Here is a 55545-nt window from a genome sequence, read left to right on the forward strand (position 1 = left end):
GCGCAACGCGAAGCGGCCCGACCGGTCGGACATGCCGCGCCACGTCGTCCAGCGCCACCGGCGCGAGCTGCGCCGTTCGCTGCGCGGGCTGGAGGCCCCTCGGACGTGGACCGGTGCCCCGCTCAGACCCGCATCGCCTGCGGCGACTCGCGCCGGTCGGCGTCCGGGCCCGGGTACTCGCGGATGATCTCGTACCGGGTGTTGCGCTCGACGGGCTGGAAGCCCGCGTCCCGGATGAGCTCCAGCAGATCGTCACGGCCGAGCTTGCTCGGCGTGCCGTAGTTGTCCGCGTCGTGCGTGATCTTGTACTCGACGACCGAGCCGTCCATGTCGTCCGCGCCGTGCTGGAGCGCCAGCTGGGCGGTCTGCACGCCGTGCATCACCCAGAACACCTTGACGTGCGGCACGTTGTCGAACAGCAGCCGGGACACGGCGAAGGTCTTCAGCGCCTCGGCGCCGGTGGCCATCGTCGTCCGCGCCTGGAGCTTGTTGCGGATCTTGCCGTCCTTCATGTCCACGAAGTCGTGCTGGTAGCGCAGCGGGATGAAGACCTGGAAACCGCCGGTCTCGTCCTGCATCTCCCGCAGCCGCAGCACGTGGTCGACGCGGTGACGGGGCTCCTCGATGTGCCCGTACAGCATCGTCGCCGGGGTCTTGAGACCCTTCTCGTGCGCGAGGCGGTGGATGCGCGACCAGTCTTCCCAGTGGGTGTTGTGGTCGACGATGTGCTGGCGGACCTCCCAGTCGAAGATCTCCGCGCCGCCGCCGGTCAGCGACTCCAGACCGGCTTCGATCAGCTCGTCGAGGATCTCGGAGGCGCTGAGCCCGGAGATGGTCTCGAAGTGGTGGATCTCCGTCGCCGTGAACGCCTTCAGCGCCACGTTCGGCAGCGCCTCCTTGAGGGCGCTGAGCGAGCGGGGGTAGTACCGCCACGGCAGGGTCGGGTGAAGCCCGTTGACGATGTGCAGCTCGGTGAGGCTGTCGTTCTCCATCGCCTTGGCGAGGCGGACGGCCTCCTCGATGCGCATCGTGTACGCGTCCTTCTCGCCCGGCTTGCGCTGGAACGAGCAGTACGCGCACGAGGCGGTGCACACGTTCGTCATGTTGAGGTGCCGGTTGACGTTGAAGTGCACGACGTCACCGTTCTTGCGGGTGCGCACCTCGTGGGCCAGGCCACCGAGCCAGGCCAGGTCGTCGGACTCGTAGAGAGCGATCCCGTCCTCGCGGCTCAGCCGCTCGCCGGCCCGGACCTTCTCCTCCAGCTCGCGCTTGAGTCCCGCGTCCACAGATACGCCTCTCATTTCTCTCCGTAACAGACTTCCCGTAACCGTACGCCTAGCGCTCTTCGGGAAGCTCCCCGACCCGGTTCTCCCACTTCGTGGAAAGCACGATGGTCGTACGCGTGCGGGAGACGCCCTTGGTTCCGCTCAGTCGGCGGATGGTCTTCTCCAGGCCGTCCACGTCGCCGACGCGCACCTTGAGCATGTAGGAGTCGTCGCCCGCGATGAACCAGGCGTCCTCGATCTCCTCCAGATCGCGCAGCCGACGGGCCACGTCCTCGTGGTCGGCGGCGTCGGAGAGGGAGATGCCGATCAGCGCGGTGACGCCGAGGCCGAGCGCGGCCGCGTTGACGGTGGCGCGGTAACCGGTGATGACTCCGGCCGACTCCAGCCGGTTGATCCGGTCGGTGACGCTGGGGCCGGAGAGGCCGACCAGCCGGCCGAGTTCGGCGTACGACGCCCTGCCGTTCTCCCGGAGGGCCTGGATGAGCTGCCTGTCCACCGCGTCCATATGACAGAACCTTCCATTGTTCAGCACTATCGCAAGTCTACGTATAGAAATTAAGGCGAATAGGGCCACAGCCCTGCGAATCTTATGGGTGGCGATCCAGAGACACGTGGCCCTCAGGCGGTGCGTGAACCCCCACCGAGCTGCCCCTCCCAGCGGCGGTACAGGCCGTGCGGCACCCCCGCCGCGTCCAGCACCCGTCCGGCGACGAAGTCCACCAGGTCCTGGATGTGCGTGGCGCCCGCGTAGAACGCCGGGGAGGCCGGCAGCACCACGGCCCCCGCCTCGTCCAGGGCCACCATCTGCTTCAGCGTCGCGCCGCTCAGGGGTGTTTCCCGTACGGCGACGACGAGCGTGCGCCGCTCCTTGAGCGTGACGCTCGCCGCCCGCTGGAGCAGGTCCTTCGACAGCCCGAGCGCGACCCCGGCCACGCAGGCCGTGGAGGCCGGCACGATGAGCATCCCCTTCGCCGGGTACGACCCCGAAGACGGCCCCGCCGCCAGGTCCCCGGCGGGCCAGTGGCGCACCCCGGAGAGGTCCGGTCCGAAGGTGTCCGGCTTCCCGTCCGCCCCGCGCGCGAGCCACTCGCGCAGGTCGTCGCGCCAGTGCGCGTCGCGGAAGGCGATCCCCGTCTCGTCCAGCAGCGTGAGCCGCGAGGCGCGGCTCACCACCAGGTCCACGTCCTCACCGGCGGCGATCAGACCGCGTACCACCGAAGCGGCGAACGGGGTCCCCGAGGCGCCGGACACCCCGACAATCCAAGGCTGTCGCCGCTGCTGACTCACTGAAGTCGTGGATTCCACACGCCGAGAGTATCCGCCCCCCGCGCACGGGCCGAACCCGGAACCGGGCAGGGGCTCCTGGGCGTTGTCACCTGCGTACCGTCCGGTACCGCGGACGAGAGCGGTGCACCAGTGCGTCCGGTCCGGGGAGGAAGCCATGACCGACATCCGTACGAGCTCCGGGGGCGGGGCGGGAGCCGGCACGCGGGCCGTGTCGGCCGCGGTGCTGATGCTGGGCTGGGTGGCGCTGCTCTGGGTGCTGGAGGGCATCGACGTGGCGACGGGCCACGCCCTGGACCCGTACGGCATCAGCCCGCGCGATCCCGCCGAACTGCTCGACGTCGTGCCCGCCGCCTTCCTGCACGGCGGCTGGGACCACCTCGCGTCCAACACCGTGCCGCTGCTGGTGCTCGGCTGGACGGCGGCGCTCGCGGGCGTCGAGAGGTTCCTCGGCGTGGCGCTGACGATCATTCTGGTGAGCGGGCTCGGCGTCTGGCTGACCGCGCCCGCGCACACGGTCACCCTCGGGGCGTCCGGGGTGGTCTTCGGGCTCTTCGGCTACCTGCTGGTCAGGGGCTTCGTGGACCGCCGCGCGCTGGACGTCGTGGTCGGCGTCCTCGTCGCGGGCGTCTACGGCTCGATCGTCTGGGGCGTGCTCCCGACCGACTCGGGCATCAGCTGGCAGGCCCACCTCTTCGGGCTGTTCGGCGGGGTGGGCGCGGCCTTCGTGTTCCGCAGGCCGCGCCGCCGCCCGTACACCGCCGTCACGGCGTGAGGCCGCGCACCACCAGGTCGAGCAGGGTGCAGGCGAAGAGCGCCATGCCGATGAAGCCGTTGACGGAGAAGAACGCCCGGTTGAGCCGGGACAGGTCGTGCGGGCGCACCACCCGGTGCTCGTAGACGAAGGCCACGGCGACGATCACCATGCCGATCCAGTAGAAGAGCTCCGCGTCGGTGGCGAGGCCGAACCAGACGAGCAGCCCGGTCGTGATCGCGTGGCAGACCCGGGCGCCCCAGAGCGCGGCCGGGATACCGAAGCGGGCGGGCACCGAGAGCACGCCGTGCGCGCGGTCGGCGCGGACGTCCTGGCAGGCGAAGATCAGGTCGAAGCCACCGATCCATACGCCGACGGCCAGCCCCAGGATGACCGCGTCCCACGACCAGCTGCCGGTCACCGCGAGCCAGGCGCCGATCGGGCCCATGGCCTGGGCGATACCGAGGATGGCGTGCGGGAAGTTCGTGAACCGCTTGCCGTACGGGTAGACCACCATCGGCACGATCGCGAGCGGCGCGAGCGCCAGACAGAGCGGGTTGAGGAGGGCCGCGGCGCCGAGGAAGAAGACCAGCGCGACCACGGCGCCCGTCCACGCGGAACGCACGGAGACCGCGCCGGTGACGATCTCGCGGGTCGCGGTACGCGGGTTACGCGCGTCGATCTCCCGGTCGATGATCCGGTTCGCGGCCATCGCGAAGGTCCGCAGCCCCACCATCGCCACCGTGACGAGCAGCAGCTCGACCCAGTGGATCGACTCGCTGACCTGGAACATCGCGATCAGCGCGGCGATGTACGCGAAGGGCAGCGCGAACACCGAGTGCTCGATCATCACCAGCCGCAGGAACGCCTTCACCTTGCTACTGGGCTGCGCCGGGCCGTGGCCCAGCGCTGCTTCTGCGGCAGTCACAGTCCGTATTCCTTCCAGCGGCGGTCGACCTTCGCCGCCGTCTCCGGGTCGGACTCGACCATCTCCGGCCAGCCTCCGTCCCGCGTGTAACCCTCCTCGGGCCACTTCCTCGTCGCGTCGATGCCCGCCTTGCCACCCCAGAACTGCTGGTAGGAGGCGTGGTCGAGGTGATCGACCGGCCCCTCGGTGACGGTCAGGTCCCGGGCGTAGTCGGTGTTGCCGAGCGCCCGCCAGGCCACCTCGTGCAGATCGTGGACGTCACAGTCGGAGTCCACGACGACGACGAGCTTGGTCAGCGACATCATGTGGGCGCCCCAGATGGCACTCATGACCTTCTGGGCGTGCTTGGGGTACTTCTTGTCGATCGAAACGATCGCACAGTTGTGGAAACCGCCGGCCTCGGGCAGGTGGTAGTCCACGATGTCCGGGACGATGATCTTCAGCAGCGGCAGGAAGAACCGTTCGGTGGCCCGGCCCAGCGGCCCGTCCTCGGTGGGCGGGCGGCCGACCACGATCGACTGGAGCAGCGGACGCTTCCGCATGGTCACGCAGTCGATGGTCAGCGCGGGGAACGGTTCCTGCGGGGTGTAGAAGCCGGTGTGGTCGCCGAAGGGACCCTCCGGGAGCATCTTGCCCGGCTCCAGCCAGCCCTCGATGACGACCTCGGCGTTGGCCGGGACCTGGAGCGGCACGGTCTTGCAGTCGACCATCTCGATCCGCTTGCCCTGGACGAACCCGGCGAAGAGGTACTCGTCGATGTCCCCGGGCAGCGGCGCGGTGGACGCGTACGTCACGGCCGGCGGCGCCCCGAAGGCGATGGCCACCGGCAGCCGCTCGCCGCGCTTGGCGGCGACCTGGTAGTGGTTGCGGCTGTCCTTGTGGATCTGCCAGTGCATGCCGATGGTGCGGCGGTCGTGACGCTGGAGGCGGTAGAGCCCGAGGTTGCGGACGCCGGTCTCGGGGTGCTTGGTGTGGGTCAGCCCCAGGTTGAAGAAGGAGCCGCCGTCCTCGGGCCAGGTGAAGAGCGCGGGCAGCTGGTCCAGGTCCACGTCGTCGCCGGTGAGGACGACCTCCTGGACGGGGGCGCTCTCCCCCTTCACCTTCTTCGGCGGCACGTGGATCATCGAGCCGAGCTTCCCGAACGCCTCGCGCACGCCGACGAACCCGTGCGGCAGCTCCGGCTTCAGCAGCCCGCCGATCTTGTCGCTGATGTCCGAGTACGCCTTCAGCCCGAGCGCCTTCAGCAGCCGCCGGTCGGTGCCGTACACGTTCATGGCCAGGGGCATCGAGGACCCCTTGACGTTCTCGAAGAGCAGCGCGGGCCCGCCGGCCTTGTTCACGCGGTCGACGATCTCGCCGACTTCGAGGTACGGATCGACCTCGGCCTTGATGCGCTTGAGATCGCCCTCACGTTCCAAGGCCCGGAGCAGGGAGCGAAGATCGTCGTAAGCCATGCCCACCAGTTTGTCATCCTCCCCACGCTCCCCCTCGGGCGCTCCCCCGCCGCCGCGCCGGGGGCGGGGGCGGGCGTACGCGGGTCTACCGTTTCCGGGAATCCGGTCACGGCCCACGGCCGCACCCCAGGAGGAACACATGGCGCCCCATCAGGTACCGCCCGGGATCATCGACTTCTACGCCTCCGGCTACGACGAGGGCAGCCGGCTCACCAAGAGCGCGGACGGGGTGCTGGAGCTGGTGCGGACCCAGGAACTGCTGCGTCGCCACCTGCTGCCCGCCCCGGCGAAGGTGCTCGACGTCGGCGGCGGTCCGGGGGCGCACGCGCGGTGGCTGGTGGAGGCGGGGTACGCGGTCCACCTCGTCGACCCGGTGGAACGGCACGTCCAGGAGGCCCTGGGCACCGGGGCCACCGCCGAGCGGGGGGACGCGCGGGCGCTCCCGGCCGGGGACGCCACCTACGACGCGGTGCTGCTGCTCGGCCCGCTGTACCACCTGACCGACCCCGCGGACCGGAGGGCGGCCCTGGCCGAGGCCCGCCGGGTGGTCCGGCCGGGCGGGCTGGTCGCGGCGGCGGGCATCAACCGGTACGCCCCGCTCTTCGAGCACACCGCCTACGCCCACCTGCACCACCCCGCCATCGGGGAGAGCATCGTGGAGAGCCTGGCGACGGGGGTGTACGACGGCCGGCGCGGGTTCACCGAGGCGTACTTCCACACCCCGGAGGAACTGGCGGCCGAACTGCTCGGCTCGGGATGCGAGGACCCGGTGGTGTACGGGATCGAGGGGCCCGCCTGGTCGCTGCTGAAGGCGGTCGAGCAGCACACCGGGGAGTCGCTGGTGGGCACGCCGCTCTTCGAGTCCGCGCTCGCCGCGGCCCGGCTGGCGGAGCCTCATCCGGAGCTGCTCGCCGCCAGTTCACATCTGCTCGCGGTGGGGTGTCACCCGTAGCCGGTACCCTGACGCCTCACCGGGGGCCATCACGCCCCGCCGCCGTTCTCGGGGGGACTTCCTCAACCATGCTCAGGGCCCTGATCTATCTCCTGCCGCTGGCGCTGACGATCTACGCCTTCATCGACTGCCTCAACACCCCGGAGGACGAGGCCAAGCACCTGCCCAAGGTCGCCTGGGTCTTCATCATCCTGCTGTTCTGGATCGTCGGCCCGATCGTCTGGCTGGCGGCGGGCAAGCTGCGCCAGGCGCCCGCCGGGGGACGTACGCCCTCCGAGTGGCACCGCAACCACCGCACCGAGTGGGTGGCGCCGGACGACAATCCGGAGTTCCTGAACAGCCTGCGCGCGGAGAACAAGAAGGACGAGTCGCTCCTGAAGGACTGGGAGGCCGACCTGCGCCGCCGCGAGGACGAGCTCAAGCGCCGCGAACGCGGTACCGGCCCCGACGAAGCACCGGGGACACCGCCGCCGGCGACCGCCTGACCAGCGGCTCGCTCCGTACGACAGAGCCCGCGCGGGCCGGGAGACCGGACCGCGCGGGCTCTTCGGCGTTCAGGAACGGCCGCTCACGCGCCCAGCAGCCCGCCCAGACGCTCCAGCAGCGGCAGCAGCGCGGTGCGCTCCTCCGGCGTGAGCGCCTCCAGCGCGCCGTGCACCACGCGCATCTCGGCACGTATCCGGTGCGCCAGCTCGGTGCCCTCCGTGGTGCGGGACGCCACCTTGGAGCGGCGGTCGCCGGGTGCGGGGGTGCGGACGAGCAGGCCCCGGGTCTCCATGCGGCCGACGAGCCCGGTGGCGTTGGAGGCGTCGCAGACCAAGTGGCGGGCGAGGGCGCTCATCGGCATCGGCGCGTCGAGCGCGATGAGGGCACGGGCCTGCGCGCTGCTCAGGCCGTGGCGGGCGGCGACGGCGGTGAGGTCGTCGGAGTGTCCGCGTACGACGACGGCCAGGGGCTCCAGCAGATCGTCCGGGGTGGGGACGGCGCGGGGTGCCGGTTCCGGGGGCATGGGGTGGTCATCCTTGGGCAGGGGCGCGGCCGGGTGAGCGGCGCGGAGTAAGCGTGCGGACCCTCCACGGTACGTCGCGGGCGCGCCGCACTCCGATTATTTGACTTACTCAACTTCCGGCAGTTACATGAAAAGCATTGCTTGATGATGTCAACTTCCCCACGCCCCACCCCACCCGCCTCTCCGCAGGGAGCCCCCATGCCCGCCGAGTCCCCGGCCGCCCCGGCCGACGTCGTCGCCCGCCTCCGCACCACCTTCCGCACCGGCCGCACGAAGGACCTGGCCTGGCGCACCCACCAGCTGGAGCGGCTGCGCGCCCTGCTCACCGAGCACGGCGACGAGCTGGCCGAGGCGCTCCACGCGGACCTCGGCAAGAGCCGCGCCGAGTCCTACCGGACCGAGATCGACTTCACCGTCCGGGAGATCGACCACACCCTGGAGCACCTCGAAGAGTGGCTGCGCCCCGAACCTGCCCCCGTGCACGCCGGGCTCGCCGCCGCCGGCGCCACCGCGCTCACCGTGCGCGACCCGCTCGGGGTGGTCCTGGTCATCGCCCCGTGGAACTACCCGGTGCAGCTGCTGCTCGCCCCTCTCGCCGGTGCGCTGGCGGGCGGCAACTGCGTGATCGCCAAGCCCAGCGAGCTGGCCCCCGCCACCTCCGCCGCCGTGGCCCGGCTGCTCCCGCGCTTCCTGGACACCGACGCGGTCGCCGTCGTCGAGGGTGCCGTCGAGGAGACCACGGCCCTGCTGGAGGAACGTTTCGACCACATCTTCTACACCGGCAACGGCACGGTCGGCCGGATCGTGATGACCGCCGCCGCGAAGCACCTCACCCCGGTGACGCTGGAGCTGGGCGGCAAGTCCCCGGTCTTCGTGGACCGGAACACCGACCTCAAGACGGTCGCGCAGCGGCTCGCCTCGGGGAAGTTCCTCAACGCGGGCCAGACCTGCGTGGCCCCCGACTACGTCCTCACCGACCCCGAGACCGCCACCGCCCTCGCGGACGCGCTCGCCGCCGCCGTCGAGGCGCAGTTCGGCACGGACCCCTCGGCCTCCACCGAGTACGGCCGGATCATCAACGAGCGCCACTTCGACCGCCTGGTACGCCTGCTGGACTCGGGCCGTACGGTCACCGGCGGCGCGCACGACCGGGCCACGAAGTACATCGCGCCGACCGTGCTCGCCAACGTCTCCCCGGACGCGGCGGTGATGGGCGAGGAGATCTTCGGCCCGGTGCTGCCGATCCTCACGGTGGCAGGGCTGGACGAGGCGATCGATTTCATCAACGGCCGGGACAAGCCGCTGGCGCTCTACGCGTTCACCGAGTCGCCCGAGGTCCGCGAACGGCTGCTGACGGAGACCTCCTCGGGCGGCGTCGGGATCGGCCTGCCGCTGGCCCACCTGACCGTCTCCGACCTGCCCTTCGGCGGGGTCGGCGAGAGCGGCATGGGCAGCTACCACGGCCCCTACTCGATCGACACCTTCACCCACCGCAAGGCCGTCCTGGACACCCCGCTCGGCTGAGCCCCCAGACCCCGCCCGGCAGAGGCGCAGCAAGGTCAGACCCTGCCCAGGAACCCCGGGTCGGCCGGGCCCATCCGCCGGGCGAAGTCGGCGGCCACGCCGAGTACCTCCCGCATCGGTACGGCGCGGCGGCTGGTGGCCGCGAGGTCGTCCCTGGCCTCCTTCGACCACAGGAACGGGAACACGGAGAACCCCTGGTCGTAGGAGAGCGCGGCGGCCTCCTCGCGCCAGCCGGGCCACCGCAGGTCCCGGTAGAACCCTTCCGTTCCCCCGGAGGCCAGCCAGGAGACCCACCCCGAGTGGCCCGTCTCCAACGCCTCCCACTCCAGCGAGTCGGGGGCGAAGTAGATCATCTGGCCCGGGAGGCCGGGCCGGGCCGCCGCCTCGGGATCGTGGCCGTTCAGCGCGAAGACCCCGCCCAGGACGTCATGGCCGACGATCAGGCCGTCGGCCGGATACCAGGCGGGATCGAGGTCGGCGGGAAAGGCGTTGACCCGGGCGAGGCTCGGCAGTCCGCCGCCGCCACCGCCGAACACGCGGACCCACCCGTCGACGAGCAGGCCGCCGCTGTGCCACGCCAGGGCGCCGAGCGTCGACCCGACGGTGACCTGCATCTGGACCAGGCACCGCTCGGCCTCGGCCCGGTCGGCGGGGAGCACCTCGACCTGAGCCGGGCCGTCCGAGAACAGTTCCCGCACCTCGGGCCAGGCCGGGTTGTCCACGTGGATGAGTTCGTCGAGTGCGCGCATCCCCGGATGATCCCAGCACACGAAAAGCGGCTGCCCGCTCCCCCCGTACGTACGGGAGGGGCGGGCAGCCGTCGCACGTGGTGGTGCGTCAGACCCCGGCGTAGGAGTGCTTGCCGGTGATGAAGATGTTGACGCCGTAGTAGTTGAACAGCCAGCAGCCGAAGGCGATGAGCGCCAGGTAGGCGGCCTTGCGGCCCTTCCACCCGGCGGTGGCGCGGGCGTGCAGGTAGCAGGCGTACGCGACCCAGGTGATGAACGACCAGGTCTCCTTGGCGTCCCAGCCCCAGTAGCGGCCCCATGCCTCGCCGGCCCAGATCGCGCCCGCGATGATCGTGAACGTCCAGAGCGGGAAGACGGCCGCGTTGGCGCGGTACGAGAACTTGTCGAGGGTGGCCGCCGACGGCAGCCGGTCCAGCACGGACTGCGCGAACCGGCCCGGCGTGGCGCCTTCCTCGATCTTCCGCTCGTAGCTGTCGCGGAAGAGGTAGAGCAGGGTGGCGACCGCGCCGAGGAAGAAGACGGCGCCGCAGATGATGGCGGTGGAGACGTGGATCCACAGCCAGTACGAGTGGAGCGCCGGCACCAGCTGGTCGCTGTCCGTGTAGAGGACGGTGGTGGCGATGCCGAGGTCCAGCAGGACCACGGTGACCAGCAGCAGACCCATCCAGCGGACGTTCTTCCGCAGCAGGAGCAGGATCAGGTAGGCCGCGACGGCGACCGTGGAGAAGGTGATCGAGAACTCGTACATGTTGCCCCAGGGGGCGCGCTCGACGGAGAGCGCGCGGGCGACGACGCCACCCGCCTGTACGAGGAAGGCGAGCACGGTCATCGAGACCGCGATCCGGCCCCACAGGTCGCCCTGGAAGGTGCCTCCGGAGGCACCGGGGCCGTCCGGGACGTCCCGGGTGCCGGCGGCGGACCGGGTGACCACCTTCGGGCGTTCCAGCACGGTGGTCGCGCCGCCCGCCTGCTTGACCTGGACCTTCGGCGCCGACGTGGCGGCGGCCCCGGCCCGGTTGGTGGCGTCGAGCGCGGCGGCCGTGCGGCCGACCTTGCTGCGGCTGCCGAACACCCATTCCGCGATGTGCGCGAGGAAGGCCAGGGTGTAGACGGCCATCGACGAATAGATCAGCACATTGCTGGTGTGCGCCAGATTCTCGTTGGTGGCGGCGGCGAGATTCACTTCTCAGCCCCTTCGGCAGTTGCTGCGGCAGGTACGTCGGGACCGGGTTCGGCCACGGAGTCGGACTCCGGCCCCTGGTCGGGGTCGGGCTGCGGATCGGGTGCGGTCGGCGCGGCGTCGTTCAGAGCCACCGCCAGGCCGAGCAGTTCCTCGGGCAGCTTCGCGGACTCGCTGCGGCCGAGTCCGGCCATCTCCACGACGGTCACCCCGTCGGCCCCGCGCACGGCCCGCACCCAGACGCGGCGGCGCTGGATGAAGAGCGAGCCGGCGAGTCCGGTGATGGCGGCGATGGCCCCGCCGAGCGCCCAGCCGGCGGCCGGCTGCTCCGAGATCTGGAAGCTGGCCCACTCCTCGACGCCGTCGAAGGTGATGGAGCCGGCACCGTCCGGGAGCTGCATGGTCTCGCCGGGCGCGAGGCGCTGCTTGAGGTTGTTGCCGTCGGCGTCCTTGAAGGGCTTCAGCTTGTCCGTGTTGAGCTCGTAGACGTTCTGCGGAAGGCCGGAGTCGACGCCGAGGCTGCCGTGCAGCGCGTTGAGCGCCAGCACCGGGTTCTCCGCGCCGGGGAACTGCGAGAGCATGTCCCCGCTGCCCGCCCCGGCGAAGGTCGGCACGAAGAACGCGTTGAAACCGAGCTGGTCCCGCTTGCCGTTCTTGTCCTTGTAGCCGTCCATGACCTTGATGGCGCCGGAGGACGTGATGTTGGCGTCGCGCGGCAGCAGCGGCACCGCGGACTTGAAGACCTGCTTGCCCCTGCCGTCCCGGACGGTGACGACCGGGGCATAGCCGTGCGAGATCAGGAAGATCTTGGTGCCGTCGATCACCAAGGGCTCGTTGACCTTGATGACGCCCTTCTTCTCCTTGCCGTACGCGCCCTCGGCGTACGTCACACGGGCCTCGAAGGTGCGGGCCGTGCCCCGCTGGGGGCCGGTCTTCTCGTACGTGCCGACGAAGTCGTCGAGGGTGAAGCTGAAGGGGACGAGCGAGTCCGCGTCGTACAGCGACCCCGGGTTCCAGTCGTCGTACTGCGTCAGCGTGTTGGAGAAGCCGTCGCCTTCGGTGACGAGCTTGCCGCCCTGGAACTTGAAGAGCGAGCCGGTCGCGAAGGCCACCAGCATCACGATCAGCGCGACGTGGAAGATCAGGTTGCCGGCCTCGCGCAGATAACCCTTCTCCGCCGCGACCGCGTCCCCCACCGCGTGCGAGCGGAACCGCCGCTTGCGCAGCAGGGCGAGCGCGACCTCGCGGACCTGCTCGGGCTCGGCCTCGGTACGCCAGGTCGTGTAGGCGGGCAGCCGCGTCAGGCGCTTCGGGGCGTGCGGCGGCCGGCTGCGCAGCTGGCCCACGAACTGGAGGCTGCGCGGCACGATGCAGCCGATGAGCGAGACGAACAGCAGGATGTAGATCGCGGAGAACCACACCGAGCTGTAGACGTCGAAGAGCTGGAGCTTCTCGTAGATCGGCGTGAGCGTGGTGTGCGCGTTCTTGAACAGCAGCACCTTCAGCTGATCCACGCTGTTCTGCGGGATCAGCGAGCCGGGGATGGCGCCGAGCGACAGCAGGAAGAGCAGGATCAGCGCGATCCGCATCGAGGTGAGCTGGCGCCAGAACCAGCGGATCCAGCCGACGACGCCCATGGCGGGCAGCCCGGCCTCACGGTCGGGGCGCTCCTCCACGGGTGCGGTGGAGAGCTGCGCCCCTGCTTCCGAGAGCTCTCGGGTGTCCTGCTCGGCGCCGCGCGCGTCGCCGCGCTCGTCAGTGGTGTTCAGCTTGCTCAATGGAACTCAGATCCCCACAGTGAAACCGTTGGACCAGCCCTGTACGTCCTGCATGAACGTGGCCCAGAGGCCGGTCAGCAGCAGGATGCCGGTCGCGATCATCATGACGCCCCCGATGCGCATGACCCATGCGTAGTGGCGCTTGACCCAGCCGAATGCTCCCAGCGCCTTACGGAAGGCGACGGCGGCGAGGACGAACGGGACACCGAGTCCCAGACAGTACGCGACCGTCAGAAGTGCCCCGCGCTCGGCGGTGCCCTGGTCGAAGGCGAGCATGGACACCGCGCTCAGCGTCGGGCCGAGGCAGGGGGTCCACCCGATCCCGAAGAGCGCGCCCAGCAGCGGGGCGCCCAGCAGCCCGGTGACCGGTCTGCGGTGGATGCGGAACTCGCGCTGGGTCATCCACGGCATCAGCCCCATGAAGAAGACGCCCATGAGGATCATCAGCACGCCGAGGACCCGCTGGAGGGCCTCGCTGTGTTCCTGGAGGTTGCCGCCGAAGTACCCGAAGAGCGCGCCGCCCGACACGAACACGGCGGTGAAGCCGAGGACGAAGAGGGAGGCGCCGCCGACGATCCGGCCCCGCCGGGCGTTCGCCAGGTCGGTGCCGCTGATACCGGTGACGTAGCTCAGGTAGCCGGGGACCAGCGGCAGGACGCAGGGCGAGAAGAACGACACGAGACCGCCGAGGAGCGCGATCGGCACGGCGGCCAGCAGCGCGCCGTTGACGACCGTCTCGTTGTACGTGGCGGCGGCGAGAGCGGTCACCGGGTCACTTCTCCGCGATCAGCGGGTCGATCATCTTGTGCAGCTGTTCCGTGTCGAGCGCCTGGAGGGTGCGGGCGGCGATGCGTCCCTCGCGGTCGATGACCACGGTCGACGGGATGGTCTGCGGGTTCAGGGTGCCCTTGGGGAAGCGCAGGATGAGCTTCCCGACCGGGTCGTAGAGGCTGGGGTAGGTGATGCCCGCGTCCGCCTCGAAGTTCACGGCGGCGTCCTTCTGGGTGTCGCGGGTGTTGATCCCGACGAACTGGACGCCCTGTCCCGCGGTCTCCTTGGAGACGGCGGCGAAGTGCTTCGCCTCCGCCCGGCAGGGTCCGCACCAGGAGCCCCAGACGTTGACGACGACGACCTTGCCCTTGTAGGCGGAGGCGACGTCGAGCGCCTCGCCCTCCAGCGTGGTGCCGTCGAGCTTCGGCGCGGCTCTGCGGTCCTTCACGGCCACGGTCGAGATGCCGCCGCTGCCGGTGACGAAGTTGGTGTCACCGCCGCCGCCCGACTTGATGTCGCTCCCGCCGCACGCGGACAGGGTCAGGGCACCGGCCACGACGACGGTCGTGGCGGCGAGCAGGGTGAAGCGGCGTCGGGGTGCGCGGCCATGGCTCATGTGAAAAGTTTCGCATGACGGATCCGGGGATCTTGGGCACCCCCCTCGGTGCCCGTAAAGCCCCTTGTCAGGCCTGCTTAAAGAAAGTGTTCCAGCCACCCGCGGGCGCCTGACCGACCTCCAGCGTACGGAGCTTCGCCAGGACTTCCGGATCCTGGACATCCAGCCAGTCCACGAACTGACGGAATGAGACGAGCCGCACGTCCGGCCGTCCGGCCACTTCCTTGATCACCTCTTCCACGGCGTCCATGTAGATGCCGCCGTTCCACTCCTCGAAGTGATTACCGATGTAGAACGGCGCGCGATTCGTCTCGTACGCACGGCGGAAGCCGGCGAGATAGGAACCGGCCGCCTGTTCGCGCCAGCCGGGGTAGCGGGAGGGCATGCCCCGGGTCGAATTCTGCGACTGGTTGGCGAGAATGTTGTAGTCCATCGAGAGGACCTCGAAGGAGTGACCGGGGAACGGCATTCCCTGGAGCGGGAGATCCCATACGCCGAAACGTTTCTCCGGCCACATCTGCACCCCGCCCGGCGAACTCGCGTCGTAGCGCCAGCCGAGCCTGCTCGCGGTCGGCAGCAGGTTCTCCTGGCCGAGGAGGCACGGGGTGCGTCCGCCGACGAGTTCCTTCCGGTAATCGAAAGGCAGCGGTTCGACGCCCTCCCACCCACTGTTCGTACGCCATTGCGTCACGAACGAGACGGCCTGATCGATCTCGCTCTGCCACTGCGCGGGCGTCCAGTCCTCGACCGATCCGGAACCGGAGCAGAAATGCCCGTTGAAGTGAGTGCCGATCTCGTGCCCGTCGAGCCACGCCTCGCGCACGTACCGCAGGGTCATCTTGACGTGCTCATCGGTGAGGTAGCCGATGTCCGAGGCGCCGCGCGGATTGTTGGGCGGCTGGTAGAGCGATTTCTTCGACTCGGGCAGCAGGTAGATCCCGGAGAGGAAGAAGGTCATCGCGGCGTCGTGCTCCCGGGCGAGTTCGAGGAAGCGCGGAAAAAGGCCGTTGCCGACCTCGCCCGCCCCGTCCCAGGAAAAGATCACGAACTGCGGAGGCGTCTGGCCGGGTTCGAGCGGGACGGGCGCGTCGGGCTGTTTCGGCTGCTTTCCCGTGTCGGAGGTGGAGCCGTCACCGATCAAGCGCGCGGCGTTGTTCGCGGGCCCCTTTCCGTGCTCCTGCCGTCCACCGGAACCGGGCGTGTCGCCGAGAGGCGTGGCCGCGGCGCCCGGGGAACTCTTTTCCGGACCCGGGTCCGCCCCGCCCCCGGAACCGAGTGAGCCGCAGCCCGCGATTCCCGCGGCGGCTGCGGCTCCCAGGCCCGCTCCCAGCAGTCCCCTCCGATTGATGTTGTCCGCATGTTTCTGGTTCACGTCCACGTCCCCATCGGCGGTCGTTTTATTTCACGTACATACAAACTGCCGATGACTGAGATGAGAGGAGCGACGCGGCGGTTCCTCTGATTAAACGATTTTCACCACACGACCGGACCCTCACCGGGTCTTCACACCGAAGCCCCGCCCCGGACCCCCGTGCGCCACCCCGCCCCCGGCCCCCGGCCCGGACGGCCGCACCGGCCGCTCTCCCGGCGACCGCGCGGGCTGACAACCGCGCCACAGGGGTGGCACAGTGGAGCGATGTTCCCGCGCCGGCCGTCGTCCCCCCAAGAAATGGCTCGTACCGCGTCCGAGGTGACGGATCTGCTCGCGGTCCTCTGGGGCAGAGCCCAGGCCGACGCCCCGACGGGTCCCACCTCCCCGTCCCAGCTGCGCGCGCTGCTGGCGATCGAGCGCCGGGAGGGCGGCAACATGCGGGCCCTGGGCGAGGCGCTGGGGTCCACCCCGCCCGCGACGAGCCGTCTCTGCGACCGGCTGGAGGCGGCCGGGCTGGTCGAACGCCGTCTGAGCGCGGCCAGTCGCCGCGAGATAGAGCTCTACCTCAGCCGCCCCGGCCGGGCCCTGCTGGACGAGATCCGGGCCGCCCAGGTGCGGGAGGTGTCCCTGGTCCTCGCGGCGATGGAGCCCGAGGCGGCCGAAGCGCTGCACAAGGGCCTCACGGCGTTCCGGGACGCCGCCGCGGTGGCCGTGGACGGGGACGCGTACGGGCGGGACGCACCCGCCTGGCTGGCCAACCCCGCCTGACCGCGACGCCCGGTCCATCCCCGGACCGACCCCGCCCGTCGAGCCTCCCGGGCCCACCAAGTCGGCGGAGGGAACGTACCGTTTCGTCCCGCACCGCCTCGACCAGGGCTGTTTACTTCTTGCAATTGTTGTCAGTGAACAACTATTACCTCTAGTCTCGTCGCGGACGCATCGTGCGGCCCCATGGCCGGCCGGTCCATGGTGAGAGGAGGCACAGCGCCTTGGGCACCCCGCCCCCCACCGTCCTCGCACCTCGTGACGGCAGCTCCTACGAGCCGTCGCGCACCGGCAACGCCTCTCCCCTCCCCACCTCCCGTACCGCACCGGGCTTCGAGCTGTGGAGCGGCGACGGGCCGAGCGTCCTGCTGGTCGAGGACGATCCCGGCGACGCCCTGCTGGTGGAGGAGATGGTCGCCGACAGTGGAGTGGCCATCACCCTCTCCTGGGCGCGGACGCTCGCGGAGGCGCTCGAAGCCCTCGACCGGGAAACCCCCCAGTGCGTCCTGCTCGACCTCCACCTGCCCGACTCCCAGGGACTCGGCGCACTGGACACGATCCTCTCCCGCTCGCCGGACGCGGCCGTCGTCGTCCTGACCGGGCTCGCCCAGGAGGAATCCGGCCTCGCCGCCGTCGCCGGCGGCGCCCAGGACTACCTGAACAAGGGACGGCTCGAAGCCGACCTCTTCGTCCGGGCCATCCGCTACGCGATACAGCGCAAGCGCGCCGAGCGCGCCGCCGCCGACCTCCGGGAGAGCCGGATGCTGGCGGCGGAGAACAGCCGGGTCGAACGCGGCCTGCTGCCCACCCCGCTGCTCCTCGACGACACCCCCCAGGTCTGCTCCCGCTACCGCCCCGGCCGTGCCCAGACCCTCCTCGGCGGAGACTTCTACGACGTCGTCCAGACGCCCGACGGCACCACGCACGCGGTCGTCGGCGACGTCTCCGGCCACGGCCCCGACGAGGCGGCGCTCGGGGTGTGCCTGCGGGTCGCCTGGCGCTCCTTCATCCTCTCCGGGGCACGCGGCCAGCGGCTGCTGGACCTGCTCGAACAGATGCTGGTGGCCGAGCGGTCCGGCCCCGAGATCTTCGCCACCCTCACCACACTCAGCCGGGCCGCCCGCGCTCCGCACGTCGAGGTCATGCGCGCAGGACACCCAGGTCTTCTGGTGCGCCCGCCGGACGGCCCGGTCCGCCTGGAGGAAGTGCCGGGCGGCCCCGTGCTGGGCCTGATCCCCGGCCGCGCGCACTGGCCGGTGACCCTGCTGGAGGCGCCCCGGGGGACGCGGCTCGCGCTCTTCACCGACGGCCTCATCGAGGGCCGCACCGGCAAGGGGTACGAACGCCTCGGTGAGGACGGCCTCGTGGAGATCGCACGCGAGTACGCCCACCTCCCGGCCGACGACTTCGTGGACGCGGTCGTCCAGCGGTGCGAGGACCTCGCCGCCGACAGCGGCGGACTCGCCGACGACGTGGCCGTACTCCACCTCGGCTGGACGGACACCGTGTGACGGCGGCGCCGTTACCCACCTCCCCGCCCCGCCCGCTGACTCCGGCCGCTCCGCCGTCGGAGGGGCTCGGCGCGAAGGGCCCGGTCCCGGCCCTCCGGGCACCCCCCCAGTCCCGTTACTCTGCTCGCCCCCGAGCAGCACCCTGGTGAAGAAAGCCGACCGAACTGTGACGAACTACCTGGCCGTGGAACGCGCCCTGCGTACCGCCGCGCCACACGCCCTGGTGGAGGCCGCGCGCGCCGCCCTGGCCGAGCACTACGGCGCCCGGGGCATCGAACTGCTGCTGGCCGACTACAGCCTGACGGTGCTCCAGCCGGTCGACGCCCCGGCACGCACCGAGGGCCCCGTGCCGGTGAACGGCAGCCCCGAGGGCCGCGCCTTCGGCAGCCAGACACCGTACGAGCACACCGCGCCGGAGCGGGACGGATCGGTCGTGCTCCATCTGCCGGTGTCGGTCCGGGGCGACCGGCTCGGCGTCCTCACCGTGGTGCTCCCCCGGGACCGGCGCACCACCGAGGCCGTCCACGACCTCACCGAGATCGCCCGGCTCCTCGGCCACGAGATCATCGTCGCCGAACGCGACACCGACCTCTATCTGCGGGCCCGCCGGGTCAGCCGGCTGACCCTCGCCGCGGAGATGCAGTGGCAACTGCTGCCCGCCCGCGCGTGTTCGCGGCCCGAGTACGCCATAGGCGCCCAGCTGGAACCGGCTTACGCCATCCACGGCGACAACTTCGACTGGTCCACCACCGCCGACACCCTCACCCTCACCGTCACCAACGGCATGGGCGAGGGCATCGAGGCGTCGCTCCTCACCAACCTGGCCGTCAACGCCCTGCGCAACGCCCGCCGGGCCGGCATCGGCATAGCGGACCAGGCGGCCCTCGCGGACCAGGCGCTGTACGCCGAGTACCGGGGCGCGGCGCACGTCTCGACGCTGTTGCTCACCTTCGAGCTGGCCACCGGCAACGTCCAGGTGGTGGACGCCGGTTCGCCGCAGCTGTGGCGCAGGCGCGGCAAGACCGTGGAGCGCGTCGAGCTGGAGGCGCAGCTCCCGCTCGGCATGTTCGACGAGACCGCCTACGTGGTCCAGGAGTTCCAGGTCCTCCCCGGGGACCGGCTGGTCTTCGTCAGCGACGGCGTCTACGCGACGGCGAACCGCGCCGGGGAACCGTACGGCGAACGGGCGCTGGCCCGGGCCATCCAGGCGGCAAGCCTGCTGCACGCCCCGTCCGTGCCGAGGGCCGTCCTCCAGGCGCTGGCCGGGCACCGGGACGCGGAGCCGGAGGACGACGCGCTGGTCGTCTGTCTCGACTGGTTCGGCGCGAAGGGCGGCCCGGAGGGCTGAGCCGCCCACGCACGATCCCGGGGGCGGGCCACTCGCCGTGGCCCGCCCCCGGGATCGTTCCTGCCCTGCCCGCGTCCGTCGCTCAGGCGCCGAACGCCTTCGACTTGCCCTTCACCGGCTTCGCCCCGGCGAGCAGGTGCGCGGGCACCAGATCGCGGGCGGGCTCGGAGTAGCCCACCGAGACGATCTTGTCGCCCTGGTAGGTGAAGCTGGTCAGCGAGGCGAGGGTGCACTGCCGCTTGCGCGGGTCGTGCCAGAGCCGGCGGCGCTCCACGAAACTGCGCACGATCCAGATCGGCAGCTGGTGGCTGACGCAGACCGCCTCGTGGCCCCGGGCCGCGTCGCGCGCGGCGTCCAGGGCGCCCATCATCCGCACGACCTGCTCGACGTACGGCTCACCCCAGGAGGGCTTGAAGGGGTTGGTGAGGTGCTTCCAGTTGTCCGGCTTGCGCAGCGCGCCGTCGCCGACGCCGAAGGTCTTGCCCTCGAAGACGTTGGCGGCCTCGATCAGCCGTCCGTCGGTGGCGAGGTCCAGGCCGTGCGCCTTGGCGATCGGCGTGGCGGTCTCCTGGGCGCGCTCCAGCGGGGAGGCTACGACATGGGTGATGTCGCGCTGTGCCAGGTGCTCGGCGACCCGGTCGGCCATCTTCCGGCCCAGCTCGGAGAGGTGGTATCCGGGCTTGCGCCCGTAGAGCACGCCCTCCGGGTTGTGCACCTCGCCGTGGCGCATCAGGTGGACGACGGTGATGTCCTGAGGGGAACCGTTCTCGCTCATGCGGTGGCCTCCGAGGCGGCGCGGGCGGCGGCGGGCAGGGCGTCGGCGATGCGCTCGACGGCCCGCGAGTCGTGGGCGGTGGAGACGAACCAGGACTCGAACGCCGAGGGCGGCAGGTAGACGCCCTGGGACAGCATCGAGTGGAAGAAGGCGGTGTAGCGGAACGCCTCCTGCTTCTTCGCGTCGGCGTAGTTCCGGACCGGCTCGTCGGTGAAGAACACGGAGAACATGTTGCTCGCCGTGGACACGTGGTGCGCCACGCCCTCCTTGCTGAGCGCGCCGCTGACCAGGCCCTGGAGCTCCGCGGAGACCGCGTCGACCTTCGCGTACGCGGCGTCGTCGAGCAGCCGCAGCTGCGCGAGGCCGGCGGCGGTGGCGATCGGGTTCCCGGAGAGGGTGCCCGCCTGGTAGACGGGACCGGCCGGGGCGAGGTACGCCATGACGTCGGCGCGGCCACCGAAGGCCGCGGCCGGGAACCCGCCGCCCATGACCTTGCCGAAGGTCATCAGGTCGGGCCGCACGCCGTCGATGCCGTACCAGCCGGCCTTCGAGGTGCGGAACCCGGTCATGACCTCGTCGGAGATGAACAGGGCGCCCTCGGCGGCGCACAGCTCCTTGAGCCCGGCGTTGAAGCCGTCCACCGGCCGGACGACGCCCATGTTGCCCGCGGCGGCCTCGGTGATCACACAGGCGATCTCGCCGGGGTGCGCGGCGAAGGCGGCGCGGACGGCCTCCAGGTCGTTGTAGGGCAGCACCAGGGTGTCCCCGGCCTGCGCGCCGGTCACCCCGGGGGTGTCGGGCAGCGCGAAGGTGGCGACACCGGAACCGGCCGCGGCCAGCAGCGCGTCGACGTGCCCGTGGTAGCAGCCGGCGAACTTCACGACCTTGGCCCGGCCGGTGAAGCCGCGCGCCAGCCGGATCGCGGACATGGTCGCCTCGGTGCCGGAGGAGACCAGGCGCACCTGCTCGACGGGCTCGACGCGGGCCACCATCTCCTCGGCCAGCGCGACCTCGCCCTCGCCCGGCGTACCGAAGGAGGTGCCCCGGCCGACCGCCGCCTGGACGGCGCCGATGACCTCGGGGTGGGCGTGGCCGAGGATCATCGGCCCCCACGAGCAGACGAGGTCGACGTACTCGCGACCGTCCGCGTCGGTGAGGTACGGACCGGTTCCGGACACCATGAACCGGGGCGTACCGCCTACGGCGTTGAAGGCGCGCACCGGCGAGTTCACGCCACCGGGCGTCACGACGGACGCGCGGTCGAAGAGCGACTGTGAAACTGGGGCTTCGTATGAATACGCCACTTTGGTCCTGATCTGCGATTCGGGGGGTCGGAGGGCTGGTGGGGACTTCGCGGCCACCGGTGAGCCAAGGAGCGCGCACTCCTCGTATCACGAAAGGGCGTCAGCCCCCTCGCGTCTGCGAAACTGGGGCGTCATGGGGAAAGCTCACACATGCCATGGTGTCAGAGGCGCGCGCGGACTCGCGGGCAGGTGTTTCGCCGCACGCCTGATGGGGAGGTCACTGACACGATGATCGGGTTGCGCGGTGGGGCTGTGTCTCCTAAGAAGTAGTCGGGTGGATGAAATATGCATCGCGGTGGCGGAGTGGGCGAAGGCACCGACGGCCCGGGGCCCGAGCCTGCGCGGCGGGGGCGGCACCGGCGCGATGCTGAACGCGTACAGGGCAGCAGACCGGTCCCGGAGACCGGCGGCGCTCCCGGGATGAGGAGCGGTGGCCGGGTGGGGGTGACCTACAAGTATTTCGGTGCCCCGGACGGGGCGACCGCCGCACGCGTGCCCATCTCGATGCGCCCGGAGGAGCTGGGCGGCGACGAGCTGGGCATGGGGGGCATGTTCACCAAGATCAAGCCGGAGACGGTGGCCGCCATGGTCCTCACCGGGATACAGGGAATCCCGCTGCACCAGGTCCCGCCGTTGGAGCTCGTCGTCCTGCACCCCGATTACGCGGTGGTCAAGCTGCCGATGACGGTGGTCGACCCCCTGCGTGACGTGGGCGAGGAGACGGTGGGCGCGGCGGCCTTCATATGGTCGACCGTCCCCGACCGCGGCGGCCCGCGCGACGCCTTCAACGTCTACCGCCTCCTCCACGAGTGGCAGGACTTCTCCGTCCGCCTGCACGACGCGGGCCACCAGGCGTACTGCCTGGTGTGGCCCTGACGTATCGACGCGCACCACGACGCACCGGACATGCGGGACATGTACGACGCACCAGGCGTACGGAACTCGCCGGACGCACGGGACGCATCGGACGTACGACACGCACGCACCGTGCGGGAACTGCCGCACCACCTCTGCGGGGCGCTTCCCAGGGGCGCCGGCCTTCCGGCGGACGCGCCGGGGTGCACCGGAGCGCAGCTGCGCGGCACGCGCATCCATCCGTAGTCATCCGGCCATTCATTGGCCGAAGAACGATCTCCAGCCGGGCCCCGGAACGTGCCGACAGAAGAGGACATCCGCTGAAGGAGGTCCCGCCGTGGGCGATGTACTGCCGGCCCTGTCCGTCCCCGCCCTGGTCCTCGCCGGTGGCGCGTACGCGGTGGGCGCGAGCTGGTGGCGCAGGCGCCACCCCTCCCCGCCGTCCCCGTACACCCGCCAGGCGCTCCGCCTCGCCGAGGAGCGGACCCTGGTCACGGCCGAGGAGATCCTCGCCGACGCGCACGCCGCGTTCGGGCCGCTCTACACCTCGTCCTGCGCGGACGCGGACACCCGCGACGCGGACCCAGCGGCACGGGCCACGGCCCACAGTTCCGATGCGGCCCCGCACACCTGACACGACGGCGCACGCCCGACACGGAGCCGCATGCCTGACACGGCGCCGCGGGTCCGGCACGGGCAGGATCAGCGGTGGCTGCCGCGATGCGGGCTTCGCCTCGGTGGGGGCGTCGCGAAGTGGAGCACCCGCAGGTCTCACCCCGGTCCTGGTCGCGGGATCTCGCTCCGGGAGAGGATCGTTTCCGGGAACCCCCGGTCAGACCCCGCCCCTGTCGCCGGAGCGGGGCGTTCAGCGATCAGGCCAGCGAGAGGAAGAGCTTCTCCAGTTCCGCCTCGTTCATGGCGGGGGTACCGCCGCCTTCGGAGGCGGTCAGACATTCGCGCATGCGGCCGGCGATGATTTTGAAGCCGGCCCGGTCCAGTGCACGGCTGACGGCGGCGAGCTGGGTCACCACGTCCCGGCAGTCGCGGCCTTCCTCGACCATGGTGATCACTCCCGCCAGCTGCCCCTGTGCGCGGCGCAGGCGGTTGAGTACGGCCCGGGCGGCGGCTTCACCCACGTCGGTGGTGGCCCCGGCGGTTTCCGGGGCCGGGTTCGGCAGGGTCGGGTTCATCCGGGGAGCTCCTTGGCGAGTTGGGCGAGCACGCTGTCCAGTCTGCGGGTTGCGTCGTTCGCAACCCGGGCCATGGTGTCCGGACCGGTCGGAGTGGCCATGGCGCTCGGATCCAACGCCTGCACCATCGTCCGCGATTCCTCGGCCCGGATCACCACGCTGCGGGGCAGCAGGACTCCAGCACTCCGGTCGGTGTCGAGGGCCGCCCGGCAGGCCGAAGCCGGGCTGTTCGGCGCCCGGTGCGGAGTGCGGTGGCACGGCGGGTGCGGGGCGGGACCGCGAACGCCCGGCCCGTGGAACGCCCCGCCGTGGAACGCCCCGCCGTGGAACGCCCCGCCCGGAAACGCCTCGCCCCACCGCCCTCCCCGGTGACATTCTGGGCGCGTGACCAAGCCTTCCGCGTCCGAGCCTCCCGTGACCAAGCAGCAGATCACCGTCGAAGTCGCCCCTGAGCTGCGGCTGTTCGTCGCGCACGAGCGGCGCCAGGGGGTGACCGCGCTGGTGACGGACGGGGCCTCCACCCTCGGGCACGTCGTGGAGTCGCTCGGCGTGCCGCTCACCGAGGCCGGGGCGCTGGTGGTGGACGGGACGGTGGTGCCGGTGTCGCACGTCCCGCGTACCGGGGAGCACGTGGCCGTACGCGCGGTGGAACGTCCGCAGCGGGTGGCAGGGGCGCCGTTGCGGTTCCTGCTGGACGTGCACCTGGGCACGCTGGCCCGGCGGTTGCGGCTCCTCGGGGTCGACGCGGCGTACGAGAGCGAGGACATCGGGGACCCCGCGCTGGCGGCGCTCTCCGCGCGCGAGCGGCGGGTGATGCTCTCGCGGGACCGCGGGCTGCTGCGGAGGCGGGAGCTCTGGGCGGGGGCGTACGTCTACAGCGACCGGCCCGAGGAGCAGCTCCGGGACGTGCTGGGGCGCTTCGCGCCGGTGCTGGCGCCGTGGTCGCGGTGCACCGCGTGCAACGGACCGCTGCGGGAGGCGGACAAGGAGGCGGTGGCCGACCGGCTGGAGCACGGTACGCAGGCGGCGTACGACGTGTTCGCGCAGTGCACGGTGTGCGAGCGGGTGTACTGGCGGGGCGCGCACCACGGGCATCTGGAGACGGTGGTCGCGGACGCGGTGCGTGAGTTCGGCGGGCCGGGCACCGCCTGAGGGCCGGTATCGAGTTCCGGGCCGGGCGCACGCACCGGCCGGAGGCGGAGAGCACCGCCCGAGGGACCGGGGCCGCGTCTGCCTATCCTGGCCCCGTACCGGTCACCTGTCCGAGGGAGTTCGTCATGGCCGCCACCCCGATCGCCGTCATCACCGGCGCGAGCAGCGGCATCGGTGCCGCGACCGCCCGCCGGCTCGCCGCCGAGGGTTACCGCGTGGTGCTCACCGCCCGGCGCAAGGACCGCATCGAGGCCCTGGCCGAGGAGATCAACGCGGCGGGCCACCAGGCCACCGCGTACGCCCTGGACGTGACGGACCGTGCGGCGGTCGACGAGTTCTCCACCGCGTTCCAGTCCCTCGCGGTCCTGGTCAACAACGCGGGCGGCGCGCTCGGCGCGGACCCGGTCGCCACCGGGGACCCGGCGGACTGGCGCCAGATGTTCGAGACGAACGTCCTGGGCACCCTGAACATCACCCAGGCCCTGCTGCCCGCCCTCACGGCGAGCGGCGACGGCACGATCGTGGTGCTGACTTCGACGGCGGGCCACGGGACGTACGAGGGTGGCGCGGGCTACGTCGCGGCCAAGCACGGCGAGCACGTGCTCGCCGAGACGCTGCGGCTGGAGATCGTCGGGACGCCGGTGCGGGTCGTCGAGATCGCGCCCGGCATGGTGAAGACCGACGAGTTCGCCACCAACCGCTTCCGGGGCGACGCGGAGAAGGCCGCCAAGGTGTACGCGGGCGTCGACGCGCCGCTCACCGCCGAGGACGTGGCCGACACCGTCGGCTGGGCCGTGACCCGCCCCAGCCACGTCAACATCGACCTGCTCGTCGTGCGCCCGCGCGCGCAGGCGTCCAACAGCAAGGTGCACCGCACGCTCTGAGCGGCGGCACGGGTGCGGGCCCGGAAACAACCGGGCCCGCACGCCCCTGCCTCACCCCTTGACGCAGACCAGCTGCTTCAGCTTGGCGACGACCTCCACCAAGTCGCGCTGCTGGTCGATGACCTTCTCGATCGGCTTGTACGCGCCCGGGATCTCGTCCACCACGCCGGAGTCCTTGCGGCACTCGACGCCGCGCGTCTGCTCCTCCAGGTCCTTGGTGGTGAACCGTCGCTTCGCGGCCATCCGGCTCATCCGGCGGCCGGCGCCGTGCGAGGCGGAGTTGAAGGACTTCTCGTTGCCGAGGCCCTTCACGATGTACGAGCCGGTGCCCATGGACCCGGGGATGATCCCGAACTCGCCGGAGCCCGCCCGGATCGCCCCCTTCCGGGTGACCAGCAGGTCCATACCGTCGTACCGCTCCTCGGACACGTAGTTGTGGTGGCAGGAGATGACCGGGTCGAAGGTGACCTTCGCCTTGCGGAACTCCTTGCGGACCACGTCCTGGAAGAGGCCCATCATGACGGCCCGGTTGAACTTGGCGTACTCCTGCGCCCAGAACAGGTCGTTGCGGTAGGCGGCCATCTGCGGGGTGTCCGCGACGAAGACCGCGAGGTCGCGGTCGATCAGGTCCTGGTTGTGCGGGAGGCTCTGGGCGATGCCGATGTGGTGGTCGGCGAGCTCGTTGCCGATGTTGCGCGAGCCGGAGTGCAGCATCAGCCAGACCGCGCCCGACTCGTCGAGGCAGAACTCGATGAAGTGGTTGCCGCCGCCGAGGGTGCCCATCTGCCGCACCGCCCGCTGCTGACGGAACTTGACCTCGTCGGCGATCCCACCGAAGCGGGTCCAGAAGTCGTCCCAGCCCGCGGCTCCCACCCCGGGCAGTCCGGCCGGGTCCACCAGTTCCTCGTGCATGCCGCGCCCGACCGGGATGGCCTCCTCGATGCGCGAGCGCAGCCGGGAGAGGTCGCCGGGCAGGTCGTTCGCGGTCAGGGAGGTCTTGACGGCGGACATGCCGCAGCCGATGTCCACGCCGACGGCGGCGGGGCAGACCGCGCCGTGCATGGCGATCACCGAGCCGACCGTCGCACCCTTCCCGAAGTGGACGTCGGGCATCACGGCGAGCCCCTTGATCCACGGCAGGGTCGCGACGTTCCGCAACTGCTGCATCGCGACGTCCTCGACCGACGCGGGGTCGGTCCACATCCGGATCGGTACCTGCGCGCCCGGCATCTCCACGTACGACATGATTCCTCGTTTCCCCCTGGCAAAAGCCCGTCGGAACCCCGGCCGGAACCCTGCCGGAACCCGGCCGGACTCCCGGCGGAAGCCCGACAGGACAGACAGCAAAAGTGGCCCGAAAGGGCCCAAAAGACTTAAAGCGCAAAACCGGTGCCAAGATCGGCAAACATCTCGGCCGACCGGCATTCACAGCCGCACGTGCGATACACATTGTGTCCATCGGCCGCCGTCGCGCGGCAACTTGTTTTCGTATCGAAGGGGGCCTGGGACCTTGCGACCCATGGCGTACGTTCCGGGCATCGCGCTTCTCGCGGCGCTCGTCGCCGGCTGTACCGGGGGCTCGGGCACCGAGGACGACACCGCCGACGCGAAGCCCGGCGGTCCCACCGTCTCGGTCGCACCCCCCGGCAAGTACCAGACCCTGCCCGAGGCCTGCCGGTCCGTGAGCACCGGCACGCTCAAGCAGCTCCTGCCGGGCCTGGCCGGCCTCCCGGAGGAGCAGCGGGAGGCCGCGTACGAGGGCCGGGCGTCGGTCACGTACGACACCGACCGCAAGGCGGGCTGCACCTGGCAGGCGCGCACCGCGGACTCCACCCGGACCCTGGTGGTCGACTTCGAGCGGGTCGTCTCCTACGACCCCTCGGTGAGCGACGAGGACAGCGCCTCCGCCGTGTACGGGAAGAAGGCGGAGGCGGTCGGCCTGCCCTCGTCCTCCCCCTCGGGGGAGGACTCCTCCGCCACCCCCTCGGCGACCGCGTCCCCGTCCGCCGGGGACGGCGTGTCGCCGCAGGGCTCCACCTCCCCGACGGGCCCCGCGTCGCTGGACCCGACCGGGAACGACACCGGGGGCGACGGAGCCTCCGAGGACCTCGCGCCCCGGACGCTGCACAACATCGGAAATGCCGCTTTCCTGGACGATTCGCTCGAAAGCGGAGGTTCCGCAGCCCAGCGCCGTACGGTCAGCGTGGTCTTCCGCACATCGAACGTGGTCGTCAGCGTCCGGTACGCGGAGCAGGTGACCGACGCCGCCGAGGTGCCCGAGAGCGCGGAACTCCAGGAGAAGGCCCAGGCACTGGCCCGCGGGCTCGACGAGACCATCAGCGAATAGGCCGCTCCCGCGGGCGCCGCCGGGACCCGCGCGGGACCCGTCGCGACCGGCCTTCGCGGCCACGCGGATTCCGCGTCCGTCGTACGGTGGCTCTCCGGAACACGCACCCGCACCGCCCGTCCGGCCTCGGGAACGACCGCGATCGTCGCCCCGTGCCGTCCCGTACCGTCCGAGTGAAGGAACCATGCACCGATCAGCCCCGCGACTGTCCCGCATACTCCTCTGCGCCGCCGTCCCGGTGATGCTCGTCGCCGCCGGCTGCTCGTCGGACTCCGGCGACGACGCGAAGGACAAGAGCACCGGCTCCACCGCCTCCGGCTCGTCGAGCTCCGCGGCTTCGGCCTCCCCGACCCCCACCGTGGAGCCGGCGAAGTTCGCCGGGCTGCCCGACCCGTGCAAGGCGATCTCCGCGAAGACGGTCAAGAAGCTCGTCCCGTCCGCGAAGAAGGCCGGCGGCACCGTGGGCAAGTCCTCCGACGACGACGCCCGGGGCAGCTGCTCCTGGAACGGCCTGGACGACAAGGGCGTCAAGGGCTCCGTGTACCACTGGCTGGACATCGGCCTCGTCAGGTACGACTCCGACGCGTCGATCGGCAGCGGCGCCGACCGTGCGACCACCGATTACACCAAGTCGGTCACCAAGGCGCAGGCGGCCGAGGGCGCGAAGAAGCTCGAAACCGTGCCCGTCTCCGGCATCGGCGACCAGGCCACCGCGGTCACGTACACCCTGAACAAGACGAGCGAGGACTTCACCTACGCGGCGATCGTCGTGCGTACGGCCAACGTCGTCGTCTCGGTGAACTACAACGGCACCGGCTACGCGGGCGCCAAGGCCCCGTCCACCGCGGACATCCTGGCCGGCGCGCAGACCGCGGCGAAGGAGATCGTGGCGGCCGTGGGCGGCGCTGACGGCACCACCACGACCGATTCGTCGAGCCCGAGCGCCACCACCAGCTCCAGCCCGAAGACGAGCAGCAGCAAGAGCAGCGGCGACGACAGCGACAGCCCCAAGACGAGCAGCAGCGAGAGCACCGACTCTGACTCCGGTTCCGACTCGGACTCGGACTCGGGTGCCACCGCGAAGGCGACGCCCAAGGCGACGAAGAAGTCCTGACGCCAGGAGAGTCTCCGTCCGATCAGGACTCGCTCCGGGGTCCGGCCGCTTCCTGAGGGCCGGACCCCGGAGGCGTGTCCGGGACCTCGGCGAGCATCGCGCGCATCGGCGCGTCCCACCTCACCACGTCCGGCGCCGTGCGCTCCGTGAGGGCGGCGACGAGGCGTCGGCGGTCGGCCGGGGAGACGGCCGCCATGCTGAACGAGATGCGGGTCGCGTCGACGCCCTCGAACCTCAGCGTCTCCACGCCACGCTTCTTGCCCGGCGGACGCCCGCCGGACACCGAACGCAGTTGGCCGAGGCCGAAGGAGACGGTCCGCAGGGGCTGCCGCACGGTGACGGTGTCCAGGGTGACGGTGACGGCGCACGCGAAGCGGACGGCCACGAGTCCGGCCAGGAAGAACACCGCCATGCCGCCGAATACCCACTGCGCGACCGCCCCGCCGTCCGCGAACGCCTTGATGGCGGCAGCGGCGAGGAGGAAGGCCGAGGAGAACATCGCGAGGCGGGCACTGGGACGGACGGAGACCACGTCCGAGGTCATGGATCATCACCAGGTTTGCTCGTAGGGGCCGAAAGGGCCGCGGGCGCCCTGTCGCGAGCACAGCGTAGGACCGCGAACAGCCGTTCCCTCCGGCCGCCCCCAAGTCGTGACCGAAAATCGCCCTCGGGCCAATGTCCCAGCCCAGAGCCCCCTTTGCGGAATCGAGGGCTCCCCCCGGACACCCCCGCGGGCGGCTCTCCCGGCCTCCCCGCGCATCACGACTCGTACACGTGTGCCAGGCTGGGCCCCGCCGGATGTCAGAAGCCGGGCGGAGAACAGAGGTCGGGGAGGGGATCGCGGGTGGCCGCGATGCAGCTCACACGCACGCACCGGGTACTCATCGGGCTCGTCATCGCCGGAGCGGTGGTCATCGCCGCGATCGGTTTCGCGGGCTCCTACGCAGCCGTGCGCGAACTCGCCCTGGAAAAGGGGTTCGGGAACTTCTCCCTGGTGTTCCCGATCGGCATCGACGCGGGCATCTGCGTCCTGCTGGCGCTGGACCTGCTGCTGACGTGGTTGCGCATCCCGTTCCCGCTGCTGCGCCAGACGGCGTGGCTGCTGACGGCGGCGACCATCGCGTTCAACGGCGCCGCCGCATGGCCCGATCCGCTCGGCACCGGCATGCACGCGGTGATCCCGATCCTCTTCGTCGTCGCCGTCGAGGCCGCCCGCCACGCGGTGGGCCGGATCGCCGACATCACCGCCGACAAGCACATGGAGGGCGTGCGCCTGACGCGCTGGCTGCTCTCCCCCGTGCCCACGTTCAAGCTGTGGCGGCGCATGAAGCTCTGGGAGCTGCGCAGCTACGAACAGGTCATCAAGCTCGAACAGGACCGGCTGATCTACCAGGCCCGGCTGCAGGCCCGCTTCGGCCGCGCCTGGCGGCGCAGGGCTCCGATCGAGGCCCTGATGCCGCTGCGGCTCGCCAAGTACGGTGTACCGCTCGCCGAGACCGCCCCGGCGGGTCTCGCGGCGGCCGGGATCGAACCCGTACTGCTGCCGCCCGCGCCGAAGCCGGAACTGACCGCGTACGACGGGGCGGAGCACGCCCAGGACCTCGACCGGCCGCAGGCCGCGGCACCCCACCCCCAGCAGCGGGACCTCCCGCCGCACGCGGTCCTGCCCGGGCAGCGGGACGACCGCGCACGGGCCGGGCAGGCCCGGAACGGGTACGCCCCGGACGACGTCCCGCCGGACGCCTACCCCCAGGACCCCTACCCGCAGGGGCCGTACCCGCAGGACACCCAGCAGCAGGAGCGCGGCGACTGGGCTCCGGTGGACCCCGACCCGGACGCGCAGGGCAGCCCGTGGTTCGCGGGGCAGCCGTCGGACCAGGAGTACCAGGGCGGTTACGACCCCTTCTACGAGGACACCTTCGAGCGCACGCCCGCCCAGGTGCCCTCGGGCGCGGGCGGCCGTACCCGCTCGCTCGGCAACGTGGGCACCATCGGCGCCGTCCCGCACACGCGCGACGCCCAGCAGCAGGGCGACGGGCAGCACTCCGACGACGAGAACGCCAGGGAAGCCGTTCACGCCGCCGAGGAGACCGTGCGCGAGGCCGAGCGGGCCGCGTCCGCGGCCGAGCCCGCCGACGCTCCCGCCCACGCCGACAGCGCGGAGGACTCCGAGTACGCCGAGATCGCGTACCAGGTCTTCCGTACCTTCGTCGCGACGAACAGCGGCTACCCGAGCGTCGACGTTCTCTCCATCCACCTCGCCGACGGCCAGAACGTCCACCACCCGCGCAGCGCCGCCCTGTTGCGCCGCCTGATGCCGGAGTTCAAGCAGCGCTACGACGCGGAGCTCGCCGCCGACCACATCGCCTGAGTCCGGCGCACGGCGCACGACGTAAGACGTAAAACGTAAGACGTAAGACGTAAGACGTACAGGGACGGGCCCCGCACAGCGCGGGGCCCGTCCTGTGCCGTTTCACACCCGGTGCCGGGTGAACCTGCTGACCGGTCCACCGCAGGCGAGGAGCAGCAGCCCCAGGAGGACGAGACCGGCCGGGAGCAGCACCACGGCGCCCCCCGCTCCGACGATGTCCAGCAGCGCGCTGAGGCACAGTCCCGCGCCTCCGGTCACCGCTGCCCATCCGCCCACCCGGGGACGCCGGAAACCGGCCGTCCTCCGGCCGGTCAGATGAGGGACTCCGATCGCCGCGAGCCCCGCGCCGACGGCCACCGCGAGCCACGACCACACCATGGGAATCCTCCCGTCCCGGGCATCGCACCCGAGCGTGCGGCCCATGCGCTCCACAGCGAACGCCTGGGGCGATCGCCGTGTCAACGCGGTGCGCGTACGCGGAAGGGGCCGCCGCCCGGATCGTCCCGGGCGGCGGCCCCTTCCGTCGTACGTACTGCGGGTGTTTACGCCCCCAGCAGCACCCGCACCCGGTCCGCGCCGACGGCGAGGAGCAGGGTGGGCAGGCGCGGGCCGGTGTCCCGGCTCACCAGCAGGCGGTAGAGCAGGGCGAAGAACGACCGCTGGGCCACCTTGAGTTCGGGCGTCGGCTTGGCGTCCGGCTCCAGGCCGGCCAGCACCTTCGGCACGCCGTAGACGAGCGTGGTGAGCCCGTCGAGCGACCAGTGGCCGTCCAGGCCCTCCAGCAGCAGGCGCAACGACTCGCGCCCCTGCTCGTCGAGCGATCCGAGGAGCTCGGTGTCGGGCTCGGTACGGACGACGGTGCGGGCCTCGGCCGGGACCTGGGTGGTGATCCAGTTCTCGGCGCGGTCGAGGCGGGGGCGCACCGCGTCGAGCGAGGTGAGCGGGTTCTCCGGGTCGAGCTCGCTGAGGATGCGCAGCGTCTGGTCGTCGGCGCCGGCGGTGATGTCGGCGACGGAGGCCAGCGTGCGGTAGGGCAGCGGGCGCGGGGTGCTCGGCAGCTCGCCGGCGGCCGTGCGGACGGCGCGCCCGTGGGCGGCGAGGTCGGCCGGCAGCGCGGTTCCCTCGGCGACCTTGCGCTCCAGGGAGTCCCACTCGTCGTAGAGCCGGTTGATCTCCTGGTCGAACGCGATCTTGAAGGACTGGTTGGGCCTGCGGCGGGCGTACAGCCAGCGCAGCAGCGGCGCCTCCATGATCTTCAGAGCGTCGGCCGGGGTCGGCACCCCGCCCTTGGAGGAGGACATCTTCGCCATGCCGGAGATCCCGACGAACGCGTACATCGGGCCGATCGGCTGGACGCCGTCGAAGATCTCGCGGACGATCTGGCCGCCGACGACGAACGACGAGCCCGGCGAGGAGTGGTCCACGCCGCTGGGCTCGAAGATCACGCCCTCGTACGCCCAGCGCATCGGCCAGTCGACCTTCCAGACCAGCTTGCCGCGGTTGAACTCGTTCAGCCGCACGGTCTCGGCGAAGCCGCACTCCGAGCAGGTGTAGTTCAGCTCGGTGGTGTCGTCGTCGTAGGAGGTGACGACGGTGAGGTCCTTGCCGCAGTTGCCGCAGTACGGCTTGTACGGGAAGTACCCGGCGGAGCTGCCGCTGCCGTCGTCCTCGTCCGCCGCGCCGGAGCCCTCGGCGGCCTCCAGCTCGGCCTCGTCGACCTTCTTCTGCTGCTGCTTGCCCTTGCCCGCGGCGGCCGGGTCCTTCTTGGTCCGGTAGCGGTCGAGGACGGCGTCGATGTCCGCGCGGTGCTTCATCGCGTGCAGGATCTGCTCGCGGTAGACACCGGCGGTGTACTGCTCGGTCTGGCTGATCGGGTCGTACTCGACGCCCAGCTCGGCCAGCGCCCCGGTCATGGCGGCCTTGAAGTGCTCGGCCCAGTTCGGGTACGCGGACCCGGCCGGGGCGGGCACCGAGGTCAGCGGCTTGCCGATGTGCTCGGCCCAGGACGCGTCGATGCCGGGGACGCCGTTCGGGACCTTGCGGTACCGGTCGTAGTCGTCCCACGAGATCAGGTGGCGGACCTCGTACCCGCGGCGGCGGATCTCGTCGGCGACCAGGTGCGGGGTCATGACCTCGCGGAGGTTGCCGAGGTGGATCGGGCCGGACGGGGACAGGCCGGACGCGACGACGACCGGTTTGCCAGGCGCGCGACGCTCCGATTCGGCGATGACATCGTCCGCGAAGCGGGAGACCCAGTCGGTCTCGGTGCTTGTCTGACTCTCGGCCACGGTCGGCACGCCCTTCTCTCGTACAGGAATCTTTCGGGGGCCCTGTCATTCTCCCAGGTGCGGGGCGGAGCGCGAAAATGACTTCACTCAGCGCGCTCGATATGGCTTTGCGGACGCGCCCACGGCCCGTGGGATACTTGGGGACACCCATCACCCCCTACGGAAACGGCAGCCGGCACATGGCCTCGGTCCCTTCCCTCGCTTCCACGCTCCAGCAGCAGCTGGCGGACGCCCTGACGGCAGCACTGCCCGACGCCGGCGCCGCCGACCCGCTGCTGCGACGAAGCGACCGGGCCGACTTCCAGGCCAACGGCATCCTCGCGCTGGCCAAGAAGCTCAAGGGCAACCCCCGCGAGCTGGCGTCGCAGGTCACGGCCGCCATCCCGGCAGGTGAGCTGATCAAGGAGATCGAGGTCTCCGGCCCCGGCTTCCTGAACGTCACCCTCACCGACCGGGCGATCCTCACGACGCTGGCCGCGCGGGCCGCCGACGCCGAGGGCCGCCTCGGTGTGCCGACCGCGCCGGACGCGGGCACCACGGTCATCGACTACGCCCAGCCGAACGTCGCCAAGGAGATGCACGTCGGCCACCTGCGGTCGGCGGTCATCGGTGACGCGATGGTGCGCATCCTGGAGTTCAACGGCGAGTCCGTGGTCAGGCGCCACCACATCGGCGACTGGGGCACCCAGTTCGGCATGCTCATCCAGTACCTCGTCGAGCACCCGGACCAGCTGGGCCACGACACCGCGGGCACCGACGCGGAGTCCGCGGGCGAGGCCGCGATGTCCTCGCTGAACCGGCTCTACAAGGCGTCCCGCGTGCTCTTCGACTCCGACGAGGAGTTCAAGGCCCGCGCCCGGGACCGGGTGGTCGCGCTCCAGGCGGGTGACCCGGAGACGCTCGCCATGTGGCAGCGGTTCGTGGACGAGTCGAAGGTCTACTTCTACTCCGTCTTCGACAAGCTCGACATGGAGATCTCCGACCCGGACATCGTCGGCGAGTCGGGCTACAACGACATGCTGGAGGAGACCTGCCGCATCCTGGAGGAGACCGGCGTCGCCGTGCGCTCCGAGGGTGCGCTCTGCGTCTTCTTCGAGGACGTGAAGGGCCCGGACGGCAACCAGGTCCCGCTGATCGTCAAGAAGACCAACGGCGGTTACGGCTACGCGGCGACCGACCTCTCCGCGATCCGCGACCGGGTGCAGAACCTCAAGGCGAACACCCTGCTGTACGTCGTGGACGCCCGGCAGTCGCTGCACTTCAAGATGGTCTTCGAGACCGCCCGCAGGGCCGGCTGGCTGAGCGAGGACGTCACGGCGCACCAGCTGGCCTTCGGCACGGTCCTCGGCAAGGACGGCAAGCCGTTCAAGACCCGCGAGGGTGTCACGGTCCGGCTGGAGGACCTCCTCGACGAGGCGGTCTCCCGGGCGACGGCCGTGGTGCGGGAGAAGGCCGAGAAGGTGGGCCTGTCCGAGGAGGAGATCGTCGAGAACGGCCGGTACGTCGGCGTCGGCGCCGTGAAGTACGCCGACCTGTCCACGTCCGCCGTGCGCGACTACAAGTTCGACCTGGACCAGATGGTCTCGCTCAACGGCGACACCTCGGTCTACCTCCAGTACGCCTACGCCCGTATCCGCTCGATCCTGCGCAAGGCCGGGGACGCGAAGCCCGTCGCCCACCCGGAGCTGGAGCTGGCCCCGGCGGAGCGCGCGCTCGGCCTGCACCTGGACCGGTTCGGCGAGACGCTGGCCGAGGTCGCGGCGGGGTACGAGCCGCACAAGCTGGCGGCGTACCTCTACCAGCTCGCCTCGCACCTGACGACGTTCTACGACCAGTGCCAGGTCCTCAGCGACGACAACGCCCCCGAGGTCGTCGAGAACCGGCTCTTCCTCGTGGAGCTGACCGCCCGCACCCTGCACACCGGCATGGAGCTGCTGGGCATCCGGACGCCCGAGCGCCTCTGACGGTCACGGGCGCCTGCCGCACGAAGCGCACGAAGGCCCGGCGGATCACCCGATCCGCCGGGCCTTCGGCATGGGTGCCGTACGGGCCGGGGCTACTGCGGCCGTCCCAGCGCCCACCCCGACACGTCGGAGAGCCGGCCGCGCCAGAGCGGCAGCAGCACCGGGCTCACCCCGCCGACGCTGAGGGTGACGTCCCGCAGGTGGATCCAGCGCGGCAGCCCCGGGTCCTCCTCGGCCCCGAACTCGCTGAGCCCCTGGTCGACGGATTCGGGGAACTCGGCGAGGAGGTTCGCCCCCTCGCCCTCCACCTGGCGCAGGCTCCGCGCCCACTCCGCCTTCCACTCCTCGTGCCCGATGACGTCCCCGTGCAGGACGCCTCCGGCGATGGTGAGGGTCAGCGGCAGGCTGGAGCGGAGTTCACGGTCGAGGAGCTGGATCAGCAGCTGGAGCTGGAGATCGGGCAGCGGCTCGGTGATCACCGCCGCCGTCGTCGTTTCCCGTGAAGTGTCGGCGAACGCGCTCATGGGCCACTCCCTTCAGGTGACGTACGTCCCGGGAGCGGGCGGCGGCCCCGGGCGTACGGCGGCTGGGGCCTTCCGTCTGCCCCGCGCGGACCGTGCCACACCTGGAGCGGGTTCAGCGGCGTTCAGAGGAACCGGCGGATCGGGTACACCGACGCCTCGCGGGCCCGCTGCATCAGCGAGCGGCGGCGCCAGCGGCGGCCGTCGATCAGCTCGCTCGCCGCACGGTCCTGCTCGAAGTGGCCGTCGAGCACGGCGGTGAACTCGGGGTCCAACACCGCGAGCATCACCTCCTCGTCGTGGTCGAGGGAGCGCCGGTTGAAGTTGGTGGAGCCGATGAGGGCGGCGACCCGGTCCACGGTGAGGGTCTTGGTGTGCATCATCGTCGGCTGGTACTGGTGGATCTTCACCCCGCACGCGGTCAGGTCCTCGTAGAACCGCTGCCCCGCGAGCTGGCAGACCCGCTTGTCGGTGTGCGGGCCGGGGAGCAGGATCTCGACCTCGACACCACGCCGGGCGGCGGCGCAGAGCAGCTCGGTGAAGTACGCGTCGGGCGCGAAGTACGCGGTGGTGAGGCGGACGCGTTCCTCGGCGGATTCGAGGACGACCCGGATCAGGGTCTGCATGTCCTGCCAGCCGAAGCTGGCGGAGCCGCGTACCACCTGCACGATCGAGTCGCCCTCCTGGGCGCCGGGCACGAACCGGTCCTCGGCGTCGAAGAGTTCCGGGTGGCACTCGGCCCAGTTCTGCGCGAACGCGGCGGCGAGGCCGTCGACGGCGGGCCCGCGCAGCCGCACGTGGGTGTCCCGCCACTCGTGTTCGTCGCGTGCGTCGCCGCACCACTCCTCGGCTATCCCGACCCCGCCGGTGAAGGCGGTGCGCTCGTCGACGACGAGGACCTTGCGGTGGCAGCGGTGGTTCTGCTTGAGCGGCGAGAGGTAGAGCGGCTTACGGAACCAGGCGACGTTCACGCCCGCCTCGCTCATCATCGCCAGCTGGTCCTTCTCGATGAGCCGGCTGCCGAACCCGTCGAGCAACAGCCGTACCCGGACCCCCGCCCGCGCGCGCTCGGAGAGCGCCTCGGCGAACCGCTGGGCGATGTCCCCGCGCCAGTACACGAAAGTCATCATGTCCACGGTGTGCTCGGCGTCCCGTATCGCCCCGAGCATCGCGCCGAATATCTCGTCGCCGTTCCGCAGCGGGAGGAGCGCGTTGCCCTCGGTCGCGGCGATCCCGATGAGCCGCTCCAGCCTCCGTCTGAGGCGCTGGACCCGCTCGACGGAGAGCGCGGGGTCGACTGGTCCGCCTGTTCGGCTCTGTCCGCTTCCCTCGGTCTCGCCGCTGCCGGAGGGCGCGGCGTCGAGCGTGCTGCTGGTCATGGATCACCTTCCGGAGGACGAGGACTGGGGGCCCGCTGCCCCCGGCGGTTGCCGGGGGCCGGGGACGGGCGGTCGGCCGTCGTTCCGGTTGCCCGCGATGGGCCGGGTCACTCCCGTAAGGCGGGGAGACGCGGGGCGGGGTGGCCGGCGCCGCGGTTCAGAGGGTGGCGGCGCCCAGCACGATCAGGGCGACGGAGGCCACCGCGAGGACAGCCGCCGGAAGCGCGCCCTTGTGGTCGCCGACGCGCAGGTGGAAGACGACGGCCCCGGCGAAGTAGAGCGTCAGGCCGATCGCGGCGGCGATTCCGACGGGTCCGAACCACAGTCCGGCGATCGCACCGGCCGCGCCCGCGATCTGGGCGGCTATCAGGAACGTCATAAGGCCCTGCGGCACCTTGAGAGTGGACATCTGCTCGGTGATGTGGCGCGTCCGCAGGGACTTGGCGGTGGCCGAGACCAGAAGCAGGGCCGCCATGACCACAGTTGTGACGGCGAGGGAGATGAACACGGGACACCCCGATCATGCGGTGGGCGAGTAGGAGGCGTGCGCACCTCAACGACGATAGGCAGCCGTCAGGAACCTCCAGGTAACCTTCAGGGTGTGAGCCTGCGACCCGGAAACCTGTTCCTCGCCGACTGCCCCGCTCTCCTCGCCATGGAGATCATCGCGAGCAAGTGGTCCATGGTCACGCTCTTCGCGCTGACCGACGGCCCGCTGCGGCACGGCGAGTTGGTCGAACTGAGCGGTGGCATTTCGCGCAAGGTACTGACCCAGACGCTGCGCCGCCTCCAGGCCAACGGGCTCGTCGAGCGGCACGCGTACGCCGAGGCACCGCCACGCGTGGAGTACAGCCTGACCGATCTCGGGCGCACCCTGGAGGAGCCCATCCGGATGCTCACCGCATGGGCGCGGGAGAACGGCGAGGCGATCGTCACCTACCGGGAGGGCGAGGCGACCGCCTGAGGGCTGTCCACAGAGGTTGGTATCAGGTCACGGGGGGAGGGTGTCCAGGAACGGCCGCCCGTGCACGCTCATGAGGTGAATCACCCGCGCGTACACGGCGTCGTCCTCGATGACGAGGGCGAGGCGATCACGCGTGTTGAAGATGGTGCCCAGCGCGACCCTCGTGCGGAGGACGACCCAGCCCTCCTCGGACCCGTCCCACACGTAGTGGTACTCAGCAGCTTCGTCCGCCATGCGATCCGACTCCCTTCAGGTGCGACGGCCTCGGGAACGGCCCGCGGTCAGTTCATGTTCCACTCGTATCCCAGGGAGCGGAAGCGGCACGGCCTCATCACGCCGGCGCGGCCCCGCTCCGGCGTCCCCGCACACTTCACCCCCGGATCATGGACATCAGCAGACCATGGGTCTCGGCGTCGGCCGCCGCCACGAGTCCGCGTCCCGCCGGGCCGAGCGGGGCACCGTCGAGGTCGGTGACCACGCAGCCGGCCGCCCGGCAGAGGGCGATCCCGGCGGCGAAGTGCACGCTCGCGGTCAGGTCCCCGCCGTCGGTGACGTACGCGGCGCGCTTGCCCGCCGCCACCCAGGCCAACGCGAGTGTCGAAGACACGACCCGGGGCCGGAAGTTCTTGACGAACTCGGGGTGGGCCAGCAGGTCCACCGCCCGGAACCCGGGCGCGCCCGGAAACGGCGGGTCCAGGTTGACGTCCACCAGCCGGGTGTCCGACGAGGGCCGCAGGGGTGTGTCGCTCCCGTCGCGCCGCACCCAGGCGTTCCGGCCGTCGGTGCGGAAGACCTCCTCACCGAAGGGGTCCGCCACCGCAGCCGCCTCGTACCGCGCCGCCCCGGCGCTCGAAATCCGTCCGAGCAGAGCCACGTTGACGGCCACCACCAGGGTCCCGGCGGCGTAGTTCAGCGTGCCGCACAGAGGGTCCACCAGCCACTGCCGCCCCGTGTCGGACGAGCCGTGCTGTCCGCCCTCCTCACCGAGTACCGCGTCGTCCGGCCGGGCGGCACGGAGGACGGCGAGGATCGCCTCCTCCGCCTCCAGGTCGGCGGCGGTCGCGAAGTCGCCGTCGCCCTTGTCGACGCGCGTAAGACTCCGGCCGTACAGGTCACGCACCACCCGCGCGCCGGCCTGCGCCGCGGCCATGGCGATCTCGGCGTCACTGAGAGGTTCGGAGGACTCGGTCACACCACGCAGCCTATGGGGAGGCCGGCGCGGGTGTGGTTCGAGACCTGCGAGTTGGGGTGAAGCCGCCTTCTCCGGAGGCTCTTTCGCGGGCTTCCTCGTCACCCGTGTCTCGCACCGGCCGGACGGCAGCCTCCACTACGACTGCACCGGCTGCACCGACGCAGCCGATCTCGCCCGGCCCGACGACGTGGCGTAGGTCGCGGGAGCCCGGGGCCTCCGCGGTCTGCCCCTCGGCCCCGTGCTGTCGGCGCGGCCGATGGGCGGCTGACTTCGCCCCAGGCCCTCGTCACTCCCCCTCGTCCGCCATGGACGGGTCGGTGTAGTCCTTGTCCATCCACTGCGCCCGGTCCGGCCAGTAGATGTACGACGGCCGGGCCGAGACGCTGCTCACCTGGAAGGGCTCGCCCCGGTCGTCCACGCGCAGGGTGCCGTGCCGGTCCCCGCTGGTCCAGTCGAGTTCCAGGTACCAGGAGACGTCGTGGCCCTCCACGTGGACGTCGAGGTCGAAGACCTGGACGTCGGTCGAGCTGGTCCGGAACGGGAAGTCCTGCGCGGGGACGACGGCGTCGCCCTGCTTCCCGGCGACCGGCTCGGTGCGCGGCTGGCTGTCGTCGAGGTCGATGTCGAAGCTGCGCGGGAGGATGGAGCTGCCGCATCCCTGAGCCATCGAGAAGGCGTTCCAGGCGAGCGGCGCCTTGCGCGCCACGACGCGTACGTGGAGAGCGCTGATCACCACCGCCTCGGACGAGGAGCCCTGGACGGTCAGCTCCAGCCGCTGCCCGCCGCCCTCCACCCCGCCCAGCGACCTCCCCCAGCTCCGGGCATCCTGCGGCGGGGGCGGCGGCGGTACATCGGACGGATCGTCCGCCAGCAGCGTGTACTGCCCGCAGGGCGCGTCCCAGTTGTACGAACTGATGGTCGCGCTCAACGGCACCGCGTCCGACGACACCGTCCCCTTCTTCGCCGGGGACGCCGTGGCGTCCGGCCCGTCCGAAGCGGTCGCCGAGGAGGAGGGCGACGCGGAGGCCGAAGCGCTCGCCGAGGGCTTGGTCGTCGGCTTGTGGGTCGGGGTCGGCGAGGCGTTCCGTACGGCGGTCGCGGTGGCTCCGGCGGAGTCGGCGTTCCGGCCGTCGTCGGTGCCGCCCGCGAGGTTACGGGCGACGATCGCGGACGGCACGCCGAGCGCGACCACGACGGCGGCGGCCAGCAGGACGCGCGTGCGCCTGGACCTCGGGCGACGGGGGCCGGCCGCCTTGTCCTGCCGGGCCGTCACCAGGGGGTCCGGCCCGTCCTCCGGGGGCGTTCCGGCGCCGGACGTAACCGGGTGGGTGACCGCAGCCGGGGTCTGGGCCGGTTCCGGTGCCAGGCCCGCCGAGGCGGCAGAAGCGTCCGGCACTTCGTCAGCCGACGACCCGGATTCCCCCTCCGCCTCCGGTTCCGTTCGCTCCGGTTCCGTTCGCCCGCCCGGGACGGATTCCGCTTCTGCCGCTCGGGCCTGCTCCCCGCCCCCTGAGGTCTCCGCGTCTTCGGCCTCGGCCGGCCGGGCCCAGGAGGGGGTTACGGGCGCGGGCGCCACGGCCGGTTCCTTCCGCGCTCCCTGCTTCTTCGCCTGGTCCGCCAGAATCCACTGCCGGTGCAGCTCGACCATCTCGTCGGGGGTCGCACGGCACAGCCTCGCCAGGCGCTCGACCGGTGCGAACTCGTGCGGCACGGCATCGCCGTTGCAGTACCGGTGAACGGTGGACGTGCTCATGTGGAGCCGCTTGGCCAGCGTCCCGTAGCTCATGCCGGACCGCTCCTTCAGCGCGACCAGCGCTGCGGCGAAGTCCTGGATTTCCGTGCCCACGCGGCAGTTCCCCCTTCGTTCCCGTCCCGGAAGAGCGTTCCAGGCACCTCGCATACCCGCAGGTCAGAGGCCATTTCAGCGTTCCAGCGTCCCAACTGGCCGGTGATCCATTGCCGCTGGGACAAGGAGCCGGACAGCATGTGGCCATGCCGGGTCGCCGACCGCGAACGGCACACACCCCACCACCCTCACCACACGGAGCCGTCATGCCCGGATCCGGCCTCGCGGCCCGCCTCGGAACCGTGGTCACGGCAGTGCTGATCGCCGCTTGCGCGGCGGTCCTCCCACTCCAGTGCCACTGACGACCACCTCATTGTCCAGTACACCGGCTCACCCTCGGGACGCCCAACCGGCGCCCCACCGAGACCAACACATTCTCAGAAAAAGGACCCTCACCATGCGTCAGCTCCGCACCCGCCGCATCACCCGTGCCTCCGTCTTCGGCGTCGCCGCCCTGATCGGCGCACTCTCCCTGACCGCTTGCAGCGAGGAAGACCGGGCCACGATCGACCGGGCCATCGCCTCCCCGCAGGCGGCGGCCGACACCACCGCCGCGCCGGCCCCGTCCGGTGGCGACACCGCCGCGACGGACGGCAAGACGTCCACCCAGGAGAAGTCCTCCGCCTCCACCGGCTCCTCGGGCTCGAAGTCCTCGGGTTCCGCTTCCGGCTCGGGCACGTCCTCCGGTTCGGGCACCTCGGGCTCCGGCAGCTCGTCCAAGGGGTCGTCGTCCACCGGGTCGTCCGGCGCTTCCTCCGGCGGTTCCTCCGACAGCGACGACAACGCGTCGAACTACCCGAGCTGCGACGGCACGAACAGCAAGGTGAAGGGCAGCATCCTCGCCCGCCCGATCAACCACGTCCTGCTGACGGTGACGAACACCGGCTCGACGGCGTGCAACGCGGTCGGCTACCCGGGCATCGGCTACGAGGGCGCCCAGGCGGTCATGGCCTACGACGAGAACAGCGTGCCCCAGTCGGTGATCGCGCTGGAGCCCGGCCAGTCCGCCTACGCCTCCGTGCGCACCTCGGCCGCGGACGGCAGCGGCGAAGGCGGCTTCGACGTGAAGGCGCTGCGGGTGAACTTTCAGGACAACAGCGGCAGCTTCAGCGGCGGACAGGTGACCGTCACCCTCGGCAAGTCCGTCTGGATCGACAGCTCCGCCCAGGTCACCTACTGGCAGTCCGACTTCGAGACCGCCACCTCGTTCTGAGGAACTCTCCTACGGGAGTTGCATCCGCCTCGCTCCCCGCAGCGGTGGAGGCGGCGTCACCCACGACGGCGGGTGCCGGGCGCGAGCCGGCACCCGCCGGGCCGTATCCGGGCGTACGTCACCGGGGTGCCGTGCCCTTCGCGAACTCGCACCAGACGATCTTCCCGGGCTGCCGCACCACGGCTCCCCAGCGGTCGGCGAGCGCGTTCACGATGATCAGCCCGCGCCCGGACTCGTCGGCCGACTCGCTCTCCTCGGGCCACGCCCTCTCCGAGGCCCGGACCGACTCCGGGCCGTCACCGCTGTCGTGGAACTCGATCCGCAACCCGGCCCCGGCGTCGATGCTCTCGATCCTTACGAGATACCCCCGCCCGGCGGGCACCCCGTGCAGCACGGCATTGGTCGCCAACTCGCTCGCGCACAGCACGACATCGTCAACGCGCTCGCCGAAACCCCACTCTTGGGCGGCGCGCCGTACGAACTCCCTCACAGCGGCGACCGAACGCCGTTGGCGCCAGAAAAAGATCTCACGCACAGCAACGGCAGGCTTGGCACGCACGGGGAGCGGGGGGTGCACGGGGCGAGAGGTGGTCTCTTTTGTTTCGTTCACCGGGCCAGAGTCACCCTCGGTGACTACGCTGACGCAGTGCGCGCACCCGTACAAATCTTTTGTACGGGTCACGCGCGCGTGACGTACGGGTCCCCGTGGGGATTGGGAGGGCATGCACACCAGGAATCGGCAGCGCAGGAACGCGTCTGCCATGAAGCTCGTCGGCAAGCTGGTCAGCCTGTTCCGCGTGGAAGCGGGCATGACCCAGGCCCAGTTGGCCACGAGCGTCGGGGTACAGGTCGAGACGATCGCCTCCATCGAACAGGGAAGACGCGCCCTCCTCCCCGACCTGGCCCGCCGCCTGGACGAACTACTCAAAACCAAGGGCGCCTTGACCACGGCAGTGGAGAACATGCCGGAGGTGGACCTGATCCCGGCATGGGCCGAGCGGTACATGGACCTGGAGCGCGAGGCGTTGGCACTGTCGTGGTTCGACAACCAAGTGCTGCCCGGGTTGCTCCAGACAGAAAGCTACGCGGAGGCGGTCTTCAGAAACCGAGTGCCCGTGTTCAGCTCCGATGAGATCGCCGCTCAGACCGCGCTCAGGATGGACCGGCAGGAGATCCTTCGCCGCCCGGTGCCACCCACCATCAGCATGGTCGTCTGGGAAGCGGTGCTGATGCTCCGGCTCGTTTCGCCCGAGGATCACGCGAGGCAACTCCACCACCTGCTCACCTGTGCGCAATTGCCAGGTGTGTGTCTGCAAGTGCTGCCCTTCAGCAGCACCACCCACGCGGGCCTCAACGGCCCCTTCACCCTGCTGGAGACACCCGACCACCAGCATGTGGCGTACTCCGAGACGCAGCGTGGCAGCCACCTCGTCTCGGACCCGACCGACGTCAGCATCCTGACCCAGAAGTATGCGATGCTGCGAGCTCAGGCGCTCAGCCCTGAGCAGACCATGCGCCTGTTGGAACGCTTGCTGGGAGAGCCATGAACACCGCACTGCACTGGTTCAAGTCGAGCTACAGCGGCATCAGGGGCGGCCAGTGCGTCGAAATCGCCCACAGTTGGAAGAAGTCCAGCTACAGCGGTGACGAGGGCGGCCAGTGCGTCGAGGTCTCCGCCCACCCCGCCGCCATCCACATCCGCGACTCCAAGAACCCCGAGGGCCCCATCCTCACCGTCGCCACCGGCACCTGGAGCGCATTCGCCGCCTACGCGGCCACGGCTTCCGCGTAGGCGCCCGTGGCACGATCCAGTAGATGTCGGCCGGTGGGGCGCATCCGGCGTGACGATGCGCCCGTTCGTGAGGGCGTCCCGGTCGGCCGGCGGCGGTCCGAAGACGCCGCCTGACTCGGAGAAGGCCCCGGGGCCACCCCACGTCGGGCCGGTTCCCGTCCCTCAGTGCGCATTCCGGCCGTCCTCCGCCGGACATCGGTGCATCACCCGTTTCGGGAAACCCTCTCCGCCTCTCCGAGACACCTGCGTCACACCGCGGGCGCCGGTGACCGGCCATTCCGCTGCGTGACGGCATGGTCGCGGAGGGGCCGGGATATGGATGGCACGACCCGTGCCACCCCCCGGGTCACCCATCGGCGTACATCGGAGGTCGAGCCGCGTGACCGTCTCTTCGCATGCCGCAACGCAGATCGACGAGTTCGACGAGAAGGGCTTCCTGGTCCTTCGAGGCCTGCTGCCCGCCGAGTTCGTGGGGCGCCTGACACGGGAGGTCGATCACTGGGTGGACTCAGGTCTGAGACAGCGGTCCATCGACGCCTGCTTATGCCCCGAACGGTCCCCGGAGCCGGAAGCGGTCGAGCTGGAGATGGCGGCGCACGGCGAGCTGGTCGCCTACCCTCCGCTGCTGGAGCTGTTGGAGAACGAGAACCTGCTCGGCCCTGCTTTCGTGTTCCACCACCTCCACAGCGACCGCCGCCCGCCCGGGGCTCCGGGCAAGCCCTGGCACCACGATTACGAGCAGCGGCCCCAGCGCCATCGGCGGCTTCCGATGGTTCACGTCCTCCACTACGTCCAGGGCCTGCGGCCAGGCATGGGGGCTCTCGCCGTGCTGCCCGGCTCGCACCACGAGGTCGCGGAGAAGGACGCCCGCAGCCATCTGGGGACGGGGGTCCTGCCCGGGGAGTCACTGATCACCGAACTGCCCCCGGGGTCCGCCGTGGTCCTTCACTCCGCGCTGTTCCACACCCGACGCGCCACGGACGACTCCGCGTCCGGGGAGCCGGACCGCTACCTGATCGACGCGTCGTACTGCCGTACGGGTGAGCTGTGGCCTCCGGTCAAACCGTACTGGCGGCGGATACTGGCAGCCGGCCGGAAGCTCCGGGACGGGCAGGAACGGTGGCAGGAACTCTTCGAGGAGCGTCACTTCAGCGCGTACGAATCGCAGGGCGCCGGGCGGGCGGCATGAGGATTCTCCAGGCCGTCTCCTTCGACGAGGTACTGAGCCACTTCGGGCGGCACCACCCGTACCGCCCCGGGGACACCGCCAACTCCAACGACGAGGCGGAGCGCCACATCCGCAACGCGCAGACCCTGTCGGAGGGCCGCTGGCACGAAGTGCTGCTGGAGGGACCGGAAGTCCGCGGTGTGGTGCTGCCCTGGCATCTGGGCGAGGGAGGGGACGTCGAACTGATCCCGAGAACCGGTCTCACCGTGCGGGTCGCCGCCGCCCGGCTGACGACGCTCGCGGCCACGTACACCCGGTCCAACCCGCTGTGTGCACACAAGTTGGACCGCCAGTCCCGCGTCGTACCCACCGCGGTGTTCCTGAGCACCCGGGCGGTAGGGGGTCCGGACTACGACGGGCTGACTGTCCGGGAAGGGCTGATCCACCTGGACGGGCTGCACCGGATGCTGGCCTGGGAGCGGGCCGGTCTGCTGGTGCCCGGCCGGAGCCTGAAGGCCTACGTGGCGGGCCTACCCCCGGCCGACGTAGGGCATGGCGCTGGGCATCACCAGGACGGACTGGATGTTCACCCCCACCGGAAGGGCGGCCATGGCCCGGAACGTGTCGACCACGTGCCGGACGTCCATGGTGGGCTCCACCCGCAGTGAGCCGTCGGGCTGCCGGACGGCGGGCTGGGGGCGGTCGGCGGGAGTCACGTTGCCGATGTCGATCTGCCCGCAGGAGATGTCGAAACGGCGGCCGTCGAGAGAGAGCGAGCGCGTGATGCCCGCCACGGCGTGCTTGGCGGCGGTGAAAGCGATCGAGTCGGGTCTCGGGATCTGCGCCGAGGGAGCACCGTTGTTGATGATCCGTCCGCCCCGGGGAGTCTGTGTCTTCATGATCCGGAAGGCCGCTCGCGAGCACAGGAAGGCTCCGGTGGCGACCGAGTCCATGACCCGGTGCCAGTCCGCCACGTCCACGTCTTCGGTGGCCGTGTACGGCATCAGGTCGGCCGCGTTGTTGAAGAGCAGGTCCAGCCGCCCCCACCGTTCCACCACCGCGGAGAAGAGCGCGTCCACCGACTGCGGGTCGGTGACGTCCGCGGGCAGCGCCACCGCACGCGCGCGGCAGGAGGCGTCGGCCAGGCGCAGCGATTCCTGCAGCCGCTCCTCCCGCCGGCCGGTCAGCACGACCGTCCATCCGTCCGCCAGGAGACCCAGGGCGCAGGCGCGTCCGATACCGCTGCCCGCTCCCGTGACCACAGCAGTCCTCACCACACCGCACCACCCCTTCGCCAACACCCTCTGCAGCAACGGGCACGAACATCCAACAGCGTGTCCCCGGGCATGACCCAGCAAACAGGAGCGACCATGAATGACCGTTTACAGGCCCTGCACGGCACGGACGGCAGCCGATCGTGGTTCGAACGCGCCAAGGAGTCACTCGCGGGCGGGATCAGCTCCTCCTCCCGTCTCACCTCCACGGGCCCGCACCCCTACCCGCTCTACATCACCAGCGGGGCGGGCTCCCGCATCCGGGACGTCGACGGCAACGAGTACGTCGACTACCTCATCTCCTACGGCAGCGCGATCCTCGGCCACGCCCCGCCCGTGCTGACGGACGCCCTCACCCGGGTACTGCACACCGGCACGATGTTCGGCACCTGCAACGTCCCGGAGGTCGAACTCGCCGAGACGATCTGCCGGATGGTGCCCTGCGCGGAGCTCGTCCGCTTCGCGAACTCCGGCAGCGAGGCCGTACAGGGCGCCGTACGCGCGGCCCGCGGCCACACCGGGCGCTCCCGGATCCTGAAGTTCGAAGGGCACTACCACGGCTGGTCGGACACCCTGGCGATCTCGAACCGCCCCACCGAAGCCGAAGCCGGCCCTCGCACGGCGCCACGGTCCGTGCCCCACTCCCCGGGGATCCCCGCCGGTGTCGTGGACGACGTGGTGGTGTGTCCGTGGAACGACCTGACCGCACTGCGCATGGTCCTCGACGCCCACGCCGGGGCTCTCGCCGCTGTCATCTGCGAACCGATCGTCGCCAACAACGCCTGCACCATGCCCGAGCCGGGATACCTCGAAGCCCTCCGCGAGGAGTGCACCGCCCGGGGCATCGTGCTGATCTTCGACGAGGTCTGCACCGGGTTCCGCACCGGCCCCGGCGGTGCCCAGAGCCTCTTCGCCGTGGTGCCCGACCTCGCCGTGTTTTCCAAAGCCCTCGGGGGCGGACTGCCCATCGCCGCCTTCGCCGGACGCCGGGAGATCATGGAAGAACTCGCTTCCGGACGCGTCAAGCACGGCGGTACGTACAACGCCTCGCCGCTCTGCGCGACGGCCGCCCTCGTGACCCTGCGACAACTCGGTGACCCGGACGTCGTCCGGCGCATCGAGGACACCGGCCGCCAGGTGATGGAAACGGCGCAGAAGGCCGCCCACGACCGGGGAATCCCCTGCTCGGTCCAGGGCGTGGGCGCCATGTTCCAGACCGTCTTCACCCCCGACGGTCTGCCCACGCGCAACTACCGCGACCTGCTGCGCGTCGACCAGGCCCGGTCGCACGCCTTCCGCCACGAACTCCTCAAACGCGGAATCCACGCCAACGCCTTCCCCATGGCCTGCTGGTTCGTCTCCGCCGCCCTCACGGACGACGACCTCGCAGCGACCTGCACGGCCGTCACGGAGGCGTTCGGAGCCCTGTGACGACGATCTGCGGTGCGGGGGTTCCCGGAACGGCTCAGCTCACAGGCCCGTTTGCGCCCGTGCTACCGCCCTCCGCCTCGTACCGCAGCAGCACCACGCCGCTGCCGAACGCCCGGGTCTCGACCAGGCGCAGGTTCGTGCGGGTGTCGGTTTCGCGGAAGAGCTGGTTGCCCCGGCCGATGAGGACCGGGTGGACGTAGATCCGGTACTCGTCGATGAGCCCGTGCCGCCGGAAGGCGTCCGCCAGCATCGGTCCGCCGACCACCAGGTCACCGCCCGGTTCGGCCTTCAGCGCGCGGATCGCGTCGGGATCGACCTCGCGCACGAGGGTGGAGCCCCAGCCCGCCTCGGTGAGGGTCCGGGAGTAGACGTATTTCGGCATGTCCCGCCAGATCGTGGCGAATTCGGCCACCGTCCCCGCGTTCGCCGGGTCCTCGTCCGCCGTGGGCCAGAACTCGGCCATCAGCTCGTACGTCACCCGCCCGTGGATGAACGCGCCCATCCTGCCCAGCTCGTCGTTGAAGTGCTGGTGCAACTCCTCGTCCACGAAGTGCCAGTCGATGTCGTGGTCCGGCCCCTCGAAGAACCCGTCGAGGGAAACGGAGATGGACAGGATGAGCTTGCGCATCGACGGCCTCGCGGATCGGCTGGGGTACGCGGCACGGCGTGCGAAGCACGGGTACCGCGTACGGGGTGCGGGTGGCCCAAGACATTACGCGGGCGGGGCCGCCCGGCCCGTGACCCGTACCCGCCCGGCATGTCCGGCCTCGGGACCGGTGGGCCCGCATGCTGAGGTGTCGCCGGCGCGCCCCCGTCGCCCGCGATCAGCTCCGCGCCTCCTCGGGGTGTCCGAGGGGGGCCGCATCGGGTACGACGAGCAGCTTGCCGGTGGTACGCCGAGCCTCCAGATCGCTGTGGGCCCGGGCGGCATCGGACAATGCGTAGCGGCCCGTCACGGTGACCTCAAGCGCCTTGGAGCGCACCCACTCGAACACATCGGCGGCCCGTCGGAGCAGTTCGGACCGATCGGCGATGAAGTCCCCGAGGCTGGGCCGGATCAGGGTCAGCGAACCGCCGTGGGAGAGCCGAATCGGATCGAACGGCGGCACGGCACCGCTTGCCGCGCCGAAGAGCACGAGATGGCCCCGGGTTCGCAGGCTGGCGAGGCTCGCGTCGAAGGTGTGCGCGCCGACACCGTCGAAGACGACCGGCAGCCCCTGGCCGTCGTTGAGCCGCCTCACCTCGGCCGCGAGATCGTCGACCGCGGAGGAAAGGATCACCTCGGCGGCCCCGGCACGCTTCGCCAGCTCGGCCTTCGCCGTGGTCGACGTCGTGCCGATCACCCTGCCGCCGAGATGGGTGATGAGCTGGGTCAGAAGCAGCCCCATGCCACCAGCAGCCGCGTGCACGAGCACCGTGTCGCCCTCCTGAACCGGGTAGGCGTCCTTGATGAGATAGTGCGCGGTCATGCCTTGGAGGAGCACGGCGGCGGCTGTCTCGAAGTCGATGTCGTCGGGCAGCGGCACCAGCCGGGAGGAGTCCACGACGGCCCGCTCGGCATACGTACCGGGAATCTCCACCCAACCGACCCGGTCTCCGACGGCGACGTCAGCGACGCCGGGTCCGACTTCGACGACCGTGCCGACGCCCTCGGCGCCCGGAGTGAAGGGCAGCGGGAGACTGTAACGGCCATTGCGGTAGTAGACGTCGAGGAAGTTGACCCCGGACGCGGCGACCTCCACGACCGCCTCGCCCGGACCCGGCCGCGGCTGGTCCACCTCGGCCTCCCGCAGCACCTCGGGACCGCCCACTTCGTACACCTGAATCGCCCGCATGACCCCTCCAACAACGGCTTTCTCCCCACCAACCAAGTTGATGGCGATCCGATTCCCGGCAGGCGGGCCAGCCGGCCGCTTCCGCCACCAGAGCGGCGGCGTCCGCCTCACCCCTCCGGGAGGCGCGCCGTGCGCGGGGTCGGCGGGGGCTGGAACGGGGGCTGAGGAACATCCGTGTCAGATCGTGCGCCAAGCCCTCTCCGAGCTGTCTGGCGCTTTGACCTGAAGTGATTGTGCATCGGCCCCTTCGCGGATCGTTGTTGCCGACCTTCGGAGAGCTGTTGTGGCAGTCGAGTTCCTGTCGGATGAGCAGGCGGCCCGGTGTGGGGCGTTTGATGGTGCGCCGTCCCGACGGAGTTGGAGCGGTACGTCTTCCTGGACGACGCGGACCGGGATGCAGTGCGGGCCAAGCGGTGTGCGCACAATCGGCTGGGGTTCACGGTCCAGCTGACGAGTGTGCGGTATCTGGGCCGGTTCATGCCGGACCTGCGGCTGGTGCCGGCGGAGGTCGTCGAGTACTTGGCCGAGCAATTGGAGATCGCGGACCCGTCGCGCCTCAAGCAGTACGGCGAGCGGGACGGGACGGCCCGCACCCACGCCGGAGAGATCCAGGAGGCCGGCGGCTGGCAGGACTTCGCCGCGGTCTCGGACCAGTTGAGCGAGTGACTGGACGCGTGGGCCTGGACGACCGGCGACGGGCCGAAGGCGCTGTTCGACGCGGCGACCGGATGGCTGCGCGAGCGGCGGGTGCCGCTGCCCGGAGCGAGTCGCCTGGCCCGACTCTGGTGGGCAGCGTGCGGGAGGCGGCGAACCAGCGGCTGTGGGACACCCTCCACGGGCTGCTGAACACCGGGCAGCGGGCTTTGCTGGACTCGCTGTTGACCGCGCCGTCCGGCACGCGGGTCTCGGAGCTGGACCGGCTGCGGCGCGGTCCGGTGCGGGTGTCGGGCCCGCAGATGAAGTGGTCTCTTCAGCGGGCGGAGGAGATCGCCGACCTCGGCGCGTGGGCGACCTGGACGTCACGGCGATACCGCCGCGGCCGGCGGAGCTGTCGCGGTACGGGGTGGACGGCAAGGCGACGCTGCCGCGCCGCCACGGTGGCTCGCCGCGTCCGGCGGCAGTGCCGGCCACCTCGGCCGGTACTCCTTCCAGCTCCCGAACCTGCCTGGCGGCCTCCGGCCCCTGCGCGATCCGGATTCCACCGACGAGGACTGAAGCGCTTGTTCTGACCGGGGCCATGAACGCGGGTGATCTCTGGTCGCATCCGCCACGTCGCCGGGGGGTGCCCGACAGGGCGGAGGGGCGTGTGGGTCCGGTCCTGGGTGAACTCGTCCATGTTTCTACGTGACAGCTTCCTGACCTTCGACGATGGAGGTCAGGCCGTCGAGGAGTGCCTTGAGCCCGAACTCGAAGAGCGCGTCGAGCCGCAGGTCGTAGCCGTCCTTGAAGGCTCCGACCACCGTGGTGAAGGTCGGGAAGCGGCCGGATTCCACCAGTTCCTGGAGGGCGGGGGCGCGGCTGTGCATCCACTGGTCTTCCGACTGGCCCGTGGCGGCTTCGGCGTGCGCTTCCATCTCCAGGTGCGCCGCCAGGCCCTGGACATGGCTGTAGAGCAGGACGTGGATGTCGAACAGCGTCGTGGGGTCGAGGCCGTGGCCGTCGAGGGCGCCCAGCACCCACTCGCCGTGGACCATCAGATTGGGCACGAGCAATGGGCGTGTGAGGGAGCCGAGCTGGGCCAGCCACGGGTGCTTCCGGTACAGGCTCCACAGGGTCCGGGCGCCCAGCTCGATGCGGGTACGCCAATCCTCGGGGGCGTCCGCGCGGTAGGACTCCTCGCCGAACGCGGCGTCGGCCATGTGCAGGACGAGGTCTTCCTTGCTCGGGACGTACCGGTAGGTCGACATCGCCGCGACGCCGAGCCGTGCCGCGACACCGCGCATGGAGAGCGCCGAGAGCCCTTCGGCGTCGGCGATCTCGATGGCGGTACGGACGATCCGGGCGAGGCTCAGCTCCTGCTCGGGGTCCGGGGCGGGCGACGGGCGTCTGCGGGCCGGCGCGGCGGGGGCGGTTCCGGCGACGACCGTGCCGATCCGGGGCCGGGACTCGACAAGTCCCGTCAGACGCAGGGTGGTCAGGGCCTTGGTGGCGGTGGCGAGCGCGACGCCCCATTCCCGGGCGATCTGGCGGGTCGAGGGAACCCGGTCCCCGGGGGTGAGTTCACCGTCCGCGATGCGCTGCCGGATCGCGGCGACGATGCGCAGATAGGGCGGATCACCGGCCATGCCTGTGGTCTTCGTCACACCCTGCCACCTTCCTGTTCTGTACTAGTGCAGAGGGTAGCAGCGGCAACGTCGAAAGAAGGCGCCCGCCCTAGTACACGTCTGGAATTTGGCCAGTTGAATGGGCTGTGCGTACGACGTACGTTCAGATCGCGTACACCGTACGAGCATAAAAGGAGCTTCTCATGCGCACCGTACTCATCTCCGGCGGCGGAATTGCCGGGCCCGTCCTCGCCTACTGGCTGCGCCGCCACGGCTTCGCGCCCACTGTCGTCGAACGCGCTCCGGGCCAACGCCCCGGCGGCCAAGCCGTGGACATCCGCGGCGTCGCGCTCGAAGTCGTGGAGCGGATGGGCCTGCTGGAGCAGGCAAGCCGTGTACGGACCCGGATGCGCGGCATGTCGATCCTCGACCCCGACGGCTACGAGATCGACCGCTCCACCGAGGCGACCTTCAGCAGCGGCCGGCTCGATGGCGAAGACATCGAGGTGCTGCGCGAGGACCTGGTTCGGATGGTGTACGAGCACACGCGCGCAGGCGTCGAGTACCTCTTCGGCGACAGCATCACCGCGCTCCACGAGGACGAGACCGGCGTGCGCGTCGACTTTGCGCACGGACCGTCCCGCACCTTCGGCCTCGTGGTCGGGGCCGACGGCCTCCGCTCCACAGTACGGAGCCTGACCTTCGGTCCGGAGGAGCGTTTCGCCCATCACCTGGGCAGCTACCTCTCGGTATTCAGCGCGGACAACTTCCTCGGCCTGGACGACTGGCAGATGTGGCTGCGGGACGGCGACACGGGCTTCGGCATCATGCCCGTACGCGACAACACCGAACTCAGGATCGCCTTCGCCTTCGAGTCCGCCCCCCTCGCTCATGACTTCCGCGACGGCGGCACTCTGCGGCAGCTCGTCGTGGACAAGCTCGCATCGATGCGGTGGGAAGGGACCCGCCTGGCCGAGGCCGCCCGGAAGGCGCCCGACTTCTACTGCGACGCCATGGCCCAGATCCGCATGGGCCAATGGTCGTTGGGCCGGGTGACCCTGCTGGGAGACGCCGGTTACTGCCCTTCCCCCCTCTCGGGGCAGGGCACCAGCCTGGCTCTCGTGGGCGCCCATGTGCTGGCCGACTGCCTTGCCCGGGCCAACGGCGACCACCGCACCGCGTATGCCCGCTACGAGCAGCGGATGCGCCCCTTCGTCACCCTCAACCAGGCCCTGGCCATCGAGAATCCCGGCGGACCCGCCTCGGAGGAATCCGTCGCGCACGCCAAGAACGCACTCTCACTGGACAGCTGATCTCCTGCCCCGAACGGACATCGAAGCAGGCAGGAACAGCACAGAACCGCTCCCGCGCTCAGCGCCTGCTGTCGGATGCTCCTCAAGCCCCGGAACAGCGCACTGGAACGCCGGACCAGCCATATGGGGTGGAAGCGCCACGGAGCGGTCACTGAACCGCCCCACCGTCACTCGTCACAACGCCCCGCGAGCGACTCCCGGTTCCCCTGGCAGATGTGACATTTCGCCAGGTCGGCGCGGCTTTCGCGGCGGGATGGCCACCGTGCATAGTCCCGGGGCGGGCACGAGGCCCGCGGGGAGGGGATCCGACACGTGAGGACTTCGCGGGTGAAAGCCGGCGGGACATCCGACCCGGCATCGGACGGCCCGGCATCGGACGGCCCGGCATCGGACGGCCCCGTCACGACAGCGGGACCGACCACGCCGGGCCGCCCCGGGGAGTCGGGGCTCGTGACACGCGGACTGCTGCCCGAGCCGGGCCCCCGGCGGACACTCGCGGCGGCGACCTTCATCAGCTCGATCGGCAACGGACTCTTCATGACCGCCGCCGCGCTCTTCTTCACCCGCTCGGTCGGACTGTCGGTGGCGCAGGTCGGCCTGGGCATGGGAGTGGCGGCCCTCGTCGGCCTGGCGGCCGGGGTACCGGTGGGGCGGGTGGCCGACCTGCGCGGGCCCCGCGAGACGTATCTGGTGATCCAGCTGGTGCAGGCCGTGGCGATGGCGGTGCTGGTGCTGGTGCACTCGTTCGGCGTGTTCGTGCTGGTCATCACCGTCACCCAGCTCGCCTCCTCGGCCGGCGCCGCCGCCCGGGGGCCGCTGACGCGCGGACTCGCCGGGGCCGAGCCGACGAAGTACCGGTCCTACCTGCGGGCCGTGGCCAATCTGGCCGGGGCCTGCGGTGGAGTCATGGCCGGGGTGGTGGTGCAGCTGGACACCCGGGGCGCGTACCTGGCGCTGGTGCTGGCCAACGCCCTGAGCTTCCTGCTCTGCGCGGCCCTCGTGGGCAGTCTGCCGTACCAGTCACCGTCCCGGCAGCCCGAGTCCGGGGCGGGTACCTCGCCCACGAGTCGCTGGGAGGTGCTGAAGGACCGTCCGTTCGTGGTGGTCACCGCGCTGGACTCGGTCCTCTCGCTCCAGGGACACGTCCTGGTGTTCGCGCTGCCCCTGTGGATCGTCGGGCACAGCGCGGCCCCGCAGTGGCTGGTCGGCGGGTGCGCGGTGATCAACACCCTGATCGTGGTGGTGTTCCAGGTACGGGCGAGCCGGTCGGTCGTCGACACCGCCTCGGCGGGGCGGGTCGCGGCCCGTTCCGGAGTGGCGTTCCTGCTCGGCATGGCAGCGGTGGCGCTCGCGGCGGGGGCCCCGGCATGGCTCGCCACCGCCCTGATCGTCGTAGGCGTCGTCGTGCACACGATCGGCGAACTGTGGCACACCGCAGCCTCGTTCGAGCTGAGCTTCCGACTGGCTCCGGCCCACGCCCAGGGGCAGTACTCCGGACTCGGCGCCACCGGCACCGGCCTGGCGAGCTCCCTCGCGCCGTCCGTCCTGGGCCTGTTCTGCATCGCCTGGGGCGTTCCCGGCTGGCTGGCACTCGGCGGCGTCTTCGTCCTCGCCGGACTGGCGATGCCGTACGCGGCCCGGTGGGCCTGTCGAGATCACCATTCTCATACCGGTAAAGTTAGACCGGTATAGTTATTGGACACACGGGAGAGACTCCATGATCGAGATCCTGAACTCCGCGCGGCTGGAACGGGCGAGAGAAACCGGCGCCCTGGTCGGAGACATCCTGCACACGCTGAAGCAGCGCAGCACGGTCGGGACGAACCTG

The 55545-nt window shown here is 70.9% G+C and carries 55 protein-coding genes and 2 pseudogenes (1 of these 57 only partly in view); 26 read left to right on the forward strand and 31 right to left on the reverse strand.

Annotation, left to right across the window (positions count from 1 at the left end; translation table 11 throughout):
* Positions 1-122: 122 nt before the first annotated feature.
* The 3 genes from mqnE to ACWD3D_RS00290 form a co-directional block, all read right to left on the reverse strand.
* The gene (gene mqnE / locus ACWD3D_RS00280) at positions 123-1286 is read right to left on the reverse strand and encodes an aminofutalosine synthase MqnE (protein WP_451458749.1); all 1164 of its coding nucleotides are present in this window, start codon (positions 1284-1286) and stop codon (positions 123-125) included.
* Between the two features lie 49 nt (positions 1287-1335).
* Complete coding sequence (locus tag ACWD3D_RS00285; RefSeq protein ID WP_266707593.1) at positions 1336-1791, reverse strand: Lrp/AsnC family transcriptional regulator; 456 nt, start codon at positions 1789-1791, stop codon at positions 1336-1338.
* Positions 1792-1904: 113 nt separating this feature from the next.
* Positions 1905-2573, reverse strand: a complete 669-nt coding sequence (locus tag ACWD3D_RS00290; RefSeq protein WP_451458750.1) for a UbiX family flavin prenyltransferase — start codon at positions 2571-2573, stop codon at positions 1905-1907.
* A 154-nt stretch (positions 2574-2727) separates the two neighbouring features.
* Between ACWD3D_RS00290 and ACWD3D_RS00295 the strand changes: the two genes are divergently transcribed.
* Positions 2728-3345 (forward strand): rhomboid family intramembrane serine protease, encoded by a 618-nt coding sequence (locus tag ACWD3D_RS00295; RefSeq protein ID WP_451458690.1) that lies wholly within the window; start codon positions 2728-2730, stop codon positions 3343-3345.
* On the opposite strand, the gene mqnP is transcribed toward ACWD3D_RS00295, so the two are convergent.
* Together mqnP and ACWD3D_RS00305 are read right to left on the reverse strand one after the other, a co-directional pair.
* Complete coding sequence (mqnP, locus tag ACWD3D_RS00300) at positions 3335-4252, reverse strand: menaquinone biosynthesis prenyltransferase MqnP (RefSeq protein WP_451458691.1); 918 nt, start codon at positions 4250-4252, stop codon at positions 3335-3337. The two genes, ACWD3D_RS00295 and mqnP, sit on opposite strands and share 11 nt — an antisense overlap.
* A complete protein-coding gene (locus ACWD3D_RS00305) occupies positions 4249-5706 on the reverse strand; it encodes a menaquinone biosynthesis decarboxylase (RefSeq protein ID WP_451458692.1) in 1458 nt (485 codons plus the stop codon). Before ACWD3D_RS00305 ends, mqnP begins: the two co-directional genes overlap by 4 nt.
* Before the next feature lie 139 nt (positions 5707-5845).
* Here ACWD3D_RS00305 and ACWD3D_RS00310 point away from each other — a divergent pair, with 139 nt between their 5' ends.
* Positions 5846-6658, forward strand: coding sequence for a class I SAM-dependent methyltransferase (locus ACWD3D_RS00310; RefSeq protein WP_451458693.1), 813 nt, complete (start codon positions 5846-5848; stop codon positions 6656-6658).
* Between the two features lie 68 nt (positions 6659-6726).
* Positions 6727-7143, forward strand: coding sequence for a PLD nuclease N-terminal domain-containing protein (locus ACWD3D_RS00315; protein WP_387364166.1), 417 nt, complete (start codon positions 6727-6729; stop codon positions 7141-7143).
* Between the two features lie 83 nt (positions 7144-7226).
* Here the strand turns inward: ACWD3D_RS00315 and ACWD3D_RS00320 are convergent, their stop codons facing one another.
* Positions 7227-7667 carry a MarR family winged helix-turn-helix transcriptional regulator gene (locus ACWD3D_RS00320; protein WP_451458694.1) on the reverse strand — a complete coding sequence of 147 codons (441 nt, stop codon included), beginning with the start codon at positions 7665-7667 and terminating at the stop codon, positions 7227-7229.
* Between the two features lie 198 nt (positions 7668-7865).
* On the opposite strand from ACWD3D_RS00320, the gene ACWD3D_RS00325 reads away from it, so the two are divergent.
* The gene (locus tag ACWD3D_RS00325) at positions 7866-9191 is read left to right on the forward strand and encodes an aldehyde dehydrogenase family protein (RefSeq protein ID WP_451458695.1); all 1326 of its coding nucleotides are present in this window, start codon (positions 7866-7868) and stop codon (positions 9189-9191) included.
* Positions 9192-9226: 35 nt separating this feature from the next.
* Here the strand turns inward: ACWD3D_RS00325 and ACWD3D_RS00330 are convergent, their stop codons facing one another.
* The 6 genes from ACWD3D_RS00330 to ACWD3D_RS00355 all read right to left on the reverse strand — a co-directional run bounded on the left by ACWD3D_RS00330 (position 9227) and on the right by ACWD3D_RS00355 (position 15657).
* On the reverse strand, positions 9227-9940 hold the full coding sequence (locus tag ACWD3D_RS00330; protein ID WP_451458696.1) for a DUF2625 family protein: 714 nt from the start codon (positions 9938-9940) through the stop codon (positions 9227-9229).
* 88 nt (positions 9941-10028) lie between these two features.
* The gene (ccsB, locus tag ACWD3D_RS00335; protein WP_451458697.1) at positions 10029-11123 is read right to left on the reverse strand and encodes a c-type cytochrome biogenesis protein CcsB; all 1095 of its coding nucleotides are present in this window, start codon (positions 11121-11123) and stop codon (positions 10029-10031) included.
* Positions 11120-12898, reverse strand: coding sequence for a cytochrome c biogenesis protein ResB (gene resB / locus ACWD3D_RS00340; protein ID WP_451458698.1), 1779 nt, complete (start codon positions 12896-12898; stop codon positions 11120-11122). Before resB ends, ccsB begins: the two co-directional genes overlap by 4 nt.
* A 6-nt stretch (positions 12899-12904) precedes the next feature.
* Complete coding sequence (locus ACWD3D_RS00345) at positions 12905-13666, reverse strand: cytochrome c biogenesis CcdA family protein (RefSeq protein WP_451458699.1); 762 nt, start codon at positions 13664-13666, stop codon at positions 12905-12907.
* A gap of 4 nt (positions 13667-13670) precedes the next feature.
* A complete protein-coding gene (locus ACWD3D_RS00350; RefSeq protein ID WP_451458700.1) occupies positions 13671-14285 on the reverse strand; it encodes a TlpA family protein disulfide reductase in 615 nt (204 codons plus the stop codon).
* A 67-nt stretch (positions 14286-14352) separates the two neighbouring features.
* Positions 14353-15657 carry a hypothetical protein gene (locus ACWD3D_RS00355; protein WP_451458701.1) on the reverse strand — a complete coding sequence of 435 codons (1305 nt, stop codon included), beginning with the start codon at positions 15655-15657 and terminating at the stop codon, positions 14353-14355.
* Positions 15658-15954: 297 nt separating this feature from the next.
* Here ACWD3D_RS00355 and ACWD3D_RS00360 point away from each other — a divergent pair, with 297 nt between their 5' ends.
* The 3 genes from ACWD3D_RS00360 (at position 15955) to ACWD3D_RS00370 (ending at position 19281) form a co-directional block, all read left to right on the forward strand.
* Positions 15955-16425 (forward strand): MarR family winged helix-turn-helix transcriptional regulator, encoded by a 471-nt coding sequence (locus tag ACWD3D_RS00360; RefSeq protein WP_451458702.1) that lies wholly within the window; start codon positions 15955-15957, stop codon positions 16423-16425.
* Positions 16426-16760: 335 nt separating this feature from the next.
* Positions 16761-17933, forward strand: coding sequence for a PP2C family protein-serine/threonine phosphatase (locus ACWD3D_RS00365; RefSeq protein ID WP_451458751.1), 1173 nt, complete (start codon positions 16761-16763; stop codon positions 17931-17933).
* A 166-nt stretch (positions 17934-18099) separates the two neighbouring features.
* Positions 18100-19281 carry a PP2C family protein-serine/threonine phosphatase gene (locus tag ACWD3D_RS00370; protein WP_451458703.1) on the forward strand — a complete coding sequence of 394 codons (1182 nt, stop codon included), beginning with the start codon at positions 18100-18102 and terminating at the stop codon, positions 19279-19281.
* An 82-nt stretch (positions 19282-19363) separates the two neighbouring features.
* Here ACWD3D_RS00370 and ACWD3D_RS00375 read toward each other — a convergent pair whose 3' ends face one another.
* Both ACWD3D_RS00375 and hemL read right to left on the reverse strand, forming a co-directional pair.
* Positions 19364-20056, reverse strand: coding sequence for a histidine phosphatase family protein (locus ACWD3D_RS00375; RefSeq protein ID WP_451458704.1), 693 nt, complete (start codon positions 20054-20056; stop codon positions 19364-19366).
* On the reverse strand, positions 20053-21360 hold the full coding sequence (gene hemL / locus ACWD3D_RS00380) for a glutamate-1-semialdehyde 2,1-aminomutase (protein ID WP_451458705.1): 1308 nt from the start codon (positions 21358-21360) through the stop codon (positions 20053-20055). The genes ACWD3D_RS00375 and hemL overlap by 4 nt, the downstream gene beginning before the upstream one ends.
* Before the next feature lie 285 nt (positions 21361-21645).
* Here hemL and ACWD3D_RS00385 point away from each other — a divergent pair, with 285 nt between their 5' ends.
* Both ACWD3D_RS00385 and ACWD3D_RS00390 read left to right on the forward strand, forming a co-directional pair.
* A complete protein-coding gene (locus ACWD3D_RS00385) occupies positions 21646-22236 on the forward strand; it encodes a hypothetical protein (protein ID WP_451458706.1) in 591 nt (196 codons plus the stop codon).
* A gap of 316 nt (positions 22237-22552) precedes the next feature.
* Entirely contained in the window at positions 22553-22849 is a 297-nt protein-coding gene (locus ACWD3D_RS00390; RefSeq protein WP_451458707.1) for a hypothetical protein, read from the forward strand.
* 238 nt (positions 22850-23087) lie between these two features.
* Here ACWD3D_RS00390 and ACWD3D_RS00395 read toward each other — a convergent pair whose 3' ends face one another.
* Positions 23088-23405, reverse strand: a complete 318-nt coding sequence (locus ACWD3D_RS00395; RefSeq protein ID WP_451458708.1) for a metal-sensitive transcriptional regulator — start codon at positions 23403-23405, stop codon at positions 23088-23090.
* Positions 23402-23533: a hypothetical protein gene (locus tag ACWD3D_RS00400; protein WP_451458709.1), complete on the reverse strand. Its 132-nt coding sequence runs from the start codon at positions 23531-23533 to the stop codon at positions 23402-23404. The genes ACWD3D_RS00395 and ACWD3D_RS00400 overlap by 4 nt, the downstream gene beginning before the upstream one ends.
* A 256-nt stretch (positions 23534-23789) precedes the next feature.
* Between ACWD3D_RS00400 and ACWD3D_RS00405 the strand changes: the two genes are divergently transcribed.
* Together ACWD3D_RS00405 and ACWD3D_RS00410 are read left to right on the forward strand one after the other, a co-directional pair.
* Entirely contained in the window at positions 23790-24557 is a 768-nt protein-coding gene (locus tag ACWD3D_RS00405) for a Mut7-C RNAse domain-containing protein (protein ID WP_451458710.1), read from the forward strand.
* A gap of 125 nt (positions 24558-24682) precedes the next feature.
* On the forward strand, positions 24683-25441 hold the full coding sequence (locus ACWD3D_RS00410) for an SDR family NAD(P)-dependent oxidoreductase (RefSeq protein ID WP_451458711.1): 759 nt from the start codon (positions 24683-24685) through the stop codon (positions 25439-25441).
* Positions 25442-25492: 51 nt separating this feature from the next.
* Here ACWD3D_RS00410 and ACWD3D_RS00415 read toward each other — a convergent pair whose 3' ends face one another.
* Positions 25493-26686, reverse strand: a complete 1194-nt coding sequence (locus ACWD3D_RS00415; protein ID WP_451458712.1) for an RtcB family protein — start codon at positions 26684-26686, stop codon at positions 25493-25495.
* A gap of 274 nt (positions 26687-26960) precedes the next feature.
* On the opposite strand from ACWD3D_RS00415, the gene ACWD3D_RS00420 reads away from it, so the two are divergent.
* Both ACWD3D_RS00420 and ACWD3D_RS00425 read left to right on the forward strand, forming a co-directional pair.
* Entirely contained in the window at positions 26961-27788 is an 828-nt protein-coding gene (locus tag ACWD3D_RS00420) for a DUF3558 domain-containing protein (protein WP_451458713.1), read from the forward strand.
* Positions 27789-27972: 184 nt separating this feature from the next.
* Positions 27973-28902, forward strand: coding sequence for a DUF3558 domain-containing protein (locus tag ACWD3D_RS00425; RefSeq protein WP_451458714.1), 930 nt, complete (start codon positions 27973-27975; stop codon positions 28900-28902).
* A gap of 22 nt (positions 28903-28924) precedes the next feature.
* Here the strand turns inward: ACWD3D_RS00425 and ACWD3D_RS00430 are convergent, their stop codons facing one another.
* Positions 28925-29446 carry a hypothetical protein gene (locus ACWD3D_RS00430; RefSeq protein WP_451458715.1) on the reverse strand — a complete coding sequence of 174 codons (522 nt, stop codon included), beginning with the start codon at positions 29444-29446 and terminating at the stop codon, positions 28925-28927.
* A 300-nt stretch (positions 29447-29746) separates the two neighbouring features.
* On the opposite strand from ACWD3D_RS00430, the gene ACWD3D_RS00435 reads away from it, so the two are divergent.
* Positions 29747-31273, forward strand: a complete 1527-nt coding sequence (locus tag ACWD3D_RS00435; protein WP_451458716.1) for a DUF2637 domain-containing protein — start codon at positions 29747-29749, stop codon at positions 31271-31273.
* Between the two features lie 102 nt (positions 31274-31375).
* Here ACWD3D_RS00435 and ACWD3D_RS00440 read toward each other — a convergent pair whose 3' ends face one another.
* Both ACWD3D_RS00440 and lysS read right to left on the reverse strand, forming a co-directional pair.
* Positions 31376-31651, reverse strand: a complete 276-nt coding sequence (locus ACWD3D_RS00440; protein WP_451458717.1) for a hypothetical protein — start codon at positions 31649-31651, stop codon at positions 31376-31378.
* A 164-nt stretch (positions 31652-31815) separates the two neighbouring features.
* The gene (lysS, locus tag ACWD3D_RS00445) at positions 31816-33570 is read right to left on the reverse strand and encodes a lysine--tRNA ligase (RefSeq protein ID WP_451458718.1); all 1755 of its coding nucleotides are present in this window, start codon (positions 33568-33570) and stop codon (positions 31816-31818) included.
* Between the two features lie 170 nt (positions 33571-33740).
* On the opposite strand from lysS, the gene argS reads away from it, so the two are divergent.
* Positions 33741-35525, forward strand: a complete 1785-nt coding sequence (gene argS, locus ACWD3D_RS00450; protein ID WP_451458719.1) for an arginine--tRNA ligase — start codon at positions 33741-33743, stop codon at positions 35523-35525.
* Between the two features lie 92 nt (positions 35526-35617).
* On the opposite strand, the gene ACWD3D_RS00455 is transcribed toward argS, so the two are convergent.
* The 3 genes from ACWD3D_RS00455 to ACWD3D_RS00465 all read right to left on the reverse strand — a co-directional run bounded on the left by ACWD3D_RS00455 (position 35618) and on the right by ACWD3D_RS00465 (position 37933).
* Positions 35618-36049 carry a hypothetical protein gene (locus tag ACWD3D_RS00455; protein WP_451458720.1) on the reverse strand — a complete coding sequence of 144 codons (432 nt, stop codon included), beginning with the start codon at positions 36047-36049 and terminating at the stop codon, positions 35618-35620.
* A 122-nt stretch (positions 36050-36171) separates the two neighbouring features.
* Positions 36172-37425, reverse strand: a complete 1254-nt coding sequence (locus ACWD3D_RS00460; protein WP_451458721.1) for a phospholipase D-like domain-containing protein — start codon at positions 37423-37425, stop codon at positions 36172-36174.
* A 157-nt stretch (positions 37426-37582) separates the two neighbouring features.
* Positions 37583-37933, reverse strand: coding sequence for a DoxX family protein (locus ACWD3D_RS00465; RefSeq protein ID WP_451458722.1), 351 nt, complete (start codon positions 37931-37933; stop codon positions 37583-37585).
* A 147-nt stretch (positions 37934-38080) separates the two neighbouring features.
* Between ACWD3D_RS00465 and ACWD3D_RS00470 the strand changes: the two genes are divergently transcribed.
* Entirely contained in the window at positions 38081-38389 is a 309-nt protein-coding gene (locus ACWD3D_RS00470) for a winged helix-turn-helix transcriptional regulator (RefSeq protein ID WP_451458752.1), read from the forward strand.
* 27 nt (positions 38390-38416) lie between these two features.
* Here the strand turns inward: ACWD3D_RS00470 and ACWD3D_RS00475 are convergent, their stop codons facing one another.
* From ACWD3D_RS00475 to ACWD3D_RS00485, 3 genes are all read right to left on the reverse strand, one after another.
* A complete protein-coding gene (locus ACWD3D_RS00475) occupies positions 38417-38623 on the reverse strand; it encodes a hypothetical protein (protein ID WP_328720106.1) in 207 nt (68 codons plus the stop codon).
* A 136-nt stretch (positions 38624-38759) separates the two neighbouring features.
* Positions 38760-39539, reverse strand: a complete 780-nt coding sequence (locus ACWD3D_RS00480) for an inositol monophosphatase family protein (RefSeq protein WP_451458753.1) — start codon at positions 39537-39539, stop codon at positions 38760-38762.
* A 328-nt stretch (positions 39540-39867) separates the two neighbouring features.
* The gene (locus ACWD3D_RS00485) at positions 39868-41427 is read right to left on the reverse strand and encodes a helix-turn-helix domain-containing protein (protein WP_451458723.1); all 1560 of its coding nucleotides are present in this window, start codon (positions 41425-41427) and stop codon (positions 39868-39870) included.
* Positions 41428-41824: 397 nt separating this feature from the next.
* Between ACWD3D_RS00485 and ACWD3D_RS00490 the strand changes: the two genes are divergently transcribed.
* Complete coding sequence (locus ACWD3D_RS00490; RefSeq protein WP_451458724.1) at positions 41825-42640, forward strand: DUF4232 domain-containing protein; 816 nt, start codon at positions 41825-41827, stop codon at positions 42638-42640.
* Between the two features lie 118 nt (positions 42641-42758).
* On the opposite strand, the gene ACWD3D_RS00495 is transcribed toward ACWD3D_RS00490, so the two are convergent.
* Positions 42759-43217, reverse strand: a complete 459-nt coding sequence (locus tag ACWD3D_RS00495) for an ATP-binding protein (protein WP_451458754.1) — start codon at positions 43215-43217, stop codon at positions 42759-42761.
* A 184-nt stretch (positions 43218-43401) separates the two neighbouring features.
* Here ACWD3D_RS00495 and ACWD3D_RS00500 point away from each other — a divergent pair, with 184 nt between their 5' ends.
* The 4 genes and pseudogenes from ACWD3D_RS00500 to ACWD3D_RS00515 form a co-directional block, all read left to right on the forward strand.
* Positions 43402-44187, forward strand: coding sequence for a helix-turn-helix domain-containing protein (locus ACWD3D_RS00500; protein ID WP_451458725.1), 786 nt, complete (start codon positions 43402-43404; stop codon positions 44185-44187).
* Positions 44184-44432, forward strand: coding sequence for a DUF397 domain-containing protein (locus tag ACWD3D_RS00505; protein WP_451458726.1), 249 nt, complete (start codon positions 44184-44186; stop codon positions 44430-44432). Before ACWD3D_RS00500 ends, ACWD3D_RS00505 begins: the two co-directional genes overlap by 4 nt.
* Positions 44433-44811: 379 nt before the next feature.
* Complete coding sequence (locus ACWD3D_RS00510; protein ID WP_451458727.1) at positions 44812-45621, forward strand: phytanoyl-CoA dioxygenase family protein; 810 nt, start codon at positions 44812-44814, stop codon at positions 45619-45621.
* Positions 45618-46094: pseudogene (locus ACWD3D_RS00515) on the forward strand (DUF6309 family protein); the annotation flags it as partial. The gene ACWD3D_RS00510 and the pseudogene ACWD3D_RS00515, both read left to right, overlap by 4 nt.
* Before the next feature lie 36 nt (positions 46095-46130).
* Here ACWD3D_RS00515 and ACWD3D_RS00520 read toward each other — a convergent pair.
* On the reverse strand, positions 46131-46877 hold the full coding sequence (locus ACWD3D_RS00520) for an SDR family oxidoreductase (RefSeq protein WP_451458728.1): 747 nt from the start codon (positions 46875-46877) through the stop codon (positions 46131-46133).
* 93 nt (positions 46878-46970) lie between these two features.
* Here ACWD3D_RS00520 and ACWD3D_RS00525 point away from each other — a divergent pair, with 93 nt between their 5' ends.
* Positions 46971-48305 (forward strand): aspartate aminotransferase family protein, encoded by a 1335-nt coding sequence (locus ACWD3D_RS00525; RefSeq protein ID WP_451458729.1) that lies wholly within the window; start codon positions 46971-46973, stop codon positions 48303-48305.
* A 34-nt stretch (positions 48306-48339) separates the two neighbouring features.
* Here the strand turns inward: ACWD3D_RS00525 and ACWD3D_RS00530 are convergent, their stop codons facing one another.
* Positions 48340-48933, reverse strand: a complete 594-nt coding sequence (locus ACWD3D_RS00530; RefSeq protein WP_451458730.1) for a dihydrofolate reductase family protein — start codon at positions 48931-48933, stop codon at positions 48340-48342.
* A gap of 196 nt (positions 48934-49129) precedes the next feature.
* The gene (locus ACWD3D_RS00535) at positions 49130-50140 is read right to left on the reverse strand and encodes a quinone oxidoreductase family protein (RefSeq protein WP_451458731.1); all 1011 of its coding nucleotides are present in this window, start codon (positions 50138-50140) and stop codon (positions 49130-49132) included.
* Between the two features lie 283 nt (positions 50141-50423).
* Between ACWD3D_RS00535 and ACWD3D_RS00540 the strand changes: the two are divergent.
* Positions 50424-51275 (forward strand): annotated as a pseudogene (locus ACWD3D_RS00540) (DUF4158 domain-containing protein); the annotation flags it as partial.
* Positions 51276-51480: 205 nt separating this feature from the next.
* Here ACWD3D_RS00540 and ACWD3D_RS00545 read toward each other — a convergent pair.
* Entirely contained in the window at positions 51481-52425 is a 945-nt protein-coding gene (locus ACWD3D_RS00545; protein WP_451458755.1) for a TetR/AcrR family transcriptional regulator C-terminal domain-containing protein, read from the reverse strand.
* Positions 52426-52607: 182 nt separating this feature from the next.
* On the opposite strand from ACWD3D_RS00545, the gene ACWD3D_RS00550 reads away from it, so the two are divergent.
* The 3 genes from ACWD3D_RS00550 to map form a co-directional block, all read left to right on the forward strand.
* The gene (locus tag ACWD3D_RS00550) at positions 52608-53717 is read left to right on the forward strand and encodes an FAD-dependent monooxygenase (protein WP_451458732.1); all 1110 of its coding nucleotides are present in this window, start codon (positions 52608-52610) and stop codon (positions 53715-53717) included.
* Positions 53718-54167: 450 nt separating this feature from the next.
* Positions 54168-55409, forward strand: a complete 1242-nt coding sequence (locus ACWD3D_RS00555; protein WP_451458733.1) for an MFS transporter — start codon at positions 54168-54170, stop codon at positions 55407-55409.
* Positions 55410-55434: 25 nt separating this feature from the next.
* Positions 55435-55545: the 5' portion of a type I methionyl aminopeptidase gene (gene map, locus ACWD3D_RS00560; RefSeq protein ID WP_451458734.1), read on the forward strand. Its footprint extends 672 nt past the window's final position; 111 of the gene's 783 nt are visible here — the first part of the coding sequence; its start codon is at positions 55435-55437; its stop codon lies off the right edge, out of view.

This window comes from Streptomyces sp. NPDC002690 (genome assembly GCF_053592415.1).

Excerpts from the sequence above, each read along its gene's own strand:
- ACWD3D_RS00525 (WP_451458729.1), top strand. The coding sequence starts at position 46,971 with ATGAATGACCGTTTACAGGCCCTGCACGGCACGGACGGCAGCCGATCG.
- ACWD3D_RS00505 (WP_451458726.1), top strand. The coding sequence starts at position 44,184 with ATGAACACCGCACTGCACTGGTTCAAGTCGAGCTACAGCGGCATCAGG.
- ACWD3D_RS00455 (WP_451458720.1), bottom strand. The coding sequence starts at position 36,049 with ATGAGCGCGTTCGCCGACACTTCACGGGAAACGACGACGGCGGCGGTG.
- ACWD3D_RS00305 (WP_451458692.1), bottom strand. The coding sequence starts at position 5,706 with ATGGCTTACGACGATCTTCGCTCCCTGCTCCGGGCCTTGGAACGTGAG.
- ACWD3D_RS00315 (WP_387364166.1), top strand. The coding sequence starts at position 6,727 with ATGCTCAGGGCCCTGATCTATCTCCTGCCGCTGGCGCTGACGATCTAC.
- ACWD3D_RS00310 (WP_451458693.1), top strand. The coding sequence starts at position 5,846 with ATGGCGCCCCATCAGGTACCGCCCGGGATCATCGACTTCTACGCCTCC.
- ACWD3D_RS00350 (WP_451458700.1), bottom strand. The coding sequence starts at position 14,285 with ATGAGCCATGGCCGCGCACCCCGACGCCGCTTCACCCTGCTCGCCGCC.
- ACWD3D_RS00500 (WP_451458725.1), top strand. The coding sequence starts at position 43,402 with ATGAAGCTCGTCGGCAAGCTGGTCAGCCTGTTCCGCGTGGAAGCGGGC.
- ACWD3D_RS00470 (WP_451458752.1), top strand. The coding sequence starts at position 38,081 with ATGGAGATCATCGCGAGCAAGTGGTCCATGGTCACGCTCTTCGCGCTG.
- argS (WP_451458719.1), top strand. The coding sequence starts at position 33,741 with ATGGCCTCGGTCCCTTCCCTCGCTTCCACGCTCCAGCAGCAGCTGGCG.
- ACWD3D_RS00425 (WP_451458714.1), top strand. The coding sequence starts at position 27,973 with ATGCACCGATCAGCCCCGCGACTGTCCCGCATACTCCTCTGCGCCGCC.
- ACWD3D_RS00375 (WP_451458704.1), bottom strand. The coding sequence starts at position 20,056 with ATGAGCGAGAACGGTTCCCCTCAGGACATCACCGTCGTCCACCTGATG.
- ACWD3D_RS00475 (WP_328720106.1), bottom strand. The coding sequence starts at position 38,623 with ATGGCGGACGAAGCTGCTGAGTACCACTACGTGTGGGACGGGTCCGAG.
- ACWD3D_RS00440 (WP_451458717.1), bottom strand. The coding sequence starts at position 31,651 with ATGGTGTGGTCGTGGCTCGCGGTGGCCGTCGGCGCGGGGCTCGCGGCG.
- ACWD3D_RS00550 (WP_451458732.1), top strand. The coding sequence starts at position 52,608 with ATGCGCACCGTACTCATCTCCGGCGGCGGAATTGCCGGGCCCGTCCTC.
- ACWD3D_RS00325 (WP_451458695.1), top strand. The coding sequence starts at position 7,866 with ATGCCCGCCGAGTCCCCGGCCGCCCCGGCCGACGTCGTCGCCCGCCTC.
- ACWD3D_RS00480 (WP_451458753.1), bottom strand. The coding sequence starts at position 39,539 with ATGGCCGCGGCGCAGGCCGGCGCGCGGGTGGTGCGTGACCTGTACGGC.
- ACWD3D_RS00400 (WP_451458709.1), bottom strand. The coding sequence starts at position 23,533 with ATGGTGCAGGCGTTGGATCCGAGCGCCATGGCCACTCCGACCGGTCCG.
- ACWD3D_RS00360 (WP_451458702.1), top strand. The coding sequence starts at position 15,955 with ATGGCTCGTACCGCGTCCGAGGTGACGGATCTGCTCGCGGTCCTCTGG.
- ACWD3D_RS00295 (WP_451458690.1), top strand. The coding sequence starts at position 2,728 with ATGACCGACATCCGTACGAGCTCCGGGGGCGGGGCGGGAGCCGGCACG.
- ACWD3D_RS00395 (WP_451458708.1), bottom strand. The coding sequence starts at position 23,405 with ATGAACCCGACCCTGCCGAACCCGGCCCCGGAAACCGCCGGGGCCACC.
- ACWD3D_RS00430 (WP_451458715.1), bottom strand. The coding sequence starts at position 29,446 with ATGACCTCGGACGTGGTCTCCGTCCGTCCCAGTGCCCGCCTCGCGATG.
- ACWD3D_RS00285 (WP_266707593.1), bottom strand. The coding sequence starts at position 1,791 with ATGGACGCGGTGGACAGGCAGCTCATCCAGGCCCTCCGGGAGAACGGC.
- ACWD3D_RS00460 (WP_451458721.1), bottom strand. The coding sequence starts at position 37,425 with ATGACCAGCAGCACGCTCGACGCCGCGCCCTCCGGCAGCGGCGAGACC.
- ACWD3D_RS00530 (WP_451458730.1), bottom strand. The coding sequence starts at position 48,933 with ATGCGCAAGCTCATCCTGTCCATCTCCGTTTCCCTCGACGGGTTCTTC.
- ACWD3D_RS00410 (WP_451458711.1), top strand. The coding sequence starts at position 24,683 with ATGGCCGCCACCCCGATCGCCGTCATCACCGGCGCGAGCAGCGGCATC.
- ACWD3D_RS00535 (WP_451458731.1), bottom strand. The coding sequence starts at position 50,140 with ATGCGGGCGATTCAGGTGTACGAAGTGGGCGGTCCCGAGGTGCTGCGG.
- ACWD3D_RS00330 (WP_451458696.1), bottom strand. The coding sequence starts at position 9,940 with ATGCGCGCACTCGACGAACTCATCCACGTGGACAACCCGGCCTGGCCC.
- ACWD3D_RS00320 (WP_451458694.1), bottom strand. The coding sequence starts at position 7,667 with ATGCCCCCGGAACCGGCACCCCGCGCCGTCCCCACCCCGGACGATCTG.
- ACWD3D_RS00420 (WP_451458713.1), top strand. The coding sequence starts at position 26,961 with ATGGCGTACGTTCCGGGCATCGCGCTTCTCGCGGCGCTCGTCGCCGGC.
- ACWD3D_RS00415 (WP_451458712.1), bottom strand. The coding sequence starts at position 26,686 with ATGTCGTACGTGGAGATGCCGGGCGCGCAGGTACCGATCCGGATGTGG.
- ACWD3D_RS00490 (WP_451458724.1), top strand. The coding sequence starts at position 41,825 with ATGCGTCAGCTCCGCACCCGCCGCATCACCCGTGCCTCCGTCTTCGGC.
- ACWD3D_RS00385 (WP_451458706.1), top strand. The coding sequence starts at position 21,646 with ATGCATCGCGGTGGCGGAGTGGGCGAAGGCACCGACGGCCCGGGGCCC.
- ACWD3D_RS00545 (WP_451458755.1), bottom strand. The coding sequence starts at position 52,425 with ATGGCCGGTGATCCGCCCTATCTGCGCATCGTCGCCGCGATCCGGCAG.